This is a genomic window from Pseudophaeobacter sp. EL27, assembly GCF_900313025.1.
Taxonomy (GTDB): domain Bacteria; phylum Pseudomonadota; class Alphaproteobacteria; order Rhodobacterales; family Rhodobacteraceae; genus Pseudophaeobacter.
Genome location: NZ_OMPQ01000008.1, coordinates 398269 through 455939 on the forward strand (window position 1 = coordinate 398269; position 57671 = coordinate 455939).

54 protein-coding genes, 2 tRNA genes and 1 riboswitch (2 of these 57 only partly in view) are annotated in these 57671 nt (G+C 57.5%); of the genes, 20 read left to right on the forward strand and 36 right to left on the reverse strand.

Annotated features, from left to right (window positions below):
• Window positions 1-399 carry the 3' end of an MFS transporter gene (locus tag ED661_RS06475; RefSeq protein ID WP_122073079.1) on the forward strand. 948 nt of this gene lie to the left of the window's left edge, so 399 of the gene's 1347 nt are visible here — the last part of the coding sequence; the start codon falls outside the window, past its left edge; its stop codon occupies window positions 397-399.
• Between the two features lie 45 nt (window positions 400-444).
• Here ED661_RS06475 and ED661_RS06480 read toward each other — a convergent pair whose 3' ends face one another.
• Genes ED661_RS06480 through ED661_RS06490 form a run of 3 tightly spaced genes read right to left on the reverse strand, consistent with a single transcriptional unit; the run spans window position 445 to window position 5230 of the window.
• Window positions 445-1959 carry a SpoVR family protein gene (locus ED661_RS06480; RefSeq protein WP_122073080.1) on the reverse strand — a complete coding sequence of 505 codons (1515 nt, stop codon included), beginning with the start codon at window positions 1957-1959 and terminating at the stop codon, window positions 445-447.
• Window positions 1952-3280, reverse strand: coding sequence for a YeaH/YhbH family protein (locus ED661_RS06485; RefSeq protein WP_122073081.1), 1329 nt, complete (start codon window positions 3278-3280; stop codon window positions 1952-1954). The genes ED661_RS06480 and ED661_RS06485 overlap by 8 nt, the downstream gene beginning before the upstream one ends.
• Before the next feature lie 15 nt (window positions 3281-3295).
• Complete coding sequence (locus ED661_RS06490) at window positions 3296-5230, reverse strand: PrkA family serine protein kinase (protein WP_122073082.1); 1935 nt, start codon at window positions 5228-5230, stop codon at window positions 3296-3298.
• Window positions 5231-6014: 784 nt separating this feature from the next.
• Between ED661_RS06490 and ED661_RS06495 the strand changes: the two genes are divergently transcribed.
• From ED661_RS06495 to ED661_RS06510, 4 genes are all read left to right on the forward strand, one after another.
• A complete protein-coding gene (locus ED661_RS06495) occupies window positions 6015-8564 on the forward strand; it encodes an Ig-like domain-containing protein (protein WP_122073083.1) in 2550 nt (849 codons plus the stop codon).
• Between the two features lie 71 nt (window positions 8565-8635).
• On the forward strand, window positions 8636-9940 hold the full coding sequence (locus ED661_RS06500) for a TolC family protein (RefSeq protein WP_122073084.1): 1305 nt from the start codon (window positions 8636-8638) through the stop codon (window positions 9938-9940).
• The gene (locus tag ED661_RS06505) at window positions 9937-12354 is read left to right on the forward strand and encodes an ATP-binding cassette domain-containing protein (RefSeq protein ID WP_122073085.1); all 2418 of its coding nucleotides are present in this window, start codon (window positions 9937-9939) and stop codon (window positions 12352-12354) included. Before ED661_RS06500 ends, ED661_RS06505 begins: the two co-directional genes overlap by 4 nt.
• Complete coding sequence (locus tag ED661_RS06510; protein WP_122073086.1) at window positions 12351-13523, forward strand: HlyD family type I secretion periplasmic adaptor subunit; 1173 nt, start codon at window positions 12351-12353, stop codon at window positions 13521-13523. The genes ED661_RS06505 and ED661_RS06510 overlap by 4 nt, the downstream gene beginning before the upstream one ends.
• 200 nt (window positions 13524-13723) lie before the next feature.
• On the opposite strand, the gene ED661_RS06515 is transcribed toward ED661_RS06510, so the two are convergent.
• From ED661_RS06515 to ychF, 5 genes are all read right to left on the reverse strand, one after another.
• Window positions 13724-14437, reverse strand: coding sequence for a serine protease (locus ED661_RS06515; protein WP_122073087.1), 714 nt, complete (start codon window positions 14435-14437; stop codon window positions 13724-13726).
• 881 nt (window positions 14438-15318) lie between these two features.
• Complete coding sequence (locus tag ED661_RS06520; RefSeq protein WP_122073088.1) at window positions 15319-15954, reverse strand: bifunctional 2-polyprenyl-6-hydroxyphenol methylase/3-demethylubiquinol 3-O-methyltransferase UbiG; 636 nt, start codon at window positions 15952-15954, stop codon at window positions 15319-15321.
• Between the two features lie 168 nt (window positions 15955-16122).
• The gene (locus ED661_RS06525) at window positions 16123-16731 is read right to left on the reverse strand and encodes a sulfite oxidase heme-binding subunit YedZ (RefSeq protein ID WP_122073089.1); all 609 of its coding nucleotides are present in this window, start codon (window positions 16729-16731) and stop codon (window positions 16123-16125) included.
• A gap of 142 nt (window positions 16732-16873) precedes the next feature.
• A complete protein-coding gene (locus ED661_RS06530; RefSeq protein WP_122073090.1) occupies window positions 16874-17794 on the reverse strand; it encodes a nucleoside hydrolase in 921 nt (306 codons plus the stop codon).
• A 178-nt stretch (window positions 17795-17972) separates the two neighbouring features.
• Window positions 17973-19070, reverse strand: coding sequence for a redox-regulated ATPase YchF (gene ychF, locus ED661_RS06535; RefSeq protein WP_122073091.1), 1098 nt, complete (start codon window positions 19068-19070; stop codon window positions 17973-17975).
• 226 nt (window positions 19071-19296) lie between these two features.
• Here ychF and ED661_RS06540 point away from each other — a divergent pair, with 226 nt between their 5' ends.
• The 3 genes from ED661_RS06540 (at window position 19297) to ED661_RS06550 (ending at window position 21981) form a co-directional block, all read left to right on the forward strand.
• Window positions 19297-19791, forward strand: a complete 495-nt coding sequence (locus ED661_RS06540; RefSeq protein ID WP_254054781.1) for an acyloxyacyl hydrolase — start codon at window positions 19297-19299, stop codon at window positions 19789-19791.
• A gap of 91 nt (window positions 19792-19882) precedes the next feature.
• Window positions 19883-20674 (forward strand): tryptophan synthase subunit alpha, encoded by a 792-nt coding sequence (gene trpA / locus ED661_RS06545; protein WP_122073093.1) that lies wholly within the window; start codon window positions 19883-19885, stop codon window positions 20672-20674.
• 140 nt (window positions 20675-20814) lie between these two features.
• The gene (locus ED661_RS06550) at window positions 20815-21981 is read left to right on the forward strand and encodes an alpha-hydroxy acid oxidase (protein ID WP_122073094.1); all 1167 of its coding nucleotides are present in this window, start codon (window positions 20815-20817) and stop codon (window positions 21979-21981) included.
• A gap of 16 nt (window positions 21982-21997) precedes the next feature.
• On the opposite strand, the gene ED661_RS06555 is transcribed toward ED661_RS06550, so the two are convergent.
• Entirely contained in the window at window positions 21998-22702 is a 705-nt protein-coding gene (locus ED661_RS06555) for an HTTM domain-containing protein (protein WP_122073095.1), read from the reverse strand.
• Entirely contained in the window at window positions 22699-23124 is a 426-nt protein-coding gene (locus ED661_RS06560) for a hypothetical protein (RefSeq protein WP_162930062.1), read from the reverse strand. Before ED661_RS06560 ends, ED661_RS06555 begins: the two co-directional genes overlap by 4 nt.
• 281 nt (window positions 23125-23405) lie before the next feature.
• Between ED661_RS06560 and ED661_RS06565 the strand changes: the two genes are divergently transcribed.
• The 5 genes from ED661_RS06565 to ED661_RS06590 all read left to right on the forward strand — a co-directional run bounded on the left by ED661_RS06565 (window position 23406) and on the right by ED661_RS06590 (window position 27568).
• Entirely contained in the window at window positions 23406-24032 is a 627-nt protein-coding gene (locus tag ED661_RS06565; RefSeq protein ID WP_122073097.1) for a 50S ribosomal protein L25/general stress protein Ctc, read from the forward strand.
• Between the two features lie 667 nt (window positions 24033-24699).
• On the forward strand, window positions 24700-25449 hold the full coding sequence (gene pth / locus ED661_RS06575; protein WP_122073099.1) for an aminoacyl-tRNA hydrolase: 750 nt from the start codon (window positions 24700-24702) through the stop codon (window positions 25447-25449).
• 77 nt (window positions 25450-25526) lie between these two features.
• A complete protein-coding gene (locus tag ED661_RS06580; protein ID WP_122073100.1) occupies window positions 25527-26690 on the forward strand; it encodes a serine hydrolase in 1164 nt (387 codons plus the stop codon).
• A gap of 10 nt (window positions 26691-26700) precedes the next feature.
• A complete protein-coding gene (locus tag ED661_RS06585) occupies window positions 26701-27090 on the forward strand; it encodes a DUF2237 family protein (protein WP_122073101.1) in 390 nt (129 codons plus the stop codon).
• Window positions 27091-27244: 154 nt separating this feature from the next.
• Window positions 27245-27568, forward strand: a complete 324-nt coding sequence (locus ED661_RS06590; RefSeq protein ID WP_122073102.1) for an antibiotic biosynthesis monooxygenase — start codon at window positions 27245-27247, stop codon at window positions 27566-27568.
• Between the two features lie 72 nt (window positions 27569-27640).
• On the opposite strand, the gene ED661_RS06595 is transcribed toward ED661_RS06590, so the two are convergent.
• The 9 genes from ED661_RS06595 to ED661_RS06635 form a co-directional block, all read right to left on the reverse strand.
• On the reverse strand, window positions 27641-28786 hold the full coding sequence (locus ED661_RS06595) for a slipin family protein (RefSeq protein WP_122073103.1): 1146 nt from the start codon (window positions 28784-28786) through the stop codon (window positions 27641-27643).
• 390 nt (window positions 28787-29176) lie between these two features.
• Window positions 29177-29249, reverse strand: a tRNA-Asn gene (locus tag ED661_RS06600).
• Window positions 29247-29319, reverse strand: a tRNA-Leu gene (locus ED661_RS06605). The genes ED661_RS06600 and ED661_RS06605 overlap by 3 nt, the downstream gene beginning before the upstream one ends.
• Before the next feature lie 319 nt (window positions 29320-29638).
• Complete coding sequence (gene trpB, locus ED661_RS06610; RefSeq protein WP_122073104.1) at window positions 29639-30898, reverse strand: tryptophan synthase subunit beta; 1260 nt, start codon at window positions 30896-30898, stop codon at window positions 29639-29641.
• 142 nt (window positions 30899-31040) lie between these two features.
• A complete protein-coding gene (locus tag ED661_RS06615) occupies window positions 31041-31694 on the reverse strand; it encodes a phosphoribosylanthranilate isomerase (protein WP_122073105.1) in 654 nt (217 codons plus the stop codon).
• A 9-nt stretch (window positions 31695-31703) separates the two neighbouring features.
• Window positions 31704-32054 (reverse strand): lipopolysaccharide assembly protein LapA domain-containing protein, encoded by a 351-nt coding sequence (locus ED661_RS06620; RefSeq protein WP_122073106.1) that lies wholly within the window; start codon window positions 32052-32054, stop codon window positions 31704-31706.
• A complete protein-coding gene (ihfB, locus tag ED661_RS06625; RefSeq protein ID WP_009811081.1) occupies window positions 32055-32339 on the reverse strand; it encodes an integration host factor subunit beta in 285 nt (94 codons plus the stop codon). It abuts the gene before it with no gap.
• Window positions 32340-32750: 411 nt separating this feature from the next.
• On the reverse strand, window positions 32751-34427 hold the full coding sequence (gene rpsA / locus ED661_RS06630; RefSeq protein WP_122073107.1) for a 30S ribosomal protein S1: 1677 nt from the start codon (window positions 34425-34427) through the stop codon (window positions 32751-32753).
• Between the two features lie 343 nt (window positions 34428-34770).
• A complete protein-coding gene (locus ED661_RS06635) occupies window positions 34771-35403 on the reverse strand; it encodes a nitroreductase family protein (protein ID WP_122073108.1) in 633 nt (210 codons plus the stop codon).
• Between the two features lie 202 nt (window positions 35404-35605).
• Between ED661_RS06635 and ED661_RS06640 the strand changes: the two genes are divergently transcribed.
• The gene (locus tag ED661_RS06640) at window positions 35606-36175 is read left to right on the forward strand and encodes a hypothetical protein (RefSeq protein ID WP_162930063.1); all 570 of its coding nucleotides are present in this window, start codon (window positions 35606-35608) and stop codon (window positions 36173-36175) included.
• An 87-nt stretch (window positions 36176-36262) separates the two neighbouring features.
• On the opposite strand, the gene ED661_RS06645 is transcribed toward ED661_RS06640, so the two are convergent.
• The 13 genes from ED661_RS06645 to miaB all read right to left on the reverse strand — a co-directional run bounded on the left by ED661_RS06645 (window position 36263) and on the right by miaB (window position 49235).
• Window positions 36263-36874: a d(CMP) kinase gene (locus ED661_RS06645; protein WP_122073110.1), complete on the reverse strand. Its 612-nt coding sequence runs from the start codon at window positions 36872-36874 to the stop codon at window positions 36263-36265.
• 21 nt (window positions 36875-36895) lie between these two features.
• Window positions 36896-38242 (reverse strand): 3-phosphoshikimate 1-carboxyvinyltransferase, encoded by a 1347-nt coding sequence (gene aroA, locus ED661_RS06650; protein WP_122073111.1) that lies wholly within the window; start codon window positions 38240-38242, stop codon window positions 36896-36898.
• A gap of 119 nt (window positions 38243-38361) precedes the next feature.
• Window positions 38362-39138, reverse strand: a complete 777-nt coding sequence (locus ED661_RS06655) for a tRNA (guanosine(46)-N(7))-methyltransferase TrmB (protein ID WP_122073112.1) — start codon at window positions 39136-39138, stop codon at window positions 38362-38364.
• A gap of 147 nt (window positions 39139-39285) precedes the next feature.
• Complete coding sequence (locus tag ED661_RS06660; protein ID WP_254054782.1) at window positions 39286-40008, reverse strand: hypothetical protein; 723 nt, start codon at window positions 40006-40008, stop codon at window positions 39286-39288.
• A gap of 120 nt (window positions 40009-40128) precedes the next feature.
• The gene (locus ED661_RS06665; RefSeq protein ID WP_122073114.1) at window positions 40129-40989 is read right to left on the reverse strand and encodes a bile acid:sodium symporter family protein; all 861 of its coding nucleotides are present in this window, start codon (window positions 40987-40989) and stop codon (window positions 40129-40131) included.
• 107 nt (window positions 40990-41096) lie between these two features.
• On the reverse strand, window positions 41097-42278 hold the full coding sequence (gene metK, locus ED661_RS06670) for a methionine adenosyltransferase (RefSeq protein WP_122073115.1): 1182 nt from the start codon (window positions 42276-42278) through the stop codon (window positions 41097-41099).
• Window positions 42279-42284: 6 nt separating this feature from the next.
• Window positions 42285-42333, reverse strand: a riboswitch (SAM-SAH riboswitch).
• Window positions 42334-42394: 61 nt separating this feature from the next.
• The gene (lnt, locus tag ED661_RS06675) at window positions 42395-43966 is read right to left on the reverse strand and encodes an apolipoprotein N-acyltransferase (protein ID WP_371412413.1); all 1572 of its coding nucleotides are present in this window, start codon (window positions 43964-43966) and stop codon (window positions 42395-42397) included.
• Window positions 43967-43986: 20 nt separating this feature from the next.
• Window positions 43987-44889, reverse strand: a complete 903-nt coding sequence (locus tag ED661_RS06680) for a hemolysin family protein (protein ID WP_122073116.1) — start codon at window positions 44887-44889, stop codon at window positions 43987-43989.
• Between the two features lie 22 nt (window positions 44890-44911).
• Window positions 44912-45424 (reverse strand): rRNA maturation RNase YbeY, encoded by a 513-nt coding sequence (ybeY, locus tag ED661_RS06685; protein WP_122073117.1) that lies wholly within the window; start codon window positions 45422-45424, stop codon window positions 44912-44914.
• Window positions 45425-45493: 69 nt separating this feature from the next.
• Complete coding sequence (locus ED661_RS06690; RefSeq protein ID WP_122073118.1) at window positions 45494-46501, reverse strand: PhoH family protein; 1008 nt, start codon at window positions 46499-46501, stop codon at window positions 45494-45496.
• Between the two features lie 163 nt (window positions 46502-46664).
• Window positions 46665-46970, reverse strand: a complete 306-nt coding sequence (locus ED661_RS06695) for a hypothetical protein (protein WP_122073360.1) — start codon at window positions 46968-46970, stop codon at window positions 46665-46667.
• Between the two features lie 14 nt (window positions 46971-46984).
• Complete coding sequence (locus ED661_RS06700) at window positions 46985-47551, reverse strand: OmpA family protein (protein ID WP_122073119.1); 567 nt, start codon at window positions 47549-47551, stop codon at window positions 46985-46987.
• A gap of 361 nt (window positions 47552-47912) precedes the next feature.
• A complete protein-coding gene (miaB, locus tag ED661_RS06705; RefSeq protein ID WP_122073361.1) occupies window positions 47913-49235 on the reverse strand; it encodes a tRNA (N6-isopentenyl adenosine(37)-C2)-methylthiotransferase MiaB in 1323 nt (440 codons plus the stop codon).
• Window positions 49236-49373: 138 nt separating this feature from the next.
• Between miaB and ED661_RS06710 the strand changes: the two genes are divergently transcribed.
• On the forward strand, window positions 49374-50243 hold the full coding sequence (locus tag ED661_RS06710; protein WP_122073120.1) for a glycosyltransferase family 2 protein: 870 nt from the start codon (window positions 49374-49376) through the stop codon (window positions 50241-50243).
• Window positions 50244-50366: 123 nt separating this feature from the next.
• Here ED661_RS06710 and ED661_RS06715 read toward each other — a convergent pair whose 3' ends face one another.
• On the reverse strand, window positions 50367-51164 hold the full coding sequence (locus ED661_RS06715) for a phytanoyl-CoA dioxygenase family protein (RefSeq protein ID WP_122073121.1): 798 nt from the start codon (window positions 51162-51164) through the stop codon (window positions 50367-50369).
• Between the two features lie 164 nt (window positions 51165-51328).
• Between ED661_RS06715 and ED661_RS06720 the strand changes: the two genes are divergently transcribed.
• Window positions 51329-52228, forward strand: coding sequence for a LysR family transcriptional regulator (locus ED661_RS06720; protein WP_122073122.1), 900 nt, complete (start codon window positions 51329-51331; stop codon window positions 52226-52228).
• 10 nt (window positions 52229-52238) lie between these two features.
• Here ED661_RS06720 and irr read toward each other — a convergent pair whose 3' ends face one another.
• Window positions 52239-52655 (reverse strand): Fur family transcriptional regulator Irr, encoded by a 417-nt coding sequence (gene irr, locus ED661_RS06725; RefSeq protein WP_122073362.1) that lies wholly within the window; start codon window positions 52653-52655, stop codon window positions 52239-52241.
• 211 nt (window positions 52656-52866) lie between these two features.
• On the opposite strand from irr, the gene fabA reads away from it, so the two are divergent.
• From fabA to ED661_RS06740, 4 genes are all read left to right on the forward strand, one after another.
• Window positions 52867-53376: a bifunctional 3-hydroxydecanoyl-ACP dehydratase/trans-2-decenoyl-ACP isomerase gene (fabA, locus tag ED661_RS06730; RefSeq protein WP_122073123.1), complete on the forward strand. Its 510-nt coding sequence runs from the start codon at window positions 52867-52869 to the stop codon at window positions 53374-53376.
• A 158-nt stretch (window positions 53377-53534) separates the two neighbouring features.
• Window positions 53535-54041, forward strand: coding sequence for a hypothetical protein (locus tag ED661_RS21885; RefSeq protein WP_162930064.1), 507 nt, complete (start codon window positions 53535-53537; stop codon window positions 54039-54041).
• Window positions 54042-54183: 142 nt separating this feature from the next.
• Complete coding sequence (gene fabB / locus ED661_RS06735) at window positions 54184-55413, forward strand: beta-ketoacyl-ACP synthase I (RefSeq protein WP_122073124.1); 1230 nt, start codon at window positions 54184-54186, stop codon at window positions 55411-55413.
• A 7-nt stretch (window positions 55414-55420) separates the two neighbouring features.
• Window positions 55421-56212: an enoyl-ACP reductase gene (locus tag ED661_RS06740; protein WP_122073125.1), complete on the forward strand. Its 792-nt coding sequence runs from the start codon at window positions 55421-55423 to the stop codon at window positions 56210-56212.
• Window positions 56213-56273: 61 nt separating this feature from the next.
• Here the strand turns inward: ED661_RS06740 and ED661_RS06745 are convergent, their stop codons facing one another.
• A complete protein-coding gene (locus ED661_RS06745; RefSeq protein WP_122073126.1) occupies window positions 56274-57347 on the reverse strand; it encodes a nitronate monooxygenase family protein in 1074 nt (357 codons plus the stop codon).
• A gap of 116 nt (window positions 57348-57463) precedes the next feature.
• Window positions 57464-57671 carry the 3' end of a peptidylprolyl isomerase gene (locus ED661_RS06750; protein WP_122073127.1) on the reverse strand. Its footprint extends 221 nt past the window's final position, so only the last 208 of its 429 coding nucleotides appear in the window; its start codon lies beyond the right edge, outside the window; its stop codon occupies window positions 57464-57466.

Sequence of the window (57671 nt, forward strand, 5' to 3'; positions counted from 1 at the left end):
TCCGGGTTTGGCTATTCCACCATTCTCACCCCATCGGGGCGCCTGCTGAAGCGTTCTGCCCAGACTGAAGATCGCCCAGCGGTCTTTGCGGCGCAGTTCACCCTGTCCCATGGTTGCTGGCTGATCACCTATCCACTGGCGGGCTGGAGTATGAGCAGCCTTGGAATGGTGCCCTCGCTCTTGCTGCTAAATTCATTGGCCATTTTGGGGCTGCTTTATGCGCGGAGCCAATGGCCCGCAAAGGATCCAGAGAGCCTGCCCCATGACCACCCGGAGCTGGCAGCGGATCATCCGCATCTGAAAGGGACAACAGGCCAGGCTATGGGCGGTCCCAAACGGCATTCCCATCCCTATGTCATCGACGATCTGCACAAGAGTTACCCGCCAGACGACACCTGATGCCGGAGCAAGAAGGATCCAAGGCACGCTCATGGGCCTGCCTACTCAGGTTTCGATCCGTGTCTCCACCGCATTCAGGCAAACCTCATACCCCCAGAGTGTGCCCAGATGCTTTAGCACTTCGCGCTTGTTGTCCTCTTCCAGGTGAATGCCATCGCGCACTGTATGGGAGAGGATCAGGCGCCTGTCGCCGCTCAGATCTGCATCGGTGACCTGAATGTCAGGCTCCAGATAGGCCAGATCATATTGCTGTGCCAAGGCCCGGCGGATCTCCTTATAGCCAGCCCGATTATGGATCTGGCTTACCACCATCTCCTTTTGATCCTCTTGATCCACCAAGGCAAAGAGTTTGAATTTACGCATCAGATGCGGTGACAGGAACTGCTGGATAAAGCTTTCATCCCGGTAATTGGCCCAGGCATTGCGCAGCACTGCACGCCAATCGCCCTGACCGGCGATATCCGGGAACCAATCCCGGTCCTCCTCCGTCGGCTCTTCGCAGATGCGCTTTATGTCCATCATCATAGCAAAGCCCAGCGCATAGGGGTTGATGCCGGAATATCGCGGATCGTTATACTCTGGCTGCAAAACCACATTGGTATGACTGTGCATCATCTCCATGTAAGAGCCTTCGGTCAGACGCCCCTGGGTGAACAGCTCATTGATGATGTAATAATGCACAAAGGTGGCGCAGCCCTCGTTCATCACCTTGGTTTGTTTCTGCGGGTAGAAGTACTGCGCCAGCATCCGTACGATGCGCAGCAGCTCACGCTGCCAGGGCTTCAGGATCGGACTGTGTTTTTCCAGGAAGTAGAGAATATTCTCCTGCGGCAGGTTCAGGCTTTGCCGACGGGCCGAATAAGACTCATCATGAGGCACCCCATCCTTGGCTTTGCCCAGAGTGGCATCAGTCCAGATATCCAGTAGGCTGCGCGCGCTTTCATGGCCATCGCGCACTCGCTGCATTGCTTCCAGCTCCTGCGCGGTGGGTTTGGGCGGACGCCCATACCGAAACACGCCTTGGGTTTGCAGGGCATGGGCCGCATCCAGAACCTCTTCGACCGCATCCAACCCATAGCGCTCCTCACAGGCGGTGATGTAGTTCTTGGCAAAGGCCAGATAGTCGTGAATGCCATCGGCATCGGTCCATTGCTGGAACAGGTAGTTGTTCTTGAAGAAATGATTATGACCAAAGGCCGCATGGGCCATCACCAATGTCTGCATCGACATGGTGTTTTCTTCCATGTTGTAGCTGATGCAGGGGTTGGAGTTGATCACGATCTCATAGGCCAGCCCCTGCCGCCCGGTGCGATACAGCGCCTCGTCGCGGGCAAAATGTTTACCAAAGGACCAGTGCTGATACATCAAGGGCAGCCCGGTGCAGGAATAGGCATCCAGCATCTGCTCCGCCGAAATGATCTCGATCTGGTTCTGGTAGACATTCAGCCCCAGATCGTTCAGCGCGATATCCTCAATGGCATCGCGTGCCTTTTCCAGTAGCTCAAAACTCCACTCCGGCCCGTCAAACAGCAGGTTGGATCCTGGTTTTGCATCAAGCATTTTGACCTCCCCTTATCCGTGGCAGAAAGAACTCTCTGAAGATCGGATAGATATGGGCCGCATGCGCCACTCGCTGCATTTCAAAATGTGGGGCCTGCGCCTTGACCAGTCGGTAGTTCTGCCACAGGTCGTCGCCTGCCTCGGTGTCATTAAGAAGAGTCTCCGCGCTCTCTTCGACGATCTCCATATAGGCGTAGTACTGGCAGACCGGCAGCAGATCCTCGAGCAGCAGCTTTTTGCAGCGCGCCGAGTCATTGCCAAAGTTCTCGCCGTCCGAAACCTGAGCCCCGTAGATGTTCCATTCCTCCGGCGGGAAACGCTCGGCAATCACCTCACGCATTTTGTCCAGCGCAGTAGAGACAATGGTACCGCCGGTTTCGCGGGCATAAAAGAAGGTCTCCTCATCCACTTCCTCTGCCAGATGGGTGTGGCGGATAAAGACCAGCTCTGTGTGCTCGTAACAGCGTGACAGGAACAGGTGCAGCAGTAAAAAGAACCGCTTGCCCAGATCCTTTTCACGTTCCTGCATCGAGCCAGAGACATCCATAAGGCAAAACACAACTGCGCGGGATTTGCGGATCTTTTCCGGCACATGGGTATCAAAGCGCAGATCAATCGGATCGATATAGCCCACCACCTTGCGCTTGCGTTGCAGCCCTTCCAGCCGCACCTGCAATTGCTCTAGCAGCTCGGCCTGGGCCGCTGTTCGACTGGGCAGCGCCTCAAGCATCTCGATTTGTGCCCGCAGATCCGCCTCTGCCTGGGCCGAGGGACGTCGCAGAGCAATGCGTCGCCCCAGAGAGTTCCGCATGGTGCGCACCAGATTGAGATTGTTGGGGGTGCCAGCCGTGGTCAGCCCAGCGCGGCGGGTGCCAATGGTTTCTGTCTCGACGGTGGGTTTCTCCACCAGATCCGGCAGCTCCAGCCCCTCAAACAGGATCTCCAGGTACTCATCACGTGTCAGGGTAAAGGAGAAATCATCATCGCCTTCGCCACCCTCCGAGGCCTTGCGCCCGCCCTGCCCCGAACCACCATCCGGTTTGGGAATGGTATCGCCAACCACAAACTCCTTGTTACCCGGCAGGACATATTTGCGGTTGCCGCCGGGTCCATGAAAGAACCGCGGCTCCTGCAATCCCTTGGAAGGGATTGTCACCTTTTCTCCCTCCGGTGCGACGCCATCCCCGTCCTGGATGGATTTGTCCCGCACCGAGCGGTCAACACGCTCTTTGATATTGTCCCGGGCGCGACGCAGGAACCGTTGCCGGTTGCCGTGGCTTTTGCCCTTGGGGTTGGCGCGTCTATCGATGAATTGATGCATCTTTCAGCGCCCCCGTTACCCGGCCTTGTTGACCCGCATGTACCATTCCACCAGGCGCCGGACCTGACGGTCGGTATAGCCATGGCTGCGCATGCGTTCGACAAACTCCTGGTGCTTGCTCTCGGTCTTGCTGTCCTTCTTGCTGCCAAAACTGATCACCGGCAGCAGTTCTTCGACCTGTGAGAACATGTGTTTCTCAATCACGTCGCGGAGTTTCTCATAAGAGTTCCACGCTGGGTTTGATCCGGTATTGGCACGGTGGCGCAGCGCAAACTTGACCACCTCGTTGCGGAAGTCTTTGGGATTGGCGATGCCGACAGGCTTTTCAATCTTGCTCAGTTCACTGTCGAGGATCTCACGATCATAAAGCTGGCCTGTATCAGGATCTTTGTAGTCCTGCTCTTCGATCCAGGCATCCGCATAGGAGATGTAGCGATCAAAGACGTTCTGGCCATATTCGGTGTAACTCTCGAGATAGGCCTTCTGGATCTCGTTACCGATGAATTCCTCATAGCGCTGCGCCAGATCGGTTTTGATGAACTCGAGGTATTTGGCCTCGGTTTCGGCCGGGAACTGCTCGCGCTTGATCATCTGTTCCAGCACATACATCAGATGTACCGGATCGGCGGCGATTTCATCGGTGTCGAAATTGAAGGTTGAGGAGAGCACTTTAAAGGCAAAACGGGTCGAGATGCCGTTCATACCCTCATCAACACCAGCTCGGTCCTGATACTCCTGAACCGTCTTGGCCTTGGGGTCTGTGTCTTTCAGGCTCTCCCCATCATAGACACGCATCTTGGAATAGAGATTGGAGTTCTCATGTGGCTTCAGCCGGGTCAGAACCGAAAACCGGCTGAGGATCTTCAGGGTTTCCGGCGCGCAGGGCGCCTCGGCCAGCTCACTGTGCTGGATCAGCTTGTCATAGATCTGCGCCTCATCACTGACCCGCAGGCAATAGGGAACCTTGACGATCGAGACTCGGTCGATAAAGGCCTCATTGTTCTTGTTGTTCTTGAAGGCCTGCCACTCGCTCTCATTGGAATGCGCCAGCACCAGGCCGGTAAAGGGAATGGCCCCAAAGCTTTCGGTGCCCATATAGTTGCCTTCCTGGGTGGCGGTCAGCAGCGGGTGCAGCATCTTGATTGGCGCTTTGAACATCTCGACAAATTCCAGCACACCCTGATTGGCGCGGTTCAACCCGCCAGAGAAACTATAGGCATCCGGATTGTCCTGGCTGAAGTGTTCCAACTGACGAATGTCCACTTTGCCCACAAGGGTAGAGATATCCTGATTGTTCTCATCGCCCGGCTCGACTTTGGCGACCCCCATGCGCCGCAAACCCGACGGATAGATCCGCGCCACGGTGAACTTGCTGATGTCGCCACCATATTCGTCCAACCGCTGCACCGCCCAGGGCGACATCAGCCCCGGCAGGCGATGACGGGCAATGCCGTATTCCTCTTCGAGTACCTTGCCCATGCGTACCGGATCAAACAGGCCCAGTGGGCTCTCAAAGATCGGCGACAGCTGGTCCCCGGCTTTCAACACATAGATCGGCTGATCTTCGACCAGACATTTCAGTTGTTCCGCAAGCGAGGACTTACCGCCCCCTACTGGCCCCAGCAGATAAAGGATTTGTTTGCGCTCTTCCAAGCCCTGGGCCGCATGGCGGAAATAGCCGACGATCCGCTCGATGGTGTCTTCCATCCCGTAGAAATCTTTGAAGGCACGATATTGCTTGATCGTTCGATTCTGAAAGATCGGCCCCAACCGGGCATCCTTTGAGGTATCAACCAGCTCCTCTTCCCCTATGGCTTTGAGCATCCGCTCAGCCACATTGGCATAGAGGCTCGGGTCATCGCGACAGGCATCGAGATAGTCATAGAGTGACATCTCCTGCTCACGCGTTTGGCCGTACTGCTCAACAAATATCTCGGCAATGTCTTTCATCGGGATCTAGCCTCCTGGGTTACGCTTCGCCCTTCCTCCTGGCGGTAGTGAAAACGCACAGACATAGAGACCCCAGCAACTGGGCCACGGATGCCCGCGGTCGATTTTGGTTTTGATTTCTGCTCTTGGTCGACGGCGTCGTAAGCACCGGATGCCCGCTCTGATCAGGGGGCTTGGTCCGGCAATCGAGGGTCTCAGACGCCGTTCAGTATTCCGCAAGGGTACACTATCTACGCGTTTCATACTATTAGGAACTGGTGTAATTTTAATTAATTGCCAGAAGATTTTTGTCAAAGATCCTTCACATTTTCACCAGAACTTGTGATCTCACCCTGCATCCCTCCCAGTAAGCGGCCGTGTTTCGATGTCGAAGCCACCAATCGACGTGATGCCTTTGGGACCCCATTTTGCCAAGGCAACAGCCAGGGCACCTGGTAAGGCTACGCCCTCCGCTCAGCCCTGTTTCTGCCCAATTTCCGCCCGAGTCTCATCCCGTGCCGCCATCCCGGAAGGCGGCGTTTCCATTAACACTTTGTTAACAAATCACCCAAAAACAAGGGGACCAGCCCCCATGCCAAAGAAAATCTGCGGCAAACAAGACACTATAGTGCGTAATTCATCCACAGTTTCTGCCAGCACCGACTAGACATTTGATATAAATTCGACGCAATATACCCACAATATGGCCGCAAAGAACGGCCTTCGGCAGAAACATACAGGCACCGGATCCTCCGCGACCCCATGATTTAGGGCGTTGCGTGGTCCATAAGCGAGCGGCAAAAAAATGAGCACTGTTGGATTTATCACCCGTGATCTTTCGGGGACCACACGTCAAAGCACTTTTTCCGAGGGGTCTCCCTCTCTTCTCAATGTCACGCACTCCAAGGACATTTCGCTGAACCTCAGCGCCTCGGACATTGACGCCTATGTAAGGCGGGGATCGGATCTCCACCTTGTATTGGCCGATGGCCAGATCCTTGTTTTGCAGAACTACTATACCAATGGTACTGCCGGCGGCAAAAACCTGTTCCTCAGCGAGGAAGGCAATTTTGTCGAGGTCGTGTTAGAGGACAAGGCCGAGGGCGCGCTGTTTGCAAGCTACGAGCCGCTGGATATTTCCGGCAAATGGTCTGCCTATGACGAGATGGTCTTCCTAGATGTTGACCGGATCGAGCCGGTCATTGCCCCACTGGCAGCCCCTCTCTTTGGCGGCCTGGGCGCAGCGGGCGCAGCAGCCGGTGTAGCCGGTGCCGCGGTCGTCGCTGGCGGTGGTGGTGGCGGCGGTGGTGGCGGAAATGCTATCATTCCTACCGTGGACAATCCCGATGCCAGCTACCCAATTGCAGGCGCAACCACGGATCCGGTTGTTATCACCGGCACCGGTACCCCCGGCGCTGTAGTCGAAGTCAACGTAGGTGGCGAAACACAGACAGGCACCGTCAAGGATGACGGCACCTGGGAAGTGACCTTCCCGGTGGTATCCCTGCCAGCAGATGGCAACTATGACACAACCGTCAAAGTTGTCGATCCCAACGGTACAACCCATGATCTGGATGGCCCAACAGTGGTTATCGACACCACGCCACCAGTCCTGAACGTCACCAGTGGCACCCAATCCACCGGCGATATTGTCAATGGCAGTGAACATTCCTCTGGCACCGTGATCACCGGCAGCGGCGAAGCTGGCGCCAGCGTCAGTGTTGTCATCAACGGCCACACTCAGACAACAACAGTTGCCCCCAATGGCAGCTGGTCGGTTACGTTTGACTCGACCCAGATCACCACCGGCGAATACACCACCGGGGTTGCCATCACCACAACCGACGATTTTGGCAATAGCGCCAGCTATACCGAGACATTGGTGGTCGACACCGTCGCGCCCCCCATTGGCATCAACACCGTAGAGGGCGACAATATTGTCAGCTTCTCCGAAGCCTCCAATGGTGTCACCCTCTCTGGGACCGGCGAAGCAGGGGCCTCGATCTCTGTTCTGTTCCAAGGCGTTACCCAGACCACAACCGTTGCAAACAATGGCACCTGGTCTGTTGATTACAGCAGCGCCCAGATCACTGGTGGCAATAACTACGCCAGCACCGTCGAGGTCACCTCGAGCGATCTGGCAGGAAACAGCTCGACCAGCACGCATACGGTCCACATTGATACTCAAACCAGCGCGACCCTGAACGGCGGTTTTGCAGGTCCGGATGATGTATTGTCCGGCGCAGAAGCCCAGGGCGGTGTTCAGCTGACCGGCACTGCCGAGCCAGGCTCCACAGTTCAAGTGTTCTTTGGCGCCTCCGGTGCCCAGAACGCCACGGTAGATGCTGCGGGCAACTGGACAGTGCTTATTCCGCAAAGCTCGATCCCAACCGGCACCACGAATGTCGACATTGAAGTGCACGCCACGGATGCTGTAGGCAACACCGATGTGGTGACCCGTTCCCTTGCGATCGACACCGAAGTTGACCCCTTTACCGTCGAGGCCAATCAGACCGCCAATGACGTGATCAATCAGGATGAGTTGAACGCCGGCTTTGCCCTGCAGGGCACGGTCGAGCCGGGCTCTGAGGTGATCGTGACAATCCGGGGCGTGGCAAAGACGGCCACCGTGGATGCTGCAGGTAACTGGAGCGCCGAGTTCTCGGGCGCAGACCTTCCCGCAGGTGAATACTCTACCTCTGCCACAATCGTTGCAAAAGATCCTGCTGGCAACACCAGCACCCTGACTGAAAACTTCGAAATCGATACCGTCTTTGAAGCCCCTGTTCTGGACTCGGTCACCTATGAGATCGGCAGCCAGGACGTCAGCGAAATCACCGTCGAAGGCATTGCCGGCGCAGGTGAATCCATTACCGTCAACACGCTCGAAGGCGATGGTTCCACCTCCAATCCGGGTGCAGTTGTCACTCCTGGGCGCGGCGTTACCGAGTTCGACTTTACCAATGCGATCCCCGATGGCACCGATCTGGTGGTGACCAATGTTGATACGCTTGGCAATGGGTCCAGCACCCTGCTTGTTCTTGAAGACAATGCCACAACGGCCAGCACATTGAATCATGCCTCCCTTGGCCAGTTCAACATCGATGAACTGGATCTTGGTGCGGCCAGCAATGTGTCTCTGGTTCTGACCGAAGCGGATATCAAGGCGCTCTCCGAAAACTCGGATACCCTGACCATCCACAGTGGTTCGACCCCGGGCGACGACACTGTCACCGTGGCAGGCGCGACCTTGTCAGGAACCCGCAGTGTCGGCGGTGAGAACTACAACGTCTACACCGTTGGTAACGACGGCACGACCCTGGTCATTGATCAAGACGTCACCGTCATCATCTGATCAATTGGACCGGCACAGTCCCTGACCGCTGCCGGTCCCAACCAAAACCCTACAAAAGGGCGAGGGGCAGTATGCAACTGGCACGACCCATTGGCGCATTGGCACTTATGTGCAGCCTCTCTGGCTGCGCCGATGGCGTGCCGTTTCTTACAGGCAAAACCACGGACGAGACCGAAGTCTCCCGGCGCGGCGGCAACTTTGTGCAGCCCGAAGGCGAGGCCACTTCCGAGGTTATCTCAACCCTGCTCGCGCGCCGCTCGCTGCTGACCGAAGGCACCGTCTACAATGACGTCGCCGAGGCCGCCGTTGCTGCCTCTGCCCGCGCCTCCGAAGCGGAACTGATCAGCGCCAAACTGCGCGCCGAAGCCGAGTCGAAAAACTGGCTGCCCACAATCGGCCCCTCCGTCAGCCTGACGGATCTGGGGGATCTGGTGGCAGGGATGCTCATTCAGCAGGTGCTTTTTGACAATGGCCGCCGCAAAGCCGAACGCGCCTTTGCAGCCGCCGATGTCGAAGTCGCCGCTGTCAATCTCTCGGTTGATATGAATGAGCGAGTTGAAGATGCCGTAGGCCTCTATCTGGCCGGGCTGCGCGGCGAAGAGAAAGCCGCCTATAACAGCCGTGCCTTGAACCAGATGCAGGAATTCCGCCGCATCGTCTCGGGGCGGGTTGACGGTGGCTTGTCCGACCGTTCCGACCTGAATGTGGTCGACAGCAAGATCAATGGCATGCGCAATGCCCGCACCACCGCACAGGATGCCGCCACCACCGCCCGGGCTGAGCTCACGGCGATGACCGGTGAGAGCTTCCCCGAAAAACCCGGCAAGCTCGACCTCGGGACACCGCCCGAAACCGTGCAGTATCTCTCGGTGTTGAAATCCGAAGCCACCGCCAATCGTGGTGTGGCCCAAGCGGTGATTGGCCGGGCCGGTCTCCTGCCGCAGATTTCAGCGGCCGGCAACGTCACTTCTGACGGATCTGGTGCCGGGCTGACCCTGGATCTGGCCGAACCGCTGGGGCTCGGCACCGGGGCCGCGCTCAAAGCCATCGAAGTCTCCAAAGAAGCTGCCCGTCGCCAGATTGGTGAGGCCGAAGAAGACGCCCGGCGCAGCCACTCCCGTCAGGAACAACGTCTGGCCTCCTATCAGCGCCAAACTGTCGAGACCGCATCACTGGCACGGGCCAGCCGGGAAACCTACAGGCTGTTCAAATCCCAGTTCGAAGCGGGCCAGCGGCCAGTGATGGATGTTGTCTCCATCTACGAAGAGCTGGTCCAGCGCGAGCAGGACCATATCGAAGCAAAGTACGAAGTTGTGTTGATCCAGCTGATGCTGGCGCGTGACATGGGCCTTTTGGCGGATGGGGATAAGATTTGACCGATACAACTTTTCCACCCCGGCCTGGTTCCACCGCCAAAGCCAGTAAGCAGTCCCGCAAACCAGGAAGCCCCCTGTTGCGGGCAGTTCCCCCCAGCCCGGCGCCGCTCGCCGACCAGGACCAGGCTCCCGTTACTGGTCAGATCATCGATGGCACCGCTTCAAACACCACTGCCCGTAGGCGCACCACCGCCCCCTCCCCGCAGGTGGCAACCCAAGCAGCCAGTGCCCCAGCCCACAGCGGTGCAGGAGCCCAAACAGATGTTGCCGCCGCGGGAGGTCGCCGCGAAGTTGGCACCCTAATTGAGGGCGCCTCTGCCCGGATCCAGCACCGCGCCACGCTGATTGCCACGCTGGCCTCCCTGAAGGGCACCGAAGCCCATGCAGGCGATATCGCCAGCTTTATGTGGAGCAATAACCCCGGTGATTCCACAGCCGAGAGCCTGGCACAGGCATTGGGGTCGACCGGACTGCAAGTGAAACTGCAACGTCGGCCGGAGCTGACCCCCAGCGACTGGCCTGCTCTGGCGATGATGAAGGGCGGCCAATGTGTCCTGGTTCTGGGTCAGGACCAGGGTCGGCTCAGCATTTTTGACACCACCTGCCCCGACAATCGCACCGAGGTCCCGCTGGGTGAGTTCACCCCGTTTTTCACCGGCACTCTGGTGGTGGCGCGTCCCTCGCTCAAACAAATGGCAGCCCGCCATACACCGCAGCTGGAGAGCGATCACTGGTTCTGGGGCGAATTCCCCAAATACCGCCGTCAGGTGGGTGAAATCATGTTGGGCTCCTTGGTGGCCAACATCTTGGCCGTCTCGGTCGCGCTGTTCTCCCTGCAGGTCTATGACCGGGTGGTGCCGCATCAGTCTCATGCCACGCTTTGGGTTTTGGCCATTGGCGCCTTCCTTGCGATCATGCTGGAAGCCCTGCTCAAGGTGGCCCGTGCCCGGCTGACGGATGCTGCCGGACGCCAGATCGAACTTTCGGTTCAGCACAATCTGATGCGTCGCCTGATTGGCATGCGCTCGGACAAAAAACCGCTGCCCCCCTCCGGGCTGTTTGCAGCGATGCGCGATTTTGGTGCCGTACGTGAGTTCTTTACCTCTTCGACGATCTCCACCCTCGCCGATATTCCCTTTATCGCCGTCTTCCTGCTGCTGGTGGCCTCGATCGCCGGGCCTGTTGTCTATGTGATCATGGTTGGCGGTGCATTGATGCTGCTGCCGGCCTATTTCATGCAGCGCAAGATGATCGCGCTGACCCGCCAGACCCAGGGCGCCAATGCCAAGGCTGGCCGCCTGCTGCACGAGGTGATCACCGAACTCGACACAGTAAAGACCCAGCGCGGCGAAGACCGCGTTATGCGCAACTGGGACGAGTTGAATGTACTGTCCTCGCATTCCTCAACCGAACAACGTCGCCTTGCCAGCGCCCTCACCTTCTGGTCGCAGGGCATCCAGCAGGCCACCTATATCACCGCTGTGGTTCTGGGTACTTTGCTGGTCTTTGCAGGTGAGTTCACCGTCGGGACGATTATTGCCACCGGTATCCTCACCAGTCGCACCCTGGCGCCGCTCACCCAGTTTGCCGCGACCATGGCCCGTTGGAGTAACGTCAAGGGCGCTCTGGAGGGGCTGGAGGCCATCGCCAGCGCCCCGCAGGAAATGGATGCCGAACGCAGCTACCTGCGCCGTGAGCAGCTTGAGGGCCGCTTTGAGATGCGCGAAGTGGTGTTCCGCTACGATGAAGATGCCGCCCCTACCCTGGATGTCCCCGGTGTCGCCATTACCCCAGGCCAGCGCGTTGCGGTTCTGGGCGTCAATGGCTCGGGCAAATCCACGCTGATCAAACTGCTGTCGGGTCTCTACGCCCCCGATACAGGCCGGATCATGATTGATGGCACCGATATGGGCCAGATCGACCCACGCGATCTGCGCCGCAATATCGGCTACCTGAGCCAGGATGTACGGCTGTTTGCTGGCTCTCTGCGCGACAACCTCAACCTCAACCAGCTGGAGCGCGACGACACCCGCCTGATGGCTGCTTTGGACTTTTCTGGCCTGGGCGCCTATGTGCGCGGTCACCACAAGGGCCTGGACCTGGATATCGGTGATGGCGGCGGCGGCTTGTCGATTGGTCAGCGCCAGTCGATGGGCTGGGCGCGGCTTTGGTTGCAAAACCCAACAATCGTGCTGCTGGATGAACCCACAGCCGCTTTGGACCAAACCTTGGAACGCACTCTAGTCAGCCGGTTGGAAACCTGGCTGCAGGGCCGCACCGCCGTTATCGCCACCCACCGGATGCCCATCCTGTCGCTGACCAACCGCACCCTAATCCTGCAGGACGGGCGCATGGTGGTGGATGGTCCCCGTGATAAGGTTCTGGCGCATCTCGCCGCAGGAGAGGGCAAATGACCTCATCCGCGCATTATGATCTCGCCGAGAGCGCCCGGGGCGCCAGCCGCATTGTCTATCTGGTTGGCGCAGCTCTGTTGCTGTTCATCGGCTGGGCAGCCTTTGCTTCGGTGGATGAGATCGTGCGCGGCGAAGGCGAAGTGGTCTCCTCCTCCAGGGCGCAGATCGTACAGAACCTTGAAGGCGGCATTCTGGCGGAACTGCATGTACGCCAAGGCGACGAAGTGCGCGCCGGACAGGTTCTGGCGAAGCTCCAGGACACCAAATTCCGCACTATTGCCGATGAGTTGCAGGACCAAATCGACACACTAGAGATCAAGCAATTCCGGCTGGAAGCCGAAATGGACGGGGCCTATGAGTTCACTGTCCCCGTTGATCTGGCAGACCGCTCCGCCGAAATACTGGCGTCAGAGCGCGCCCTGCTGAATGCCAGACAGGGCGATTTTGACAGCCGCCGCACCAGCGCGCGCAAGATCCTGGATCAGCTGAACGATGAGCTGGCCAATATGCAAAGCCTTTACGAGCAGAACATCGTCGCCCTGATCGAAGTGAACCGCTCGCAGAAAGCTGCCACCGATGCGCAGGCCAAGTTCAATGAGATCGGCACCCAGAATGAACTGAAACTGGCAGAAGAATATTCCGAAGCCCTGCGCGAGCTGGCCTCGCTGAGGCAGGATCAGCGGCTGGCACAGGACCAGTTGGATCGCACCGTTATCACTTCGCCAATGTCCGGCATCGTCAACAGCCTGGGCGTGACCACCATTGGCGGCGTTGTGCGCCCCGGTGAAGAGATTTTTGAGATCATCCCCATGGGGGAAGAGCTGTTTGTCGAGGCCCGCGTCAATCCCAAGGATATTGCCAGTGTACAAACCGGCCAGACGGCGACCATCAAGCTCTCGGCCTATGATTACACCATCTATGGCGCCTTGAATGGCGAGGTTGATTTTGTTTCGGCGGACACCTTTGAAGATGAACGCAATCCCCGCGCCGAACCCTTTTACCGCGTTACGGTTCGGGTTGATCGTTCTGATCTAACGGAGCGTCAGAAAGGCATCGAAATTCGCCCCGGCATGCGCGCCATTGCAGAGTTGCAGACAGGATCAAAAACCGTGCTGAACTACCTGTTGAAGCCTCTGTACAAATCACAAGAGGCCTTCCGTGAACCATAAACCCACTCACACAGGACCAGATACCACAGGGGAAGCATCGGAATGCTCCGCGCTGTTCCCCGCTGTTTGCCCTCCTCTGCCCTCTTGTTCTGGGCAGCGCCCTATCGGGCCACGTCCTGTGCGTCTGGATTCCCGGTACCCCACTGCCATTCTAGCAGTAGGTTCCGTGGGAACGTCGCTAAGGAGGGACGTATCTGTTGTTAGCCGGCCTGTTGCATCAAGCGCCACAGGGTTGAATCAAGCGCTGTCCCAATCGAAACCCGCCTGCTGCCCATCGCGGCCTTGGCAGAAATCACCGAGACCAGTCGGGGCAATCGGCCCGGTATCACCTGTAGAACTGGCGCACCTGAGGCCCCAAAATCCACAAGGCAGGACATCACCAATGTCGTGCGCTGTTTTGCAAGAACCTCGCAACTGCGTTCCAAACTGGGGCGCGTCGCATGGGTAAAGTTGTAAGACAGCACCCCAACGGAATCTCCGCGATCGGCATCCAGGGACATTCTCAAGGGCTGGATCTCGTTCGAATTGATCGGTCGAGCCAAGCGCAACACCGCAATGTCACTTCCCATCAGAGAGCCACCTCGCTGACTATGCCGATAGCCCGGATGCACCACCGCCTTCGCAATGTTGCGTGCAGCTTTGGCACGTCGCCCCATGAGGCCCGCTTCAAATTTGATCGTCGTCGGATCAATTGCGCGCCCAGATGCCGGATCATACAGGCAATGGGCCGCAGTCAGTACCAAGTTTGGCGCTATCAAGGATCCGGTACACATATTGCGTCCCGAGATATTCAGACGTCCGACCGCTTCCCACCCAGGCAACGATCGAGCTCCAAATTGCGGATCACCCGCCCTCGCGCCGCTGGGCATACTTGCAAACAAGTAAGCCGCAGCCACAGCGATTAGTCGTTTCATTTTCCACTCCAAATTCCCACATCAACATGTTTGTTCAGTCGTGCGGCTGGAATGGGGCCCAATCTTGTGCTTGGTGGACGAAATAATGGACAGAATGTGGCAGTGTTAACAATTCTCTAACCCCCCGGTTATTGATGCCCCAGAATGACGTTAAAACGGGGTAAATAGCCACCCGGCGTTAAGACTCTCCCTAAGGTTTTAGGCAAATACCTGTAAAAACATGCATTTTTATGTCCTACAGGACCCACATTTTACCTCCCAAGGTGCAAGACTTCGGTAAGATTTGGATTTCTAGCCCCCTAAACGGAAGCAAATGCGGCGAGAATCAGTCGTGAGTCGCATCCAAGCAGCACCCAAATCTCTTTCCAAATCCATAATCCCGCGCCCCGGCGTTAAGATGTTGTCCTAGGGGAAAGCGAGCCTCCGTCAGCATAGGTCAGCGGCATGTTCTGGGTGATTGGTGCCGAAGCGAGGCTTTGCGTGGCCCCCTCCTCACTTCAGAGCCTCACCCCAGGCAGAGCCCCAGGGAGGCTAAATAGTAAAACGGCTGCCCACTGCTTTACCTCTCCTAGGAAACCCTTAACTCGGAAGGAGCAAGACCTGCCCGGTCAGGCAAGGCCAGTCTCACCCCAAAATAAGGTGGGTGTCGGTTGTGCAGGCTGTTCGCAGGTCATGCCCATGAGGACAGTGCTGTGGGCTCTTTTGCAGCCGCAGCACCCAGGTTTTACCCAGAATGCACAGCCACAAGCAAAAGCCTCCCTAGGATAACCTGCAGCTCGCGGGACAAAGGCAATCCCAGTCATGTAGAGACGAGAAGGTCCACACCATTGGTCGGCAAACCGGTGGGACAGGCCAAGCCCTGCCCCTGAGCCAAGGTGCAGTTAGTCCTGCGGCCCCATCGGGAACCGCGACCGACGCACTCGCGTTTTGAAATCCTTGCGCCCGTAGCGGGCGGTCATGTCGGCCTCATAGACCGCGATGAGCCGTCGGCCAACGGCACCACGGAAAGGCTCTTTGACAACCTGACGGTAGTTGGGTTTGCGCCCCATCCAGCGCAAAAGCTTTCGATTGCCGATGGGATCGTGAATATGGTCATCAGCCGCGGTTGCGGGCCATTCATAGGGTACGGTCACGATGACCATATCGCTGATCTCAAGCAGCTTACGTGCAAAAGGCACCACATCTGGAACATGTTCCAGCACCTGCAAGCAGGTGGCGACATCATATTTCTTGCCGCCAAAGTCATGCGTCAGGAAATCCCCTTGAATCCCCTCAACCGTCGAGGAGCGATAAGGCTCTGCCATGTCAAAGGAGACACGTTCGGGGATCCAATCGAACCACTCAAGATAGGGGCAGCTCGCGGTTCCGATGTCGATCATGGATTTGGCGTTCTTGCCCAGACTGCGCACGATATAGTCCAGGTAAGAGTAGTACATGAGATCCATGCGGTTTTGCCAATACTGCCCGGATTTGTACCCAAGCAGGATATTTGGATCCACCTCATCAATACTCTTCATCCTAACAACACCCCTAACCTCAAAATCCTTATGGCCTAGACCTCCTCCTCACATGAAACATAGCGGGAAGTTTGGCTCAAATTTGTCCTGCTAAGAAGCCACAAAACGCCCCCGGGGTAAATCACCAAACAACCTTCTGGAGAGGTAAAATGAACGCCCGCGACGCGATCAGACAGCCGATCTTAGCCGCCTGTGTTGCAGGTTGGAATTGACCCGATATAGCTCCAGGGCGATGAGCGGTACAAAATGCACTAAGGCCGGGCCTACCCCTCCCCAATTGTGAAGGGCTGCCCAGTGAACAAGGGTCAAGACAGCAGCGCCGTAGACACCGCGTTGCAACATCTTCCAATGCGGCCCAAGTTTGCGCAGCCAGCCATCCGTTGAGGTCACCGCAAGGGGCACAAAGATCAGCAAGGCCAGCCAGCCCGTCCAGATATAGAGTTTGGACAACTCATTGCCGGAATAGGCCACCACCCCTATGTCGATCAGATAGAGCACCGTATGCGCCGCTGCATAGCCAAAGGCTGCAACCCCCAGATACCGGCGCCGCTTCATCAGCCAACGTGGCCCCCGCCAGCCTCTGAAAAGCATCGTCAACGGGGTAATCATCATCGAAATGATCATGAAACGTGCTGCAAACTCACCTGTGGGGTGCAGCAGCATATGGATCGTTTTGGCATCTCCCGTGGCCAGCGCAGCTGTCATCGGGATTGCGGGCAGGCATAAGAGCGCCCAAAACGTATAAGGGTGATTTAGAAAGGATCGGACTGCGGACATACTCAAGGCTCCAGAACTCGTGAAGCCTATACGGTTCAGCCCAACTTTTCCGTCGCTCTTTTCGATAGTAGTGGTGGAAAACCCTGCCACCCCCGGTGTCGGCGCGCCAGTTGGTCAGCCCCGCCCTAGTTTGGCCAAGTCCTTAGGGCAAGAGTGCCAGGCGCTCCAAGAACAGCGTTTTCACCGCTTTGGCATCCACCCCAAGGCACACCGAAGTATCCCCCCGGCTGCCCTTGTCCGCCACCAGTGTCTCCCCCGAGGTCTCGCCGGAACAGGACACGCGAATGGGCAGTTTCTTGACCTGGAACAGCTGCGGATGGCTACAGGCGATGACCGCTGCCGGGTCATGCAGGGAGCAGCCGTCAAACTTGCCCACGGTTTCATAAAACCGCAGGTAGAACTCTGACATGGACTGCAACATCCCCCCCAATTCCGGCGACTGCGCCGCAATAGCGGTGAAATCCGCTTTGGTGCAGAGAATTTGGTGGGTCACATCCAAGCCAACCATTACCAGTTCGGCGCCCGATCCAAAAACCACATCCGCCGCATCGGGGTCGTGATAGATATTGGCCTCCGCATGCGGGGTGATATTGCCGCCTTCCTCCAACGAGCCGCCCATGATGACGATACGTTTGAGGTTTTTGACAAACTCAGGGTCGCGCTGAATGGCCAGCGCGATGTTGGTCAGCGGGCCAATAGGACAGAGTACCAACTCACCTTTATGTTCGCGCGCCATGCGGATCAGGAAATCGGCGGCCTCCTCGGCCAGAGGCGCGCCTTTGGGCTCTGCAGCTGGAATATCCCCAAACCCTTGCGCACCGTGAACCTGGGCTGAGGGCTTAAAAGGCGGCAAAGACAGGGGCACGCGCGCACCCTCGGCAACTGGCACCTGCAGATCCGCTGCTTCGAGCAGGCGCAGGGCGTTTCGGGTCGCAATCTCAGTGGTGACATTGCCAAAAATCGTGGTGAGCCCCAACAGCGAAATCTCTGGTGCCGCCGCCGCATAGAAGATCGCCATGGCGTCGTCGATGCCAGGATCCGTGTCGATAATCAGTTTCATCATAGCTGTCTCCGCCTCACTCACCCCGCCGGCCTAACATTTCCCCCAGTGCCCCGGCAAGCCGTCCACTGGCTGACCGCAACGATGCCACATAAGCAAAACGCCCATGCAGTCTCTGCGCGGGCGCTTGCGAATACCTCTGATGACCGCCCCACCAAACCGGGGCAATCCAAAGGCAGGATCAGGTATTGAACAGGAAGTGCATCACATCGCCGTCTTTGACGATGTAGGATTTACCCTCGGCCCGCATCTTGCCAGCCTCTTTGGCACCCTGCTCCCCATTGCAGGCGATAAAATCGTCATAGGCAATGGTTTCGGCGCGGATGAAGCCCTTTTCAAAGTCACCGTGGATAACCCCAGCCGCCTGTGGCCCGGAAGTGCCCTCACGGATCGTCCAGGCGCGGGCCTCTTTGGGGCCAACGGTGAAATAGGTCTCCAGATGCAACAGCTCATAGCCCGCTCGGATTAGCCGGTCGAGACCGGCCTCTTCGAGGCCCATTTCCTCGAGGAACATTTGTGCTTCCTCGGCTTCGAGCTGGCTGATCTCTTCTTCGATCTGCGCCGAGATAACCACATGGGAATTGCCCTGAGCTGCCGCCATCTCAGCGACTTTGGCAGAATGCGCGTTGCCTTCAGCTGATTCCGACTCACCCACATTGCAGACATAGAGCACCGGCTTGGTGCTCAGCAGCTGCAGCATCTTCCAGGCTTTGGCGTCTTCGTCGTCGACTTCGACCAGGCGCGCGGGCTTGCCCTCTTCCAACATCGCCTGGGCTTCGGCCAGCAAACGCTCTTGCTGCTGGGCCTCTTTGTCGTTGCCTTTCAGCTTGCGAACCAGATTAGCGCGACGTTTCTCGATGCTCTCTAGATCCGCCAGCATCAGCTCGGTCTCGATGGTTTCGGCATCTGCAACCGGGTCAACGCGACCGTCGACATGGGTCACGTCACCGTCCTCAAAGCAGCGCAAAACATGAGCAATTGCATCGGTTTCGCGGATATTGGCCAGGAACTGATTGCCCAGTCCCTCGCCCTTGGAGGCGCCTTTGACCAGTCCGGCAATATCCACAAAGGTCATCCGTGTTGGGATGATCTGCTTGGAACCGGCAATCGCTGCCAGCTTATCCAGACGGCTGTCCGGCACGCCGACTTCACCGACATTGGGTTCGATGGTACAGAACGGAAAATTCGCCGCCTGCGCCGATGCGGTTTTGGTCAATGCGTTGAACAAGGTCGACTTGCCGACGTTCGGCAGGCCCACAATTCCCATTTTAAAGCCCATCTCAGCCTCCTGATGCCATTTGGGAAAGGCTTCTAGGCAGCATTGCCTCTCGGCGCAAGGCAGCATTGCCCCTCGCTCGCGACTCGAGCTATCTCTTGACCCCCTATATGACTCTGTGAAATGTAAAAAAGCCTTCACACATTTTCTCGTAAACGTGTAGGGAGGTTTAAAAACGATATGTGCTATCTTAACTCCTCCCAAGTTCCACGATGTTATGGGGAAAGAAATGAAAAACAACATTCTGCTATCAACAGTTTTGGCCGTTGGCTTTGCAAGCTCTGCCCTTGGTCAGGAAATCGTTCTTGGTGCAGGCTATTCTGACTATTCTCTGCAGGGGTCAGAGGACGGCGTAACTTTGTCAATGGAGTACATTCACCGTCCCTTTTATGAAGGGCGTGTTTTTTCCGCCCGCCTGGCAGGCGCACTTGAAGTCGTCGAAACCGGCGATGCCTTTGTTGGTGGCGGTGTGAGTGGCAAATGGGATCTACAACAGGACTGGTTTATCTCGGCCAGTGTCTTACCAGGAGCCTATGTCGAAGGGACCTCCTTGAATGATCTTGGTTCCACCTTTGAGATCCGCAGCCAGCTGGCCGTCGGCAAACGGTTCAAAAGCGGCAAGGCGCTGTCATTGGCGCTGAGCCACAAGTCCAATGCCTCGACAGCCTCGATCAATCCCGGTGTGAACACCCTGTCTCTGCGCTGGCATATTCCGCTGAACTAGTGGCAGCAAAACACAAATGGGGCCTGGCTCGGGATTGATTTCCCCGGCAACTTTCGGCACACCGGAGCGGTAAGTTGCAAGAGGCCCCATCATGACCCGTATTGACGCAAAATTCGCCGAACTCAAAGCCGCCGGCAAAAAGGCCTTTGTGTCCTATGTCATGGCCGGTGATCCTGACTATGATCTCTCGCTCGAGCTGGTAAAAGGGCTGCCCGCAGCTGGCGTCGATATCATCGAGCTTGGTCTTCCTTTCACTGATCCAATGGCCGATGGCCCCACCATTCAGTTGGCAGGTCAGCGGGCGCTTGATGTCGGCATGACCCTGGAAAAGACCCTGCAACTGGCTGCGGAGTTCCGCAAGGAAGACGACACCACCCCGATTGTTTTGATGGGCTATTACAACCCGATCTACAATCGCGGCGTTGAGACCTTCCTCACGGATGCCAAGGCCGCCGGTATTGATGGGTTGATCGTGGTCGACCTGCCGCCGGAAGAAGACGAAGAGCTCTGCATTCCGGCGCAACAGGCAGGGCTGAATTTCATCCGTCTAGCGACCCCCACCACGGATGACAAACGCCTGCCCACCGTGCTGCAAAATACCTCTGGCTTTGTCTACTACGTCTCCGTCACCGGCATCACCGGCGCCGCCGAGGCCCAGGCTGGGGATGTTGGCCCCGAAGTGGCCCGGATCAAATCCGCCACTGACCTCCCCGTCATCGTTGGCTTTGGTATCAACACACCGGAAAAGGCACAGAACATCGCTTCGATCTCGGATGGCGCCGTCGTCGGCAGCGCCATCGTCAGCAAGATGGCCGAGAGCCAATCCGTATCTGACACTTTGGCCTTTGTAAAATCGCTCGCAGATGGCGCCCATAAAGGCTAACCAGACTTCACGATTTTCGTCCTGTTATGGCCGCGCCTCTGGGTGCGGCCATTTGCGTTTTAGGAATATCGCACTGAGTATTGCAGCGAGAGGTAAAAATTGGTAAGGAAACTTTACCACATCAGAGCGAGGGTTCATCCGTGCCGGTCATTACCAATATTCAGGATCTGAAACGCATCTACGAGCGGCGGGTGCCGCGGATGTTTTTTGACTACGCAGAGAGCGGCAGCTGGACCGAACAGACCTTTCGTGAAAACACCTCTGATTTTGAACAGATCCGCCTGCGCCAGCGCGTCGCCGTGGATATGTCGGGACGCAGCACAGCAGCGCAGATGATCGGCGAAGATGTCTCCATGCCTGTCTCTCTGGCGCCGGTTGGTCTCACTGGCATGCAACATGCCGATGGCGAGATCAAAGCAGCCAAAGCAGCCGAAGAGTTTGGCGTGCCCTTTACACTCTCGACCATGTCGATCAACTCGATAGAGGATGTCGCTGAGGCCACGACCAAGCCCTTTTGGTTCCAGCTTTATACCATGAACGACGAAGACTATGTGCGCCGCCTGATCCAACGCGCCAAAGACGCCAAATGCTCAGCCCTGGTGATCACCCTGGATCTGCAGATCCTCGGTCAGCGCCACAAGGATCTGAAAAACGGCCTCTCCGCCCCGCCAAAACTGACGCCAAAAACCATTGCCAACCTGATGACCAAATGGGCCTGGGGCATCGAGATGCTCGGCGCCAAACGGCGCGAGTTTGGCAATATTGTCGGCCATGTCGAAGGCATCTCCGATGCCTCCTCATTGGGGGCCTGGACCGCAGAGCAATTCGATCTCTCGCTGGACTGGGGCAAAATTGCCAAGCTCAAAGAGATGTGGGGCGGCAAGGTGATCCTCAAAGGCATCCTGGACGCCGAAGACGCCAGGATGGCCGTCAAAGTGGGGGCCGATGCCATTGTTGTTTCCAACCACGGCGGGCGTCAGCTGGACGGCGCGCTCAGCTCGATCCGCATGCTGCCACAGATCCTGGATGCGGTTGGTGGCGAGGTCGAAGTGATCCTGGACAGCGGTATTCGATCTGGCCAGGACGTCCTGAAATCGCTCGCGATGGGCGCCAATGGCACCATGATCGGCCGCGCCTTTGTCTACGGGCTGGGGGCTATGGGGCAAAAGGGTGTCACCAAGGCACTGGAGGTGATCCACAAGGAGCTAGACACCACCATGGCGCTTTGTGGTGAGCGCGATATTGCCAATCTTGGTCGGCACAACCTGCTGATCCCAAAGAACTTTGAAGGCGACTGGCAGGGTTGATCCTGGCGGTATGCGATCAAAAAATCCGGTCCTGAAACCAGATCAGGGCCGGATAGGCGCAAAGCCAAATCCAGAAAAACCGGTTCAGACCAAAGAAACAGGCATTGGAAAAGTGAAACCCGGCAGCGCAGAGCAGTGCCAGCTTCAGTGCCACAGGATCCAGCAGAGCCAGCGGAAAGACCAGCTCAAACAGGATCACCGCCCAGCCCATAACAAACAGAAAACGCGGGCGCTCTGCCAGGGAGCGCAGCGCCTCGCTCACGGGATAGGCAGAAAAGCGAAACACGTCACAGAGCGCCTCACCGCAGCGCCATTCTGGGTTCACCACCTTGACCCAGCCGGAAACAAAATAGGACAGCACCAGCTGCACCGCCAGATAAGACAGCGCCATTTCCTGCCAAAACGGCGTTGGCGCCAGATGAGCGAGGCTGAGACAGCTGAGGATCAGCATGGTCATCTTGTCGCTGCCGCCATTATAGGGCCCCTGATACCGCCTGAGCATCGCCAGGCTAATCACCCAGAGCCCCCAGACCGGCCAGGCACCGCCGATTCCCAGCCCCATGGCACCACAGAGCATGAGGCGCGGTACAAAGATCATCCGATCCCCCCGCACCAGATGCTCCAGGCTTTGCTGACCAATGGCAAAGGAAAGCAATAGCTGCATCCAGCCCATCGCCTCCCCAGCAGTGAGGCTCGACTGCAAAAATACCAGCGCACTCATGCCGCCACCGCCTGCAAACTGGCCAAGGCCACCTGGGTGCTTTCATACTCCACCAGCTTGACCAGCCGAGCCCCCTCACGTGACAAAAACACCAGACGAAACTGCAACATCTGCGCCCCCTCAGGCAGAGTCCGGGCAACCCTCAGATTGATCTCATCCACACTATGCTGGCTTGGCGCTTCGATCAGCCTCTCAGAACAGCTGACAAGATAAAGCTGCTCGTTCCAGTCCGGGTTCCACAGCATGCGGCGCAAGACCTGACCCAGCCCCAGATGGGTCGGTCGCGGGCGGTCCTCTTGCCAGTCCCCAATGCTCTCCCCCTCAATAAGGCGGTATTCAATCCGCGGCGAGGGGGCCACGGTCTTGAAGAATCGCCAAGAGGGAATCACCGTCGGCAAAAAGAGTGAAAGTAGACGCAGCACCGCAGCAGGCTCCAGCAAATGAATATTGCTCTCCAGATTAGTCGGCGGCCTTTAACACTTCCTTTTGCCCACCCTGTTTCTTTCGGCGCATCACTCCCCTTTGCCATTTCATTTGGCCATAAATATCCCGGGGGGAGGCCACAGGCCGGGGGGCAGCGCCCCCAATCGCCCGCTTCAACCAAAGACCCCCTTGCGAGAACCCTAAATCCCCTGTAAGGGCAGGCCTTCACGTGGGGTGACAGCCTTGGAGGCACCCTGCATAGATATATTGGAGAATTAAGATGGCAAAAGAGATTCCTGATCTCGTCGCCGAGGAACGTGCGGGGACGGGCAAGGGCGCCGCTCGCGCAGCACGTCGTGCTGGCATGGTTCCTGGTGTTGTTTACGGTGGTGACGCGGATCCTCTGTCGATCCAGATCCCTTTCAACGTTCTGTTGAAAAAGCTGAAAGCCGGCAAATTCAAGTCCACCCTGTGGAACCTGAAAGTTGAAGGCCAGGAAGACGTGCGCGTGATCTGCCGCGACGTTCAGCGTGATGTTGTCAAAGACCTGCCAACCCACCTCGACCTGATGCGCCTGCGCCGGACTTCGGAAATCAACCTGTTCATCCCGGTTGAATTCATCAACGAAGACACCTGCCCCGGCGTCAAAAAAGGCGGCATGCTCGCAGTTGTTCGTCCTGAGGTCGAGCTGGTTGTGACCGCTGGTGATATTCCTGAGAAGCTCACCGTTGATCTGGCGAACAGCCAAATTGGCGATGTGATCACCATCTCGTCGATCGAGCTGCCCAAAGGTGCACGCCCAACAATCGACCGTGACTTCGTTGTTGCAAACATCGCAGCACCCGGCGGCATCTCTGCCTCCGACGAAGACGAAGAAGGCGGCGAAGAGGCTGCTGCCGAAGAATAAGATCACCGCCCCAATGGGGATGTGATGAAACGGGGTCCTTCGGGGCCCCGTTTTTTTCCGGCGATAGCCTGCCTCTAGCTCCTGCCCCTGCAGATTTGGTATCTACCCAGCCCAACAGAATCGGCGCAGCCCAAAAAAGTAAAACAACCCATAAATCCGCAAAAACTGTTCAAAAAAAGGGACAAGCTCTAAACAGAATCCTTGTCCTTACAAACCTCTCGTTTGCCTTTTCCCATCAGGCTCCCATTTATCATTAGTAAGGGGTGATGTGAGATGATGGATAGATTGGAGCAAGAAGAAGCCAAGCTGCGCAGAAGGCTGTTGTTCAGAATTTTGCGAGGGTTCAATTTTGACTCCCCCAGATTTGGCGGTGAGACCATATCGGATCCAATTCCGCGCCATTTGCTGGGCAAGGAAGCAGAGTATCTCCTACCGCAAAGAGGCGTGCAAAGAATTTGATGCTCTAATTGCCCCCTAAGGGCGCCAGAGCCGATCTTTGCAGGAGTGCCTCTCCTGCGAGATTTCTCCGCCCTGCAGATGGCTGCTCTGGAGTTTTGCCAAAAACCTCTTCATATAGCGTCAAAGACTGGGACTTGGCTGCCTGCCCCGGATGGAATTGCAGACAGTCAAGGACAGGCAGCGCCCTACACTTAGGATGAGACAGGCCATGAAACTCTTTGTTGGGCTCGGGAACCCCGGTGCCAAATATGCCCGTAACCGGCATAATATCGGCTTTATGGCGCTGGACGAAATTGCCACTGACCATGGGTTTTCACCCTGGAAATCCAAGTTCCAGGCCCAGCTCTGCGAGGGAAACCTGGGCGGCATCAAAGTCATTTTACTCAAACCACAGACCTTCATGAACCTCTCTGGCCAGGCGGTTGGCGAGGCGATGCGCTTTTACAAACTGACCAGCGAAGATGTCACCGTGTTGCACGACGAGCTGGATCTGGCGCCGGGAAAATGCCGGGTCAAACAGGGCGGCGGCCATGCCGGCCATAACGGGCTGCGCTCATTGCAATCCCATATCGGGGCCGATTATGGCCGGGTGCGACTGGGGGTTGGACACCCCGGCCATAAGGATGCCGTTGCGGGCTATGTGCTGCGCGATTTCCCCAAGGCCGATGAGGCCTGGCTGGATGATCTTCTGCGTGGCATCTCAGATGGCGCCGCAGCGCTGGCCGCAGGGGATGGCGGCAAATTCATGAATGCCGTGTCCCTGCGTGTGGCCCCCCCGCGCAGCTCGACCGGATCAAAACCTACCGGATCAAATTCCTCCAAGGCCAAGCAATCCACCAATCAGCAGCCGTCACAAGAGCCTGTGACCCAGCAAGTAAAGCCACAGGGGAAACCTGCCGCGGTTCAAGAACCTGACTCCCGCTCGGCGTTGGAAAAACTGGTCGATAAGTTCAAATAGCGGCGGTTTCCGCGGCGTCCTTCTTTGTACCCTGCCCCTCCCGGTTTAGACCTAGAGAAACGAGGGAGGCACTGGACATGAAGAAACATCTCAAACGATTGCTACGGGCACTGGTGGTCTTTGCCATCATTCTGGCGGGCTTCGGGATTTGGAAGCGCGAGCAAATCCAACGGCTCTGGGCCGTGAACTCGCTGTTTTCTGCGGAAAAGATCGTCAGCAATTTCTCCCACATGGATAAGGCCTTCCTGACCACCCCTGTAATGCGGGGCAGCGGGCCGGTCAGCCACCTTCCGACGGGCAGTACAATGACGCTGCCAGCTGAAACCGATGCCTGGATCAAAGACCGCTCGGTGACCTCCCTCTTGCTGATGAAGGCCGGGGAAATCCGTCATGAAAGCTATCATTTGGATACCCGTGCCGAAGATCGCCGCATCTCATGGTCAGTGGCCAAAAGTTACCTGTCGGCCCTCTTTGGGGTGCTGCTCGACGAGGGGGCTATTGCCTCCATTGATGATCCGGTGACCAAATATGCGCCGCTGCTGAAAGGAAGCGCCTATGATGGCGCCTCTATCCGCAACGTGTTGAACATGGCCAGTGGCGTCACCTTTGACGAAGACTATCTGGACTATGACTCCGACATCAACCGCATGGGCCGCGAGGTCGCACTCGGCGGCACGCTGGATCAGTTCACCGCCGATCTGAGCGAGACCTTCGCCAGCCCCGGCGAGCGCTGGCAATATGTCTCAATCGACACCCATGTCATCGGCATGGTCATCCGTGGGGCCACTGGCAAAAGCATCGCCAGCCTGTTGCAGGACCGGATCATTGCACCACTGGGGCTGGAGCAGGATATCTACTATGTCACCGACGGTGAGGGCGTTGCCTTTGTGCTGGGGGGCTTGAACATCACCACCCGCGACTATGCCCGCTTTGGCCTGATGATCGAACAGGATGGGCAATACGATGGTCAGCAGGTGATACCCGCGGACTGGATTGCGGCCTCCACCGCGCCCTCAGCCCCAACCAAGTCCGACAAAATTGGCTATGGTTACCAGTGGTGGATCCCGGTTGGTGCCGAAGCAGGTGAATTCATGGCGCGCGGTGTCTATGGGCAATACATCTATATCGATCAGGCGCGTGACGTTGTCATCGTCAGTACCGCTGCAGACCGTAAGTTCCGCGAAAAGGGCGTCAACGAGATCAACATCGAAATGTTCCGAAAGCTGGCCCGAATCCTGTAGGCTGCCTGTTATGAAACAGGATCAAAGCATAAATGTACTGGGCGGGGCTCTTGAGCCCTGCTCGCTCACCCCTCTCACTGGCTTCTTTCGCGATGGCCACTGCAACACCTGCGCCGAGGATCAGGGCAGCCACACTGTTTGCGCCGTCATGACGGCTGAGTTTCTTGCTTATTCCAAATATGTCGGCAATGACCTGTCCACACCGCGCCCCGAATATGGCTTTGCCGGCCTGACCCCTGGGGACCGTTGGTGTCTTTGTGCAGGTCGGTTCTTGCAGGCCGCGGATGAGGGCTGCGCGCCGCTTGTTCGTCTTGAAGCGACCCATGCACGGGCCTTGGACGTAGTCCCCCTGCCACTGTTGCAACACCACAATGTCAGCACCTCTGGAACAGGCAGCTAAAGGCCCCGTCCGGGCCAACTGTTGGTACTCCTGCAGTTCTATACGATTGACCCGCTCTCGGTTTTGCAGCTATGGCAGGGCCGTAGCCAGCAATCACCGTCCCCTCGGGCGACCGACGCCAGCCTCTTTTCAATAATCAAACGAGGAGACCGGCATGAGCTATATCGCCATGAACCGTTTTAAAATTCGCCCCGGCCGCGAAGCAGATTTTGAACAGATCTGGAAATCGCGCGAATCGCATCTAAATGAGCTGAACGGTTTTCGTGAGTTCCGCCTGCTCAAAGGCCCCCAGAGCGCAGAATTCAGCCTCTATTCCAGCCATGTTGTCTGGGACAGCCAGGAAGACTTTGACGCCTGGACCAAATCCGAACAGTTCCGCGCCTCGCACCGCAATGCGGGTAAGCGCGAGGGCGAAAGCCCGATCCTGGGTCACCCCGAGTTTGAGGGGTTCGATACCGTTCTCCTAGAATCCGCTTGAGAGATAAGAAACCTCTCTAAGCAAACTGCAGTGGCCGACCCGGTTACCCGGATCGGCCATGGTGTTCAACGCTCAATCCCGCAGGCGCACAAGGTCGCTCATCAGGCCTTCAGTGCCATTGTGCACGGTCAGACAATCAACCTTGCTGGCGATGCTTTCCAGCGCCTCCAGCTCCTTCAACCGTAGCATGACCGGGTTGTCGGCCATGACCTTGGCTGTATTGAGCAGCGCGCGCGTCGCGTTAGTCTCTTCGCGGCGCCGGATCACATTGGCCTCAGCCTGTTTTTCCGCCGCCACCACCGAGGTGAGAATTTCGCGCATCTCGCCGGGCAGGATCACGTCTTTCAGCGCGATCTCCCCAACCTTGATGCCGATCTCTGCCATCTCGGTGCGAACCTTGTCGGCCGCAACTGCATCGACATTGACCTTTTCGGCCAGCAGCCGGTCCAGGGTCAGCGCCCCAAGGGTACGGCGAAAGGCCAGTTGCAGCGCCCGGTGCAGGGCCGCTTCAAAGTCCTTGACCGCGCCAACCGCCTTTACCGGGTCAACAACCTGGTAATCCGCCGAGAGGTTTACCCGGATGGTCACCCGGTCCTTCGTCAGGATCTCTTGTCCGGTCACCTCATGGCTGCGCAGACGCAGATCCACCTGTTTCACCGCCACATGACGGCCCAACCGCCAAAAGGCATGGGTGCCAGGGGGCAGTTGCTCCAAGAAGTTCCCGTCCACTGTCAGCAGCCCTGTATGACCCTCGGCAACCTCAACCGTGCTAAAGCGCGTGGCCAGCCCCAGCCGCACCAGACGTTTGGCCAGCGCAAGCGGCAATTGCAGGGTCTCGCCCAGCACATGGCGCTCCACCTCCCAGGGACCGGCGTCTTTCCAAAAGACCGCCCGCTCTTCGGGCAGGAGAACCTCATGCGGTGTCCCGTCGCGCAGAACAACCAGCACCTCGCCTTCAGCGGCGCGGAACTCCTGCAGATGCGCCTCTGCCAGATCAGGGCTGGCCTTTAGCAAGGCCTCCGCATAGCGCGACTTGAAACGGGGGTGGTCCATGGCATGCATCTCAACTGCGCAGTTTTTGTGTGGGATCCGGTTTTCACCAGCCCCCAGAATGGCGTGGAACCGCCCCTTGTGGAGCACCAGCATCCGCTGGCCTTCGCTCAAGGTAACCCGGGTATGGCCGGTCACAAGGTCAGCAAGTGTTTGCACGATTGTCATTTTTCTTCTCCTGTTCAAATCGCCTATCGTCGTCGCAAAATGCGAACTCCTTTTTGTTGTCAGGGGGTTGCAGCCCGATTGGCTGTCAGGTGTGGGCCCCAAAATCTGGGGCGAAAAGATCCGGAAATCCGCCGCGCCATGGAGCCTTGCGAAAGTTCTGCGAGAGGGCCATTGGATTGCAAGCGCGCCTTTGGGAGCCTTCCCCAGGGCGGACCTGCAACCGGCAGAACCGTCATCAGCGCTTCGGCAGGGAGTCAGAGCAGCAGGACCAAAACCCAGTCAGACCGGAGTCTGATTGGCAGGGCCCTCCTGCTGGAAGATCCCCGGATCCGATAGTTGAGGACCGCTTACGCGGCCGGCGTTGAAGGCCGGTGCTGATTGAACGGCTTTTTCAAATGACGGGAGTCGAACCCGCTCCATTTCGATTAACAGTCGAATGCTCTTCCAGATGAGCTACATTTGGTGCTTAGGGAGGGATCGAACCTCCGCCTACAGAACCTGAATCTGTCGCTCTCCCACTGAGCTACTTCAGCCAACCAATCCGGAATTCCGCGGCCCTGGCATACGGGATCGGCAGCGCCGTCCGCACCGGGAGAGTGATCACCTCTGCCCGCTAGGGTCCGGTTCAACCTGACCGGTGAAGCGCTGTTTAGGCGGGAAGCATGATTTCACTCAATAAGTTATTTTGGCACCCAGCACACCCTTGGCGTGTGCGCAGCAAAATTACCCAGTCACGCAATATCTGCAAACATCCCGCGACAATAGCAAAACGGCGCCCCTGATTTGGGACGCCGTGTTTTGCAGATGTTTCAAAAACCGACTGGCCGGTTTGGCCTGTTCAGCACCAAGGGCTTACTCCTCGAAGGAGCGCCCCTCTTCGGTGTCGGACATGTCAAAGCCCAGGTGTTTGGCCACGGTGAAGACATCCTTGTCGCCGCGTCCGCACATGTTCATCACGATGATGTGGTCTTTTGGCAGATCTGGCGCGATCTTGATCACATGAGCCAGCGCATGACTGGGCTCCAGCGCTGGGATGATGCCTTCCATCGCACAGGACAGCTGGAAAGCCTCCAGGGCCTCCTTGTCGGTGATAGAGACATATTCGGCGCGGCCAGTGTCATGCAGCCAGGAGTGCTCCGGGCCGATGCCTGGATAGTCCAGCCCGGCAGAGATCGAGAAACCTTCCTGGATCTGGCCATCCTCATCCTGCAGCAGATAGGTGCGGTTGCCGTGCAAGACGCCGGGGCGTCCACCGGTGAGCGAAGCACAGTGCTGCATCCGGTCATCCACGCCCTTACCGCCGGCCTCAACGCCGATGATATTGACGGATTTATCATCCAGGAAAGGGTGGAACAGGCCAATGGCGTTAGAGCCGCCACCGATGGCCGCGATCAGCGTATCCGGCAGGCGGCCTTCTCCCTCCTGCTCGGCCAGTTGCCAGCGGACTTCCTTGCCGATGATCGACTGGAAATCCCGGACCAAGGCCGGATAGGGATGTGGGCCAGCTGCCGTACCGATGCAGTAGAATGTATCCTTGACGTTGGTCACCCAGTCCCGCAGCGCATCGTTCATCGCGTCCTTCAGGGTACCACGACCCGAGGTTACGGGGATGACTTCGGCGCCCAGCAGGCGCATGCGGAACACGTTTGGTGCCTGACGTTTCACGTCATGTGCACCCATATAAACCACACATTTCAGGCCAAACTTGGCACAGACAGTTGCGGTTGCAACCCCGTGCTGGCCCGCGCCGGTTTCGGCAATGATGCGGCTTTTGCCCATGCGGCGCGCCAGCAGGATCTGGCCCAGCACATTGTTGACTTTATGGGCGCCAGTGTGGTTCAGCTCGTCGCGTTTCATGTAGATCTTGGCACCACCCAGATGGGTGCTCAGACGTTCCGCATGATAGAGTGGGCTGGGACGACCTACATAGTGCTTCCACAGGTCATCCATCTCTGCCCAGAAGCTGGGATCATCCTTGGCGCGATCATATTCCTCTTCCAGGCTGAGGATCAGCGGCATCAGGGTTTCCGAAACAAACCTCCCGCCAAAGATACCAAAACGACCCTTTTCGTCAGGTCCGTTCATAAAGCTGTTGAAGAGATCGTTTGCCATGGTTCTTCCCCTTGTCGCAGCACTGATCGCAGCGCCCGACATGACTAGCGCGCAGGCGGCGGCGGGTAAAGAGAGGCCGGGCAGGATTCTGGTCTCCTAACCACAGTTTCACCTATGGATGCGCCCCTTGCCCTGTCGGCAGTCAGCCCGCAGCAGACAGGGCCGCGGAGGTAAAGCGACCGATCAGATCAGCATCCTTTTGCCCCGGTGCGGTCTCGACTCCGGAAGAGACATCGACCTGACGCGCGCCAGTCAAGCGCACCGCCTCAGCCACATTGTCAGGGGTAAGACCACCCGCCAGCATCCAGGGGCGTTGCCAGTATTTGCGCCCGGCCAGCAGACGCCAGTCAAAGGCCAGCCCATTGCCACCCGGCAGATCAGCATCCTTGGGGGGCTTGGCATCGATCAGCAACTGATCGGCAATCTGTGAATAGAGGTCAATCTTTGCCAGATCTTCGGCCCCGGCAATCCCAATTGCCTTCATAACCGACAAACCATAGCGCGCCTTGACCTGCGCCACCCGCTCCGGGCTCTCGCCGCCGTGCAGCTGTAGCATGTCCAGCGGCACCGCCTCGGTCAGCGCGTCCAACATGGCGTCATCAGCATTGACGGTCAGCGCCACTTTGCACAGCCCAACGGGGGCTTCCAGCGCCAGGCTGGCGGCCTGTTCAAAGGAGACGTTACGTGGGGATTTGGGGAAGAAAACAAATCCTACATAGCCAGCGCCCGCAGAGGCAGCCGCAGCCACATCCTGCGGGGTTTTAAGCCCGCAGATCTTAACCCGAATAGCACTCATCCGCCTTACTCAGCCAGCTTCTTCCAGAAGGGCCAGAACCTCGTCCTTGCCCTCGTGTTTTTGCTGCTTCAGCTTCTTCACCTCGCGTGAGAGCTTTTTCACTTCGCGATTCTGAGTGCTGACAGCGCGGCGGTGCTTATGCTCGCGGAGCCACTCCCAGGTAAAGCCAATCGCCAGACCAACACCCAGACCGCCCAGAACCACCACAAAAAGCGGCAAAGAGATCGAGGGGTTCATCCCGGCAAATTCCGAAACTGCATCCGGCAGCAATTTCAGCGCAACAACAGAGCGGTTTGCGATACAAACCGACACCAACAAGAGCCCCAGAGTTCCCAGGACAGCGTAGCGAATATAACGCATTTAGGCCTTTCCGTTCAGGCGGTCCCTCAAGAGCTTACCGGTCTTGAAGAACGGAACATGTTTTTCTTCAACTTGGACAGTTTCCCCGGTGCGTGGGTTGCGGCCAACCCGCGAATCTCTTTGTTTGACCGAGAAAGCGCCAAAGCCACGCAATTCGACCCGGTCACCCCGGGACATCGCGTCAGTCACTTCCTCAAACACCGTGTTCACGATCCTTTCGACATCCCGCTGATACAGGTGCGGGTTTTCGTCTGCAATCTTCTGAATCAATTCAGAACGGATCATACTTACTGCCCTCCCAGATGTACGCAAGCCTTTGTCGGCTAACGACAACTATAGGTACAAAAGCCCCGTCTAGGAACCAAAACAGAGGACACATGGCCGATATTTGCCCTGCAAAATTCGTCAAACGACCACAAAATCTCGATTTTGCCTCCGGTTAACAGCAAAGTTGACGCAGCGAAGGCCTCAGCCGACGTCACAAGGCCCCAGGAGAAGTGATTGATTCGCAATCGGTTACCAGCGATGCCATGAGCACCTGTTCGGCGGATCCTCAGGACCTGGACAAGGCACGAACCCAGGGCAGGCCCCCACTTCCACCTCTAACCAGATTGGTGGAAATCCGCCCAAAAAGAAACGGCCCCGCCAAAAGGCAGGGCCGCTCGAATGGTTTAAAACCTAAAGTGCAGGTCGAAATTAGTCGTTGTTCAGAGCTGCGCCCAGGATGTCGCCCAAGCTTGCGCCGGAATCCGAGGAACCATACTGCTCAACAGCTTCTTTTTCTTCTGCGATCTCGCGGGCTTTGATCGACAGACCCAGACGACGGGTCTTGCTGTCGACATTGGTGACGCGAACGTCGACCTTGTCGCCAACATTGAAGCGCTCGGGGCGCTGCTCAGCACGATCACGCGACAGGTCGGAACGACGGATGAAGCTCTTCATGCCTTCGTATTCGACTTCAATGCCGCCTTCTTCGATGGCAGTGACGTTCACGGTGACAATGGAGCCACGCTTCACGCCGCCAACGGCTTCAGCGAACTTGTCGCCGCCCAGGGCTTTGATCGACAGGGAGATACGCTCTTTTTCAACGTCTACTTCGGAGACAACGGCCGAAACCATGTCGCCTTTGCGGTAGTTCTGGATCGCATCTTCGCCGCGCTCGTCCCAGGACAGGTCGGACAGGTGAACCATGCCGTCGATGTCGCCTTCGAGGCCGATGAACAGACCGAATTCGGTGATGTTCTTGACTTCGCCTTCGACTTCGGTGCCCTCGGGGTTGCTCTCGGAGAACACTTCCCATGGGTTACGCTGTGTCTGCTTGAGACCCAGGGAAACGCGACGCTTGGAACCGTCGATTTCCAGAACCATGACGTCGACTTCCTGCGAAGTGGAGACGATCTTGCCGGGGTGTACGTTCTTCTTGGTCCAGGACATCTCGGAGACGTGGACCAGACCTTCAACACCGGGCTCCAGCTCAACAAATGCACCGTAATCGGTGATGTTGGTAACACGGCCTTTGTGGACCGAGGAGAGCGGATACTTGGCGCCAACCAGATCCCATGGATCTTCCTGCAGCTGTTTCATGCCGAGGGAGATACGGTGGGTCTCTTTGTTGATCTTGATGACCTGAACCTTGACGGTTTCGCCGATCGCCAGGATCTCGGAGGGGTGGTTCACACGACGCCATGCCATGTCGGTGACGTGCAGCAGGCCGTCTACGCCGCCGAGGTCAACAAAGGCACCGTATTCGGTGATGTTCTTGACCACACCGTCAACAGAATCGCCTTCGGAGAGTTTGCCGATAACTTCGGCGCGCTGTTCGGCGCGGGACTCTTCGAGGATCGCACGACGCGATACAACGATATTGCCACGACGACGGTCCATTTTCAGGATCTGGAAGGGCTGCTTCAGACCCATCAGAGGGCCAGCGTCGCGCACGGGGCGGACGTCAACTTGCGAACCTGGTAGGAAGGCAACTGCGCCACCCAGATCGACTGTGAAGCCACCTTTGACACGACCAAAGATCGCGCCTTCGACGCGCTCGTCGTCGGCATAGGCTTTTTCCAGACGGTCCCAAGCTTCTTCGCGGCGTGCCATCTCGCGGGAGATAACGGCTTCGCCACGGGCATTCTCAGCGGAACGCAGGTAGACTTCTACCTCGTCACCGACTGCGATTTCAGGAGCTTCGCCAGGGTTTGCGAATTCTTTAAGGTCGACGCGGCCTTCCATCTTGTAGCCTACGTCGATCAGGGCCTGGCCCGCTTCGATCGCGATAACCTTGCCTTTAACAACGGAACCCTCATTTGGGGTGTCCATTTCGAAGCTTTCATTCAGAAGGGCTTCGAAGTCCTCCATAGATACGTTTTGAGCCATGAGGTCTCAGGTTTCCTTTACAAAGTTTTCTGGCCGTGCGGTTGTCTCCGCCGGTCTTGGGGTTTGGTCGCATGGAACGTGGCACGAAGACATCTGAAGCAAACAAACACAAAGGGCCGGAACTTACCCCGACCCTGCTCAGATTGTCATTCGAGCGTTAGCCGCCCCTATACTGACAGCGCGCTTATTAAGCGGATTCCCTGCCCCGCGCAAGAGAAACCCGCGCAGGGTGCAAGAATAGGCCTTGTTTATCAGGAGCGATGGTAGAAAAAACCGCACAATCGGCCCGTCCCTTTAGGACCTGAATGGGGCGGCTCTGGGTAAGCTGCACCATCCTGTCTGATCAATCCATATTGGTGACAAATGTACTCAGCGGTTTGCGTACCTTCTTGAGGTTCAACAGCCAATCGCCGCTCTCATCGCGGGTGCCCAACGGCAGCAACAGGACCGAACGCAAGCCTTTTTCCTTCAGGCCCAGGATCTCGTCCACTTGCGCCGGATCAAACCCTTCCATCGGGGTGCTGTCCACGCCCAGCTCTGCCGCGGCCGCCAGAGCAAAGCCCAGACCAATATAGGCCTGACGAGCTGCATGGGCGTAGTTTTCCTCTTCGGAGCGGGGCAGGTACATCGCCTTGAGGCGATCATAATAGCCCTGCAACAGGTCATTCATGCCGCCGCGCTCGGCTGCCATCTGGTCGACCACCGCGTCGATGCGCTCTTCGCTGTAGTTATCCCAGGCGGCAAAGACCAGCAGATGCGAGCCATCGGTAATCTGCGCCTGATCCCAGGCAACAGGGCGAATAGTCGCCCGCAGGTCTTTGTTGCGCACAACCAGCAATTCATAAGGCTGCAAGCCGCTGGAGGTTGGTGCCATTTGTACAGCCTCGACGATCTTCGCCACGGCTTCTTCCGCCACTGGCTTGGAAGGGTCCATCTTTTTGGTGGCATAGCGCCAGTTCAGCTTTTCTAGAAACATCGTCTTTCCCGTCATTGGAAGGTTCACCTCCCCATATCGGAACTAAACAGTTCAGTTCAATATCTGACGAAAAATTTCTTCCGACGAGACCTAACGGAAGCTTTGAGCCCAAACCTACCTCTAAGAATCCAGCTCTGTTCAATTATTGTGAGAGGCAAGCTATGCCACTAGTGTCTCATCAAATTGCTTGGGGGAATGGCGTTTGGGTTTTCGGATTTGTTACCTTGCCAGCAAGGCATCACCAGAAAAACTAGCAGAGGCTTTGAATTTGACTCTTGGTGACCGGCAAACTGAAATGCCGGACGGCCAATGGTGGATCGCTAAGCTCATAGAAAGTGGTTGGACAATACTTTGGTCGGAAAGCGAAGGTTTTGGCCAAAACACTTTAGCACAAGTGTCTGAGCTTTCGAGGCAGTATGAAACCTATATTTGTGAAGTAAATGAAACGGTTATGTGGAGTTCGGCTGAATTCTGGAAAGGTGGGCAGCAAATTTGGAAGATAACACACGCTGGTGATGGCGACGATTTATTCGATTTGTCAGAATCTGGCGTACTTCCTGAAGGCTTTTCGGAACTGAAACAAATGCACAACTCAGCCCAACAGAATGATGGTGAAGGAGACGATCATATTTTTGAGATCCCGCTCGATCTAGCTGCATTGGATTTCGGATTCAGGCACGAGAATTACTTGAAACACAGTGATGTCGAGTCCTTTTTCACCATCTTTGTTCCTAAGAAAAAGAGCCTCTTTTCGCGTATCTTTGGACGTTAGTTCGAACGTCGCTTTGTCCGCATAGCCGCTGTTGGTGAGCTCCAGCTGAAGCACGTTTGTTGTCGTTTCACTGAATCTTGGAAACCTTCAACGACGGGTGGCAACCTCTTGCAGAGCCCGAGCCACCGCCTCTTCAATGGCCAAATCACTGGTATCAATCACCACGGCGTCTTCAGCCGGTTTCAATGGTGCCTCAGACCGGTTCATATCACGCTCATCGCGGGCTTTCACATCTGCCAGGACTTCTTCAAGCGTCTCAGCTTCCCCTTTGGCGGAGAGTTCCAGAAACCGCCGCTGCGCCCGCACTTCGGCACTAGCAGTGACAAAGAGCTTCACCTCAGCATAGGGGCAGATCACCGTGCCGATGTCGCGCCCGTCCAGAACCGCCCCGCCCGCGCGCCGGGCAAAGGCGCGCTGGAAATCGACCAGCGCCGCGCGCACCTCGGCAATGACCGCAACTTTGGAGGCCGCCTGTGCCGCCTCGGGGCCGCGCAGATCACCGCGTTGCAGATCTTCGGGCGTCAGGCTCTGTGCTGCGGCGATGGCTGGCATGCCCTCCAGCACTTTCACCCCAACCGCACGGTAGAGCAGCCCGGTGTCCAGATGTGCGAGGTCCAGCGCAGCGGCGACAGCCTTGGAAATGGTGCCCTTACCCGCAGCGGCGGGTCCATCAATGGCAATGGTAAAACTTGCGGTCATCTGCCCTGCCCTCCTGGCCTGTCAGCCCTTGCTCAGCTTGGCGCCAAGGCCGGTCATCAGCGGCTCAAAAATCGGAAAAGAGGTAGTGATCGGGTTGCCGTCATCAACAGTCACCGAGTTTTGCGCGCCCATGCCCATCACCATGAAAGACATGGCGATACGGTGATCCAGGAAGCTCTCGCAGGTGCCGCCGCCTAGAACCCCGTCTGGGCCGAGGCCCTCAACGGACCACCAATCCTCGCCCTCATCCACGGTGACGCCATTGGCCCGCAGCCCCCGCGCCATCGCGTCGATGCGGTCGCTTTCCTTCACGCGCAGCTCTTTAACGCCAGCCATCATTGTTTTGCCAGTGGCAAAGGAGGCAACAACCGACAAGACGGGGTACTCATCGATCATCGAGGCCGCGCGCTCGGGCGGCACCTCGATCCCCTGCATATTGGGGGAGAATTTCGCCCGCAGATCCGCAACCGGCTCACCGCCCTCTTCGCGCGGGTTTTCAAAGGTCAGATCAGCACCCATGTCCTGCAGGGTGTAGAACAACCCGGCGCGAGTGGGGTTGAGGCCAATGCCCGGCACCAAGACATCCGACCCCGGCGTGACCAGGGCCGCACAGACCGGGAAGGCCGCCGAGGAAGGGTCACGCGGCACTGCAATCACCTGCGGCTTCAGCTCTGGCTGCCCCGTCAGGGTAATCACCCGGCCTTCATCCGTGTCTTCAACTGTGATTTCCGCGCCAAAGCCCGCCAGCATCCGCTCAGAGTGATCGCGGGTGGCTTCTTTCTCAATCACCACGGTTTTGCCCGGCGCATTCAGCCCCGCCAGCAGCACCGCGGATTTCACCTGCGCCGAGGGCACCGGAACCACATAGCGCACAGGCGTTGGTTCTGCCGCCCCCACGATGGTCATCGGCAAACGCCCGCCCTTGCGACCAACCGCTTTGGTTCCAAACAGTGCCAGCGGATCAGTGACCCGCGCCATGGGGCGGCCGTTGAGGCTGGCATCGCCGGTAAAGGTCACCGATATAGGCGAGGTCGCCATGCAGCCCATGATCAGCCGCACGCCAGTGCCGGAGTTACCACAATCAATGACCTGATCCGGCTCGGCAAAACCGCCAACTCCAACCCCGTGTACGGACCAATTACCGCCACCGTGGTTGGTCACTTCGGCGCCAAAAGCCTGCATGGCCTTGGCGGTGTCCAATACATCATCGCCTTCCAGCAACCCCGAGATCTTGGTCTCACCAATGGCCATGGCCCCCAGGATCAAGGAGCGATGCGAGATCGACTTGTCGCCAGGCACCTCGGCGGTGCCTTTCAGGGGCTCGGCACAGTGAGAGGTCATCGGGGTGGGGGTACCGTGTCCGGACATGGCGCTTCCTTTGTCTTTGTCGTGTCTGCTGGCATCCTGTCTGCCTGCATATGTTTCCGCTATCGGTAACGAATTGCGCCCCCAGCGTCCAGCACCGATCCTTCTCGGGCAGTCTCAGTCTATCCGAGGCGGCGGAACGTCAGATAGGTCGGGGTGCGGCCTTCGCGCAGGGCCTTTTGCTCATAGCGGGTGGAGATCCAATCTCCCCAGGGCTCACGCCAATCAGCCGCCTCAGAGGCGAGCCATTCAAAACCGGCTTTTGGCACCTCTTCCAGGGTCTGGCGCACATAGTCGGGAATATCCGTGGCCACCCGAAAGATCGCACCGGGTTTGAGACAGCGCGCCAGCGGTTCCAGATGTTCCTGGGTCACAAAGCGACGACGATGATGGCGGTTTTTTGGCCAGGGATCAGGATAGAGCAGAAAGGCCTTGGCAATGGATTGCGGCGGGATCACATCCATCAGATCACGCGCATCGCCAGGATGCACCGCGATATTTTCACAGCCTGCCTTGCGGATTTTGCCAAGCAGCATGGCAACCCCATTGATAAAGGGCTCGGCCCCGATGATGCCCACATCCGGGTTATTGCTGGCCTGATGCACCAGATGCTCGCCACCGCCAAAACCCACCTCAAGCCAGGTGTCGCGACCGCCAAACAAGGCGTCGAGATCCAGCGGCGTGCGATCCGGGTTTTCCTCCCAGCCGACAGCGCCGGGGCTTAGTGCTTCGAGATCTTCTGCCAGATAACGTCGCTGACTGTCCTTGAGGGTTTTACCGCTGAACCGGCCATAAAAGTTGCGCCAGGGCGCGCCACTCACATGGGCGCCGTTTTCCGGGGCACCGCTTTCTGGGCCAGTGTCTTTACCAGCCTCAAGGGGCGTCTTCTTCTCGGCCATGGCAGGGCACTTCCTTTGTTCAGGCGCCGACTTTGGTCAGAAGTGATCAAAGCGACCTTTACAGACAAGGCCCGTGCGCAGTTGGCCGCTCATCTGCCGCAAGCAGCGCCGCAGGTCAAGAGAGCCACCAGTTTAAGAATGCCTGCGCTACTTCTTCTTCTCCAGCTCCACCAGTGGTGCCTGCTGAGGATTCACCAAGGGCTGGCGCGGCCGCGCAACAACCCCAGGCACTGCCTCGCGCAGCACCCCAGCAGCCTGTAGCTCTTCGTGAGTGGGATACCAGACTTCGCTAGCTTCGGCCTTCAGTGTTTCGACAACAAAACCGGGATCCACCCCGCGCGAAATCATATAGAGCTGATGGGCATGGATTTCTGACTGGGTGTCGGCATAGATCCAAGACCCAAATTCAAAGGGTGTATCCCATCGATTGTGACTTCGGTTACTTCGGTAAAATCGCTGCACCGCTTCGGCTGCCCAGCTGCGCTGATGAAAGCCAATTTTGGCCCCCCGGGCCATATGCCGCCGATTGCCAGCCAGAAAGACATCCACACAGGCACTGGTGCATTCGCCCTCTACATAGGTGTCAAGACTGTATTTTATCACCAGCTCCGCCATCTCGGTCCCGGCATGGACGCTGCCGCCGCTGCTGTTGAGGTGCAATTCCTTGACCTCAACGTGCTTTCGCAAGGACCTGTTCAGCGCCCGAATATCTTCATCCGCGATCTCGCCGTTGTTTTTTTCGGTATCATAAATCAACACAGAGCCCTGGACTTCGAATTTCTCCGACAGCGGCTCCTTTGCCAGAAGCGGCAGGGGCGCGAACGCCAGCGAGGCAGTGGCAAGGAATCGGATCGTCGAAGGGATCATCATGTCCTACCCAAGTCAGTTACAGGTCCAGCCCCCAGCATGACTCGTGCAGGGGCTGTTGGCAAAGTACAAATTGATGCCACCATGGCCCAGCATTGGCGGCCCGGGCCCTGAAGACCCAAATCAGCTCTTGGAAAAAATTGCCCGCAGTACAAACATCCCCGGGATGGTCACGATATACATGGTGATCCCATAAACCGCAGCTGGGATAGCATAGTCGGGAATGCCCCCCACCTGTGCCACAAGACCGGCAACCGCAATTCCAAGGGCCGCGTTTTGCACCCCCATCTCGATCGAGATGCATAGCCCGTCACTGCCGGTTAGCCCCAGAGCTGAGGCACTGATCCTTCCCAGCAGCAGGAGGGCCACATTCAAACCGATCAGGATCGGACCCAGCTGGCCGATGCTATCGACAAACAGCTGCCAATTGCTGGTCAGCGCCACCCCCACGATGACGACAAACAACACAGTTGCAATCAGCGAGACTGTCTTTTCGGTGCGGATTGCAAACTCTGCCTTCAGATTACGGACCAGCAGGCCAATCCCCACCGGTACAGCTGTAATTGCAAACATCGAAACCGCAATACTGGTCACATCGATCTGCGGCGCAGTATTCCCCAGAAACCGCGTGGCGGCCCAGAGGATCAGCACCGGCACCGTGAGCACAGAGAGCAGGCTGACAATCGCCGTCAGGGTAATCGATAGCGCAACGGTCCCGCCTGCAAGTTTTGTCAGGATATTGGAGGTCACCCCGCCAGGGCAAAAGGACAGCAGCATGACGCCAAAAGCCAATGCGGGCGGCAATTCAACCAGCATAAGCGCCAGAAACGCCACAGCAGGAACCGCGACGACCTGCAAAAAAACGCCGGCCAGTACGGCCTTTGGCATGGCAAATACCCGGCCAAAATCAGCCAGAGTCAACCCATAGCCCAATGAAAACATGATAAAGGCCAGCGACAACGGCAGCGCCACATCGATCAGCATCCGGCAATTCCTCCCTCATTCAGGACAAACCGTGACACAAAACGGCAAAAGGGCCAAAGCTTCCCTGACGGAAGGCTTTGACCCCTGCGTTTAAGCTATGGACTGGCTTAGACCGCTTTTTTCAGCGCTTCGACCAGATCGGTGCGCTCCCAGCTGAAACCGCCATCGGCATCGGGCTCACGGCCAAAATGGCCATAGGCTGCGGTGCGCTGATAGATCGGTTTGTTCAGGCCCAGGTGCTGACGAATGCCGCGCGGGGTCAGATCCATTGTCTGATCAATTGCCTTTTCAATGGCTGCCGGAGCAACTTCACCGGTACCGTGGGTATCGGCGTAGATCGACAGCGGCTTGGAAACGCCAATCGCATAGGACAGCTGGATGGTGCATTTTTCAGCCATGCCCGCAGCGACAACGTTTTTCGCCAGATAGCGCGCTGCATAGGCCGCCGAGCGGTCAACCTTGGTTGGGTCTTTGCCAGAGAAGGCTCCGCCGCCATGTGGCGCCGCGCCACCATAGGTGTCGACGATAATTTTGCGGCCCGTCAGGCCCGCATCCCCATCAGGACCACCGATGACAAATTTGCCAGTCGGGTTTACGTGCCAAGTGGTTTCATCCGTCAACCAGCCCTCGGGCAGGACTTCATGGAAATAGGGGGCAACAATGGCGCGGATATCGGCGGAACTCAGGCTTGCATCCAGATGCTGGGTCGACAGCACCAGCGAGCTCACACGTACGGGTTTGCCATTTTCATAGACCACCGACAGCTGCGACTTGGCATCAGGACCCAGGGCAGGCTCAGTACCATTCTTGCGCACCTCGGCAAGGCGGCGCAGAACTGCGTGGCTGTATTGAATAGGGGCAGGCATCAGCTGTGGGGTTTCAGTGGTGGCATAGCCAAACATGATACCCTGATCGCCTGCGCCTTCGTCTTTGTCAGCCGAGGCATCAACACCCTGGGCAATATGGGCGGACTGCTCGTGCAGCAGGTTGGTGACTTCCACGGTCTCGTGGTGGAATTTGTCCTGTTCATAGCCGATATCTTTAATACAGGCGCGGGTGATCGCGTCGATCCGCCCCATGTAGTCGTGCAGCTTATCCTGATCGGAAAGGCCCACCTCGCCGCCAATTACGACGCGATTGGTGGTTGCAAAGGTTTCGGCTGCAACGCGGGCTTCTGGTTCTTCGGCCAGAAATGCGTCCAGAACAGCATCCGAGATCCGGTCACAAACCTTATCCGGGTGGCCCTCGGAAACGGATTCCGAAGTGAAAGTAAAATTCTTACGAGACATGAAAAATGCTCCATTGGGTTAACCTCGTCACGTCAGGAAGCCGTTGTGAGAGGAGATAGTACCAAGTACGCGGGGTTGATCGAGAGGTCAAACACTAATCGGCAAACGTTAATTCGCTATGAGCCTTTGGCATTTTTTCGCCGCTTATTGACCGCCCCCAAAACCACTAGGATACAGAGCAAAAACACCGGCCAATCTCCGGTGCGGCTGTAGAGAGTTGCCGCCAGTGGTTTGGGTACAAAGGCATCAATCGCCCCTGCCTCACCCAGTGCAATTTTTTCCCGCAGCCGCCCAAAAGGATCGATCATCGCGGTGATCCCGGTATTGGCCGCACGTAACATCGGCAGCCCCTGCTCAGCTGCACGCATGCGGGCCTGTACCAGGTGCTGATACGGACCGGAACGGGTGCCAAACCAGGCATCATTGGTAATCTGGATCAGCATATCGGGACGCGACGGAGCGGCAAGTACATCCCTGGCAAACACCGCCTCATAGCAAATCAATGGCAGAGCCTGGCCAATTCCCAAATCCATCAGAACTGCACCCGGGCCAGCGGAATAGCCCGCGCCACTTTGTGCTGCAAAACCATAGATCCCAAACCGAGCCATCAGATCACCAAAGGGCACATATTCCCCAAAGGGCACCAGATGAGCCTTGTCGTAGATCTGATCCACACGCCCTCCTGCATCCACCAAAACAGCTGAGTTGTAATACCGCCCCTCTTCGCGACGCTGGATCCCCAACAGGACCGGCGTTCCTGCAACCCGTTCAGATATGGCAGAAAGCGTATCGCTGGCGTTGTGCAACAGCTGCGGCACCGAGGTTTCTGGCCAGATGATCAGATCTGGCACGAATTTTGCGGCAAGAGCAGATAGCTCTGCGTTCTGAGCAACCGGGTATCCACCTGTCTCGCTCAGCTCAATCGCACGGCGGACAAAATCCCAGCGCCGCTCCGGCAGCCATTTTTCCGCCTGTGGCGCGTTGGGCTGAACCAGTCGCACCAGATGGGAGGTCATTTCCGGCGCCGCGGTTCGTGGCAAGGCATAGCCCGCCAAGGTGGTCAGCAGTAACGGAGAGACCGCCAGCAGGGGCCGCCTGCGCACAAGCGCAAGTGGCAGTGTTGCCGCGAGGGTCAGCAGGGCCAACCCCTGCTCGCCGATCCAGGGCAGCAACTGTGCCGCTGGCGTATTGATCCAGAACTGTCCAAACCCTGCCCAGGGAAACCCGGTAAAGAGATAGGCCCGGGCAAACTCCGCCAAAGACCAAAGCCCCAGCAAAAGCACCAGACGCCTGCCATCCTGTTTGCGGCCCAGCTCCGTGCCTGTGCTCCAGCGTGCAGCCAGTCCAAAACTCAGGGCCCAAAAAAGTGCCAATCCAGCCGCCAGAAACACCAGCGCAAACGGTGCCATCCAGGCATAGCGCGCAGCATCAACTTGAAAGGGTTCAACAATCCAGGACAGCCCAAAACTGAAATACCCCAGCCCTGCGAGCCATCCAATTACCGAGGCCTGCAGCGGAGATCGCGCCCAAAGCGCCAGCACTCCCAAGCCGCCAAGCGCCAGCGGTAGACTCAACAGGAAATGCAGCGGGGCCAGTGAAACTGACAGCAGCGCCCCCAGACCAAAGGCCGAAAACGCTGCAACCCAGCTTGACCTCTGCCCTGCTGCCCGCAGGCACCTAGCCCACAGGCCACTCCTCAGGCCGCTCCTCACGCGGCGGGGTCCGGCATCATCACCCGCAATCGCTTGATGCGGCGTGGGTCGGCGTCCATGACTTCGAATTCCGGCCCATCGGGGTGCACAATGACCTCTCCGCGTGCGGGCACCCGGCCAGACAGCATAAAGACCAGACCGCCAAGCGTCTCGATCTCTTCACCGTCAACATCTTCGTGCCGGGTCAGCGACTGGCCAACCTCGGTCTCAAACTCAGCCAGGGGCGTACGGGCCAGAGCGATATAGCAGCCGGCTTTTTCCTGATACCAGGTCTGATCTTCGCCGGGGTCGTGTTCGTCTTCGATCTCACCGATGACCTGCTCGATCAGGTCTTCAATCGTCACCAAGCCGTCGACGCCGCCATATTCGTCGATCACCAAGGCCATATGGCGACGTTCTGCCTGCATCTTGGCCAACAACACCCCAATTGGCATCGAGGGGGGGACAAAGAGCAAGGGACGCAGCATCTGGGACAGCTCAAACGGCTTGCTGCCGCCATTGAACCCATGTGTCAGGGCAAAATCCTTGAGATGGGCAAAGCCCAAAGGCGTATCCAGGGTGCCCTCATAAACAGGGATCCGGGTATAACCGCTATCGCGGAAAACCTGCACCAGATCATCGCGATCAATGGAAACCGAAACCGAGAGAATTTCAGCCGAGGGAATGGCCACATCCTCCACCCGCATACGGCGCAGATTCATCATCCCATGTGACTGCGGCTCAAGGTTTGGCCCCTCCGGCTCCACCTGAGGCTGCTGCATGGGTGCATCCGGCGCCAGGGAGCCAAAAATGCGCTCCCAGAAACCTGGTCGTTGAGCAGTGCCGGCTTCTGCCGCAGTGCTGCTAATGTTCTGCAGCGCGCCATGCGCCGCGTTAGAACTGCCTTCTATATCGCCCATCTGTCCTATCCAAAATGCCCCGCTAGAGGCTGTCATCCACTGTATATGGGTCATCCAGACCCATATTGCCAAGTATCTCGACTTCCAAGCCCTCCATCACTGTGGCGTCAAGGTCGCTAATGTGATCATAGCCCAAAAGATGCAACACTCCGTGAACGATCAAATGGCGCAAATGATCAGCTAAGGGCATTTTTGCGGCAAGAGCTTCGCGTTTACAGGTATCGTAGGCAATGGCGATATCGCCCAGCGGGATCTCGCCGGTGAAATCCGCCTGCGGTGCGACGGGTTTTCCGCCCGGCTCAGATGCGGCCAGATCCCCTGCGGGCCAGCTCAGCACATTGGTCGCGACTGGTTTTTCACGGAATTCTGCGTTCAGTTCCGCGATCTGATCATCATCGCAGGCCAGCAGAGCTATTTCACATTCATCAGGATCAAGATCAAAATGCCCAAGCGTTGCGATAACCGCCTGATGTGCCAATTCTTCCAGCCCAGCCTGTTGCCAGCGACTGTCCTCGATTGTGATCTCCAAAGCCATTTCGCCGTCACCCTCACATCACAGCACTACTGCGCCGCCTACCAAAACCTCGCCGCCTCTCGCCTTTGTTCAGGCTGGGGGTGTCTCGGCGTCATAGGCCTCGATGATGGCGGCGACAAGCGGATGTCGCACAACGTCACGCGCGGTGAAGTAATTAAAGCTGATCTTGGAGATCGGCGCCAACAGCCGTTCCGCATCCGCCAGTCCAGAGGTGACCCCACGCGGCAGATCCACCTGGGTCCGGTCGCCGGTCACCACCATGCGTGAGCCTTCGCCCAGACGGGTCAGGAACATCTTCATCTGCATCGAGGTGGCATTCTGCGCCTCATCCAGAACCACAAAGGCATTGGAGAGTGTCCGCCCCCGCATAAAGGCCAGAGGCGCGATCTCGATCTGCTTTTCCTCCAGCAGTTTTGCCAATTGCTTGCCCGGAAGGAAATCATTCAGCGCGTCATAGAGCGGCTGCATATAGGGATCGACCTTGTCTTTCATGTCGCCCGGCAGATAGCCAAGTTTCTCTCCGGCCTCGACGGCAGGGCGCGACAGAATGATCTTATCAACCTGGCCGGTGATAAACAGGTTCACCCCGACAGCTACCGCCAGATAAGTCTTACCCGTGCCTGCAGGACCAATGCCAAAGGCCAGCTCATGCTCAAACAAAGAGCGCACATAGGCCTTTTGCGCGTCAGTGCGTGGCTCTACCAGCTTTTTGCGGGTCTTGATCTCGACAGGGCCACCCTTGAACATCTCCAGCTGATCGTCAGCATCCCCATCCTCGGAATGGCCCATGCGCAGCTCGCGATCAACGTCGCCATGTTCAACACTGCGCCCCGTCTCCAAGCGGTCATAGAGCGCAATCAGCACTTCAGCAGCCTGATCACGCAGCGCCCCCTCCCCCAGAACCGAAAGCTGGTTGCCCCGGCGGACAATCTGTACTCCGATCTTCTGCTCGATCTCAGTCAGGTTGCGATCATATTCACCGCAAAGATCAATCAGCAGGCGGTTGTCAGGAAATTCAAGCAGCACCTCATGCGTACTGCTGGTGGTCGGTGGCTGGATCCGGGCGCTTGTGGCCAATGGGGGGGGCTCCTGTGTTTGGTGTTTCTCCCCTCAGTCTGCATCTGCCATCCGGCAGGCGCAAGCAGGCGGCCCGTAAATTCACGCAAATGAGACAAAAAAGGCCGCCCCAATCGGAGCGACCATATCATAATCCCATAAGATTTCAAAAGGCACTAGAGCCTTAGAGAGAATCCGGGAGGCTCGAGCCATCCTTGAACGGGCCAGTTGCAACATTGCGCGGCAGCGGACTGTTGCAGACGGGCTTGCCATCGGGGGTGCGCCGCAGGTCAGCATAGCCTTCGAGGCCATCATCAATGATCCAGTGCTCACAGCCCTGCGGATCAACCCAGATTCCCGCAGTCATATTCGACAGATGGCTGTTTGACCCGTCCCCCGCGTGTTGATCACGGGTTTTGTCATGAGTGACTTCACAGGCTGCCACAGCGGTCAGTGCAAGGGACAGCACGGTTGCTTTGATTAGGTGCATCTTGATGTCCTTCTTTAGCGCAAGCAATAGATTTCGACGCGACGGTTCTTCGCCATGTTAGCAGCACTGGTATTGGGAACTCGAGGATCACGTTCACCATAAGCGCGAATATCAGCGATCCGCGCGCCTACCGATCTGGCAACACCCGCAACCGCATTGGCACGACGCTGCGACAAGCGGATATTATACTCGTCCGAAGCACGGCTGTCGGTATGACCGGCGATCACAAAATGGCGCACGTTGCCCTTATTCGAGTTGAAGAACTCTTTCAAACGCGTCTTACCTGCAGCGTTGATGTAATGCTTGTCAGTCGCAAAGAACTGATCCGTCTCCATCACACCACAGAGATTGCCACGACGGCAAACAGGTTTGCCATCTGGCATCACATGCGGCGTCATAAAACCTTCGGCGCCGTCATCCATGACCCAGTGCTCGCAACCGTCAGGGTCAACCCAGATGGTCGGAACATAGCGCTCGCCAACAACTGTGCGCTGCTGCGCCTGAACCGAACCCGTCGACAGGCTCACCGCGGCCACGGCAGCGACCACCAGTGCGAACATGTTTTTTGCATTAGATGTCATCACAACCAGATTTCCTTCACCAAAGCCCCCCCAGGGATGCCGTCCGGGGAAGCTTGCGTCTAAATTCTTAACACTCAGGTTATCAGCAGCAATTCAAACGGATTTTTCGCAAAAACAGCCCCTGCCCTTGCAGGCTTTTCGCAAGATTATGCGCTTTCAGGCAACACTCATACTGTTTTGTTAAAATTGTCGCCAAGAGCGCTGCAATTATGACTCACTCTGCAAAAACAGCCGATGGGAAAATTGGTTTTCCCAGTGAAATCAAACCACAGCCGGCGGCAAAAAGAATCGCCTCTGGCCCAGACGTTTATCCAATCAGAACGGATCCGACGCCCAAATGCCCCAACAAACCTGCGTCTCGCTAGTCGATCAACTCCCCCGCCAGCGAATTTGTACGCGAAGAAACGATACGCACCCGCGCCAGATCACCGGCCTGACGATCACAATTCGCGACGTGAACCGCATGCAGATAGTCTGATTTCCCCAGCATCTGACCCGCTTGACGACCAGGTTTTTCAAACAGAACGCCAACCTCGCGCCCCACCATACTGTCCTGAATTTCCCGCTGCTGGCGTGTCAACAGAGCCTGCAAACGCTGCAATCTATCGTCGGCCTCAGCGGGGTCCACCTGCGGACGCTCTGCGGCAGGGGTGCCGGGGCGGGTCGAGTATTTGAAGGAATAGGCGGTACCATATTTCACTTCTTCCACCAGATCCAACGTCGCCTGGAAGTCCTCTTCCGTCTCCTCAGGGAAGCCTACGATAAAGTCGCCGGAGATCAGAATATCCGGCCGCGCCGCACGGATCCGCTCCAGCAAGCGCAGATAGCTCTCTGCGGTATGGCTGCGGTTCATCCGCTTCAGGATCTTATCCGAGCCCGCCTGCACCGGCAGATGCAGATAGGGCATCAGCTTCTTGCAGGTGCCATGTGCCTCGATCAGGTCATCCATCATGTCGTTGGGGTGGCTGGTGGTAAAGCGGATACGCTCCAATCCATCGACCTTATCCAGCTCCCAGATCAGCTGTGCCAGGGTCAGATCGCCATTGGCACCCGCGCCGTGATAGGCATTCACATTCTGCCCCAACAGGGTGATTTCCCGCACACCGCGCTCCACCAGATCGCGCGCCTCGGTCAGGATGCGATCCGCCGGGCGCGAAACTTCGGCCCCGCGCGTATAGGGCACCACACAAAAGGCACAGAACTTGTCGCAGCCTTCCTGTACGGTCAAAAACGCCGTCGGGCCGCGCTTTGCTTTGGGGCGGCGCTTGAGCTGCTCAAACTTGTCCTCTTCGGGAAAATCGGTGTCCAGCACCTTCTCCCCGGTCTGCGCCTTTTCTTCCATCTCTGGCAGGCGGTGATAGCTCTGCGGGCCAACCACCAGATCCACCAAAGGCTGGCGACGCATGATTTCCTGCCCCTCGGCCTGGGCTACACAGCCCGCTACGCCGATCTTCAGATCCGGTTTTGCTGCTTTCAGCTTTTTGAACCGGCCAAGCTCGGAATAGACCTTTTCGGCAGCTTTTTCGCGAATATGGCAGGTGTTGAGCAGGATCATATCTGCCTCATCTGCCGATTTGGCTTCTGTATAGCCCTGCCCGCCCAGCGCTTCGGCCATGCGTTCACTGTCATAGACATTCATCTGACAGCCATAGGTCTTGATAAACAGCTTCTTGGGCGCAGTCATATCTGTAATGCCTTCCAGCAGGGATCGGGAACAACGGCCTGCCATAACGGCAAATCTCGCAGCTTGCAATGCAGGCGGGATTAACCGATTTTAGAGGCAAATGCCAGAACGGCAACACTAGGTCAGAGACACAAGAACATGATGTATTCTTCGCTGGAAGATTTTCTCAAACAACAAAGGGCCCTACTGGTGAAAGGCCCGGTGGCGCTGATCTTTGTCGAAGACGATGTCGAAGTGGCCACAACCCTGCGACATCATCTGCAATCGGGCTTTAAAGCGGTTGTTGCGCTGATGCCGGATGCCTTTGATTTGCCGCGCGACATCAAATCCAGAATCCACCGTGTCCCTTTTGACTGCAGCGCCCCCGAAAATGTCTTCAAAGCCGTCAATCAGATCATAACAGCCGCGCAGCCGGGCTGCTGGCTCTATTACTGCTACAATGCCGAATTTCTGTTTTTCCCTTTCTGTGAAACCCGGACAGTGGCAGAGATGCTCACCTTCCACACCGAAGAGCGGCGCTCGGCGATGCTGACCTATGTGATCGACCTCTATGCAGGTGACCTGCAACAACACCCCAGTGCGGTCTCACTGGAAAGCGCCTTTCTCGACAAATCGGGCTACTACGCCCAGGCCCGCTGGGACGAGACCACCAAAGGACCGCGTGAAAGACAATTGGATTTCTTTGGCGGCGTCCGCTGGCGCCATGAGGAACATATCCCCTGGGCCAGCCGTAAGATCGACAGAATTTCCCTTTTCCAGGTCCAGGAGGGCCTGGAACTGCAACAAGATCACACCTTCAACGATCAAGAATACAATACCTACGCCTGCCCCTGGCATCACAACCTGACGGCCGCAATCTGTTCCTTCCGCACCGCCAAGGCGCTCAAACGCAATCCAGGATCTGACTTCGCCATCGACAGTTTTCGCTGGCACAACTCAACCCCCTTTGACTGGCACTCCCGGCAATTGCTGGACCTTGGCCTGATGGAACCTGGACAATGGTTCTAAAACACCCAGAACCCTGGCTCCCCCCTTGCTTTCATTTGGCCCCAAATATCCCGGGGGTGAATTGCGCCCCTCAGGCGCAAGAGGGGGCAGCGCCCCCTCCCCTTTGATCTCTTCCGATGCAGGTTACCGCTGCAACAGCACCGGGAACCAGTCCTCCCGCAAGCGCTGCCCCGGCTGCATCTCATGCCCAGGATAGGGCGGCGAAGTTGGGCCAGGCCGCTCCACATAGCGCGCATCATCGCCTACCAGCCGCAAGGAAAACGCCCGACGACGGGTTTCGCTGGTATTGGCACGGGCGCCGTGCAGGGTTTTATAGTTGAAAGCAACCGCATCCCCCGGCGCCATTTCCCACTCAAGAATGGTCATGCCTTCGGCTTCGGGATCAGGCACCGCCATATACTGCCCCTCATCGGCAAAGAAATCTTCCTCCGAAACCCAGCGCGTCGGCAGGACTTCCTTTTCCCATTTATGCGATCCAGCTACACAGCGCAGGGCGGCATTTTTCACCGGATCCAAGGGCGACCAAAAACTTACTGTCTGATCCCCTTCGACAAAATAATAGGGCCCGTCCTGATGCCAAGGTGTTGCCATTGAAGTCCCGGGCTCCTTCACCAGAACATGGTCGTGGAACATCTGCACGCGGTCTGATTGCATCAGGTCAGCAGCGACCTCTGCCACCGGCGAGGTCTTGATCGCCGCCTCAAAATCAGCAATGCGCGGCCAGTTGCAATAATCGTCAAAAAACCGCCCGGTCTGGCCCGCCTTTTCATTGTTTGACGCATAGGGGCCGGGTTCCGCCATGTTCTGCTCCACGCCACGGCGCAGCTGATCGACCTGATCTTTGAACAGCCCCTTGATCAAAACAACGCCATCGCGCTGGAACTCGTCAATATGGTCTTGAGTGATGAGAGGGTGCACCATGCGGATCTCCGTCTAAGTTAAAGCAACCAGCCAGCTCGTCGGACCCTTGAAGGCCTGACATTGCGAAATCTAGCTACAGTCAAAAGATGTATTTTTGCTGCGCCGACCCTGCCGTTCCTGAATGTTAGTTTCAAATAATATATTTCTAATATAGCCATAATCTCATGCTATATCTAACCCTGCGCCACTACGAATATACCTGTGCCGTTGCCCAGCACGGCAGCCTCTCTGCAGCCGCAGAGGCCCTGCATGTCAGCCAACCCGCGCTCTCCACCGCACTGGCACGGATCGAGGATCACCTGGGGCAAGCGCTGTTTGTGCGCCGCCGGGGGGCCCCGCTCACGCTCACCCCACAGGGGCGCGACTTTGCCAAGGCCGCGCAAAATCTGGTGGATCAGGCCGCTCAGCTGGAGGCCCCCAATGGCGCTAGTCCGGTTCTGCAAAATCTGGTCATTGGCTGCTTTTCCGATCTGGCACCCTTTGTTCTGGCCCCAGCCCTGAGCTGCCTGCGCCAGGCCTTTCCTGACCTGACTGTGAACCCGCGAATGCTCGGGTTTTCCCAGCTCACAGAGGGGTTGCTACAGGGAGAGATCGATCTCGCGGTCACCTATGATCTGGGGCTGGATGCCGGATTTGACCGGCGGGTGATCGACAGGCGCGCGCCGCAAGCCCTGATGCCGCCAGACCATGCCCTGGCACAGTACCGCAGCCTGTCGCTGGCTCAACTGGCCGACGTGCCGCTGGTGCTGTCGCAGGAGGGGCTATCGGTGCAACATATGCTGGGGCTGTTCAAAACCATCGATCTGACACCCCGCATTGCCCATCGCGCGGCCTCACTAGAGGTTCTGCGCAGTCTCGCCGCCAATGGCGAGGGGATTGGCATCAGCTATAGCGCCCCGCCTATCAACCAAAGCTACGATGGCAAAGCACTAGTGAGTATCCCAATCAGCGATTCTTTTGCACTAGAGCCGGTGATTGTCGCCAGCCACGGCACCCCAAAGACCGATTCGCCCCTGGCCCGCGCCATAGACCTGCTCTCAAAAGCACTGGGGCAGAACGGCTAAGGACTTAGTATCAGACTTTGCGCAGACGTATGACCACATCCACCGAGGCAATCTCCATGCCCTCTGGGGCCTCTGGCAGGCTCTTGATTACCAATTGATCAGAAGGCGCATCGGTCACCCGGTTGCCGTCCTCCCAATAAAAATGCGGGTGATCATGGGTATTGGTGTCAAAGTAGCTTTTTGACCCATCCACAGTGATTTCCTGCAACACCCCGGCCTCACAAAAGGCCCGCAGCGTGTTGTAGACAGTGGCCAGAGAAACGGCTGTTCCCTTGGTTTTTGCCGCGCCAAACAGGCTTTCAGCGGTGACATGACGATGGTTGCCATCGCCCACCAAAAGCTCCGCCAGGGCCAGCCGTTGACGGGTTGGGCGCAGGCCGGCATTCACCAACCAATTTGTTGCCAGGTCTTCGCTGTTTGGCGTCATGTGCGGATCCTGCATCGCGTTGCTATTGGTGTTTATACTGCGAATGAATTGCATTTTTCAAACAGAATTCCCATTTCCTGTGAAGCTCAGCGGCGCGCGCCTGTGACACCATCACCCTGCGCCGCATGGCTCACTGCTCTTGCAGGACCTGTAAGCCGGGTGCTACAGGAGGAAAAAGACATGAAACACCTCAGGCAGGAGACGTGCCAGCATGGCCGATTACCCCAGCAGCTTTGACAAAGACGATCTGTTGAAATGTGCCCGCGGAGAGCTGTTTGGCCCCGGCAATGCCCAGCTCCCAGCGCCGCCAATGTTGATGATGGACCGCATCACCGAGGTCAGCGCCGATGGTGGTGCCCACGGCAAGGGTCACATCCTGGCCGAATTCGATATCACGCCTGAGCTGTGGTTCTTTGACTGCCACTTCCCCGGCAACCCCATCATGCCAGGCTGCCTGGGCCTGGATGGATTGTGGCAGCTCACCGGCTTCAACCTCGGCTGGCGCGGCTGGAAGGGCCGCGGCATGGCCGTGGGCGTGGGCGAAGTAAAGCTCACCGGCATGGTCCGCCCCGAGCGCAAGATGCTGACCTATAAGATCGACTTCAAAAAGGCGATCCAGACCCGCCGCCTGACCATGGGCGTTGCGGATGGTATCGTCGAAGCCGATGGCGAGATGATCTATGACGTCAAGGACATGAAGGTCGTTCTGTCCGAGGCCTAATTTGCTCGGAGAGCTTGAGACTGAAGAAGAGGCCTCTGGGCCTCTTTTTTGTTGAGGTATGTCCGCTTCGAGCCCAAACCGACTACACGGCATCCATCAGGAGACGCCGAATTTTGTCAGTTAGATTAGCTATCGGATTGTTTTGTGGAGAACTGACTTTGAAGAAATGGCTTTTCGCTCTTTGTATTGGTTCAGTTGGCATTTTTCTTTTCTGGCCTCGATCGTATCATGCAAAAGCGACGTTAGGTTCTGGGCCAGAAATTACTATGTCGATCTCTCCTATGTTTGGATTGCATAGCGATTGGACGCGACAAGTGTCCGTTGAATATAACGGGGAGCGGATATCCAAGGAGTTGATGTCGGATACTGGATGGTGGCGTGGATCTAATTTATATCGCCACACTTCAGGGGCTTATGTCATACATGAAGGTCAAGGGTGGTGCTTTAGCTTTACACTCGAACCTTTGGAGTTCGACACCACACCTAAAGTTTCCTGCCTCAAGAATACTATTGTTCATGAGTCTCTCGGCAAAATGTCCCCGTATTATCAAGATATGAGCTACCTAGGTCGTTTCATTGAAAACTCGCACCTTAGTGGCGGGCAGAAAATTAGCTTTACTTTAGCGGACCAAGCACCCGAACTTGAACTTCCTGACGGGCCATAGGTGTTTTGTGAATCCCCCCTAATTTTCCTGCTATGCTAAATGTCCGCAATGCCAGCTCTCGACCTGCACCACACCGCCATGCCATCTTGCACCTCTGCTTCGCAATGCATACTAAGACATAAGCAAACAAGGGAGTGCACGTATGCGTCGTGTCGTCGTCACCGGTCTGGGGATCGTCTCCTCCATCGGAAACAACACCGAAGAAGTCATCGCCGCGTTGAAAGCGGGGAAATCCGGCATCGTTGCCAGCCCGGAAATGACCGAGCACGGCTTTCGCAGCCAGGTCGCCGGCACGCTGAAGATCGACATCAAGGAACATGTCGACAAACGCGCGCTGCGCTTCATGGGGCCAGGTGCCGCCTATGCCCATATCGCCATGAGCCAGGCCATTGCCGATGCGGGCCTCTCTGACGATCAGGTCGTCAATGAGCGCACCGGTCTGGTGGCGGGCTCTGGTGGTCCGTCGACCTCTGCCATGTTGACGGCGCATCAGGTGGTGGAAAAAACCGGCGCGACCAAGCGTATCGGGCCTTTTGCGGTGCCAAAATGCATGTCCTCGACCATTTCGGCCAACCTGGCGACGGCCTTCAAGATCAAGGGCATCAACTATTCCATCACCTCGGCCTGTTCCACCTCGCTGCACTGCATCGGCAATGCTGCAGAGCAGATCATGATGGGCAAGCAAGACGTGATGTTTGCCGGCGGCGGCGAAGAGCTGGACTGGACCCTGTCCTGCCTGTTTGACGCCATGGGTGCGATGTCTTCCAAGAAAAACGACGACCCAGCGGCGGCCAGCCGTGCCTTTGATCAGGACCGCGACGGTTTTGTCATCTCCGGCGGTGGCGGCATCGTGGTGCTGGAAGATCTCGATCATGCGCTGGCGCGCGGTGCCAAGATCTATGCCGAAGTGGTCGGCTATGCCGCCACCTCCGATGGCCACGATATGGTTGCCCCATCCGGCGAAGGTGGTGAGCGGGCCATGCGTCTGGCGCTGTCCACCCTGCCCGAAGGGCGCAAGGTCAGCTATATCAACGCCCACGGCACCTCGACCCCCGTTGGCGATGTTGGTGAAGTGGAGGCCGTGCGCCGCGTCTTTGGCGAAGGCCAGACCCCGCCGGTATCTTCAACCAAATCCATGACCGGTCACGCCCAGGGCGCTGCCGGCGCATTGGAGGCAATTTTTTGCCTGTTGATGCTGGACAATGATTTCATCACCCCTTCGATCAATGTGGACACCCTGGCCGAGGGCATCCTGCCCGGCGAGATTGCCACCGAGCTCGTAGAAAACGCAGGCCTCGATTGTGTCATGACCAACAGCTTTGGCTTTGGCGGCACCAATGGATCGATGGTTTTGAGCAAATACAAAGGATAACCCAACAATGTCTGGAATTTTGACGGGCAAACGCGGCTTGATCATGGGCGTTGCCAATGATCGCTCTATCGCCTGGGGCATTGCCAAGGCCATGGCAGAGGCCGGTGCCGAACTGGCCTTCACCTATCAGGGTGAAGCCTTTGGCAAACGCCTGGAGCCACTGGCACAAAGCGTTGGCAGCGATTTTATGGTCGATGTGGACGTCACCGATGATGCCTCGCTGGATGCCGCATTCGCGCAGCTGGGCGAGCGTTGGCCGACGATTGACTTTGTTGTCCATGCCATCGCCTATTCGGACAAATCCGAGCTGACGGGGCGCTTCCTGGATACCAGCCGCGCCAACTTCAAGAACTCGATGGATATCTCGGCCTATTCCTTTATCGAGGTGGCGCGTCGGGCCTATCCTTTGATGAAGGACAAGGGCGGCACCCTGCTGACCCTGACCTATCAGGGCTCCAACCGAGTGGTGCCCAACTATAACGTCATGGGCGTGGCCAAGGCCGCATTGGAAAGCGCAACCCGCTATCTGGCCAATGACCTCGGCCCCGAAGGGATCCGCGTCAATGCGATCTCCCCCGGCCCGATGAAGACTCTGGCGGGTGCCGCCATTGGCGGTGCACGCAAGACATTCAAGCACACGGCACAAAACGCGCCAATGCGTGACAATGCAACGCTTGAGGCCGTTGGCGGCACCGCTGTCTATCTGGCCTCAGATGCAGGGGCCTGCACCAGTGGCGAGATCATCCGCGTCGATGGCGGTTTTCATGTGCTGGGCATGCCCCAGCCGGATCACCTGTAAAACGGGTCGGCAAGACAGATTAAAAAGGCGCTCCTTTTGGGGCGCCTTTTGCTTTGGCAGGTTAGCGCTGCCCCTGCGCCGCCTGCATTTCCTGCACTAAAAGCCGCAGCATTTCACCGCTTGCCATCGGACGTGAGCCTGCTGCCCCCTTGCCTGCCCATTGCGCTCCAAAGCCTGTATCGCCTGCCGATTTGGCCGCCGCATTCAGGGCTTTGCCTGCATCATAGGCAATGGGGTAGTCCGGGATCTGCGCTCCCCCCTGTGCCTCGGCCCAAGAGGTAAAACCATTGACCAGACAGCGGGCCGATCGACCAGAGATCGCAGCTGTCATACGCGTTCCCGCTTCAGCTGCAGCAGCCAGAGCATCACGATACCCCTGATCCGCCTGGCTTTCGTCACTGCCCACAAAGGCGGTTCCCAACTGCGCTGCACTTGCACCCAGTTGCAGGGCATGGGCGATATCACCGCCCGTCATCAAACCACCGGCAGCAATCACCGGGATGTCCAGCCCAGCGACCAGCGCAACCGTCAGATCCCATGTGCTTTGCTGCGGATCCTCAGCCTCCGGGTCAAAGATGCCACGATGCCCCCCGGCCTCCCAGCCCTGCGCCACAACCGCATCAATACCTGCCGCCTGAATGGCCCGCCCTTCGTCCGGCGAGGTGGCTGTGGCCATAAGCAAGATCCCCTTGGCTTTCAGCGCCTTGATGAGCGCTTTATCTGGCAGGCCAAAATGAAAACTCACCACAGGCGGGGCTTCGTCCAACAGCATCTGCTGGGCGGCAGAATCCACACAGAAGCTGGTATAGATTTCAGAAAGCCTTTGAGGTGGGGCAGCGCCAAAGCGCGCAAACAAAGGCGCAAGCCGGTCAAGCCAGGACGCCTCGATCGCTGCATCCGCCTGCGCGGGCCTGTGGCAAAACACATTTATGTTGAAGGGCTTATCGGTCAGTGCACGGGTGGCGCGGATCATCTTGCGGGCCTGTTCGGGCGTGGCGGCCCCAATGCCCAACGCGCCCAGCCCCCCAGCCTCGCTCACGGCGGCAGCCATCGCAGGGGTACTGACCCCCGCCATTGGCGCCTGAAAGATCGGCCAGTCAATCCCGATCCGCGCTGTGATACTCTGCCCCTGCATGACCTATACTCCTGCCCCGTTCCAAGCACAGAAAACCAGATCAGCAGCCGAAGGCAAGACAAAGAGAAGGGGCCAGTGTTTCTACTGGCCCCTGCAAAATACGATCAATCGCGGGATTACCCGATCGAGACCAGCTCGATGTCAAAGTTCAGGTCCTTACCCGCCAGCTGGTGGTTGGCATCCAGGGTCACGGTGGAGTCAGTGACTTCAACAACAGTTACCGGCAGCACATGGCCTTCGGGGCTTTGCATCTGCAACTGAGTGCCCAGCTCCAGCGGGATATCATCAGGAATGCCTTCGCGCGGGATCGCTTGACGGGCCTCG

Bases quoted from the DNA above. Each gene is read 5' to 3' on its own strand.
- ED661_RS06480 (WP_122073080.1), bottom strand. From the start codon at position 1,959: ATGCTTGATGCAAAACCAGGATCCAACCTGCTGTTTGACGGGCCGGAG.
- ED661_RS06485 (WP_122073081.1), bottom strand. From the start codon at position 3,280: ATGCATCAATTCATCGATAGACGCGCCAACCCCAAGGGCAAAAGCCAC.
- ED661_RS06490 (WP_122073082.1), bottom strand. From the start codon at position 5,230: ATGAAAGACATTGCCGAGATATTTGTTGAGCAGTACGGCCAAACGCGT.
- ED661_RS06495 (WP_122073083.1), top strand. From the start codon at position 6,015: ATGAGCACTGTTGGATTTATCACCCGTGATCTTTCGGGGACCACACGT.
- ED661_RS06500 (WP_122073084.1), top strand. From the start codon at position 8,636: ATGCAACTGGCACGACCCATTGGCGCATTGGCACTTATGTGCAGCCTC.
- ED661_RS06510 (WP_122073086.1), top strand. From the start codon at position 12,351: ATGACCTCATCCGCGCATTATGATCTCGCCGAGAGCGCCCGGGGCGCC.
- ED661_RS06515 (WP_122073087.1), bottom strand. From the start codon at position 14,437: ATGAAACGACTAATCGCTGTGGCTGCGGCTTACTTGTTTGCAAGTATG.
- ED661_RS06520 (WP_122073088.1), bottom strand. From the start codon at position 15,954: ATGAAGAGTATTGATGAGGTGGATCCAAATATCCTGCTTGGGTACAAA.
- ED661_RS06525 (WP_122073089.1), bottom strand. From the start codon at position 16,731: ATGTCCGCAGTCCGATCCTTTCTAAATCACCCTTATACGTTTTGGGCG.
- ED661_RS06530 (WP_122073090.1), bottom strand. From the start codon at position 17,794: ATGATGAAACTGATTATCGACACGGATCCTGGCATCGACGACGCCATG.
- ychF (WP_122073091.1), bottom strand. From the start codon at position 19,070: ATGGGCTTTAAAATGGGAATTGTGGGCCTGCCGAACGTCGGCAAGTCG.
- ED661_RS06540 (WP_254054781.1), top strand. From the start codon at position 19,297: ATGAAAAACAACATTCTGCTATCAACAGTTTTGGCCGTTGGCTTTGCA.
- trpA (WP_122073093.1), top strand. From the start codon at position 19,883: ATGACCCGTATTGACGCAAAATTCGCCGAACTCAAAGCCGCCGGCAAA.
- ED661_RS06555 (WP_122073095.1), bottom strand. From the start codon at position 22,702: ATGAGTGCGCTGGTATTTTTGCAGTCGAGCCTCACTGCTGGGGAGGCG.
- ED661_RS06565 (WP_122073097.1), top strand. From the start codon at position 23,406: ATGGCAAAAGAGATTCCTGATCTCGTCGCCGAGGAACGTGCGGGGACG.
- pth (WP_122073099.1), top strand. From the start codon at position 24,700: ATGAAACTCTTTGTTGGGCTCGGGAACCCCGGTGCCAAATATGCCCGT.
- ED661_RS06580 (WP_122073100.1), top strand. From the start codon at position 25,527: ATGAAGAAACATCTCAAACGATTGCTACGGGCACTGGTGGTCTTTGCC.
- ED661_RS06585 (WP_122073101.1), top strand. From the start codon at position 26,701: ATGAAACAGGATCAAAGCATAAATGTACTGGGCGGGGCTCTTGAGCCC.
- ED661_RS06590 (WP_122073102.1), top strand. From the start codon at position 27,245: ATGAGCTATATCGCCATGAACCGTTTTAAAATTCGCCCCGGCCGCGAA.
- ED661_RS06595 (WP_122073103.1), bottom strand. From the start codon at position 28,786: ATGACAATCGTGCAAACACTTGCTGACCTTGTGACCGGCCATACCCGG.
- trpB (WP_122073104.1), bottom strand. From the start codon at position 30,898: ATGGCAAACGATCTCTTCAACAGCTTTATGAACGGACCTGACGAAAAG.
- ED661_RS06615 (WP_122073105.1), bottom strand. From the start codon at position 31,694: ATGAGTGCTATTCGGGTTAAGATCTGCGGGCTTAAAACCCCGCAGGAT.
- ED661_RS06620 (WP_122073106.1), bottom strand. From the start codon at position 32,054: ATGCGTTATATTCGCTACGCTGTCCTGGGAACTCTGGGGCTCTTGTTG.
- ihfB (WP_009811081.1), bottom strand. From the start codon at position 32,339: ATGATCCGTTCTGAATTGATTCAGAAGATTGCAGACGAAAACCCGCAC.
- rpsA (WP_122073107.1), bottom strand. From the start codon at position 34,427: ATGGCTCAAAACGTATCTATGGAGGACTTCGAAGCCCTTCTGAATGAA.
- ED661_RS06635 (WP_122073108.1), bottom strand. From the start codon at position 35,403: ATGTTTCTAGAAAAGCTGAACTGGCGCTATGCCACCAAAAAGATGGAC.
- ED661_RS06645 (WP_122073110.1), bottom strand. From the start codon at position 36,874: ATGACCGCAAGTTTTACCATTGCCATTGATGGACCCGCCGCTGCGGGT.
- aroA (WP_122073111.1), bottom strand. From the start codon at position 38,242: ATGTCCGGACACGGTACCCCCACCCCGATGACCTCTCACTGTGCCGAG.
- ED661_RS06655 (WP_122073112.1), bottom strand. From the start codon at position 39,138: ATGGCCGAGAAGAAGACGCCCCTTGAGGCTGGTAAAGACACTGGCCCA.
- ED661_RS06660 (WP_254054782.1), bottom strand. From the start codon at position 40,008: ATGATGATCCCTTCGACGATCCGATTCCTTGCCACTGCCTCGCTGGCG.
- ED661_RS06665 (WP_122073114.1), bottom strand. From the start codon at position 40,989: ATGCTGATCGATGTGGCGCTGCCGTTGTCGCTGGCCTTTATCATGTTT.
- metK (WP_122073115.1), bottom strand. From the start codon at position 42,278: ATGTCTCGTAAGAATTTTACTTTCACTTCGGAATCCGTTTCCGAGGGC.
- ED661_RS06680 (WP_122073116.1), bottom strand. From the start codon at position 44,889: ATGGGCGATATAGAAGGCAGTTCTAACGCGGCGCATGGCGCGCTGCAG.
- ybeY (WP_122073117.1), bottom strand. From the start codon at position 45,424: ATGGCTTTGGAGATCACAATCGAGGACAGTCGCTGGCAACAGGCTGGG.
- ED661_RS06695 (WP_122073360.1), bottom strand. From the start codon at position 46,970: ATGCACCTAATCAAAGCAACCGTGCTGTCCCTTGCACTGACCGCTGTG.
- ED661_RS06700 (WP_122073119.1), bottom strand. From the start codon at position 47,551: ATGACATCTAATGCAAAAAACATGTTCGCACTGGTGGTCGCTGCCGTG.
- miaB (WP_122073361.1), bottom strand. From the start codon at position 49,235: ATGACTGCGCCCAAGAAGCTGTTTATCAAGACCTATGGCTGTCAGATG.
- ED661_RS06710 (WP_122073120.1), top strand. From the start codon at position 49,374: ATGATGTATTCTTCGCTGGAAGATTTTCTCAAACAACAAAGGGCCCTA.
- ED661_RS06715 (WP_122073121.1), bottom strand. From the start codon at position 51,164: ATGGTGCACCCTCTCATCACTCAAGACCATATTGACGAGTTCCAGCGC.
- ED661_RS06720 (WP_122073122.1), top strand. From the start codon at position 51,329: ATGCTATATCTAACCCTGCGCCACTACGAATATACCTGTGCCGTTGCC.
- irr (WP_122073362.1), bottom strand. From the start codon at position 52,655: ATGACGCCAAACAGCGAAGACCTGGCAACAAATTGGTTGGTGAATGCC.
- fabA (WP_122073123.1), top strand. From the start codon at position 52,867: ATGGCCGATTACCCCAGCAGCTTTGACAAAGACGATCTGTTGAAATGT.
- fabB (WP_122073124.1), top strand. From the start codon at position 54,184: ATGCGTCGTGTCGTCGTCACCGGTCTGGGGATCGTCTCCTCCATCGGA.
- ED661_RS06740 (WP_122073125.1), top strand. From the start codon at position 55,421: ATGTCTGGAATTTTGACGGGCAAACGCGGCTTGATCATGGGCGTTGCC.
- ED661_RS06745 (WP_122073126.1), bottom strand. From the start codon at position 57,347: ATGCAGGGGCAGAGTATCACAGCGCGGATCGGGATTGACTGGCCGATC.